Here is a 57,671-nt window from a genome sequence, read left to right on the forward strand (position 1 = left end):
CGAAATACGTACCAGTCAGTATTAGTACCACGTGGTGGATTCCAGTTTGGATCTTCGGCAAACTGGTTTGTCGAATTGATAAACACCTTATAATGAGGCCAACTAAACCAATGACGTATGGTGTCCACAGCACCGTTAGTAAAGACCTTATTAATATTATCCTTCGTATACTGAACGACAGGCTTCCCATAAAGACTACTAATAGCAGGGTCTTTCGAATTTTTTATTGCAGGATTATTGTAAACTAAATCTGTCATATCCATCCACATCCCTTTTGCATGTCTATAATCCGTTTGATCCGTCCATATTTGCGTCGTACTATAATATGTCCCGCGATAGCGACCGATACCACGTCCATACATCCGTGTAAGCGGTATTTCGGCATTTATACCATCAACGATGGCTTGCAATCCTCCTTGTGGGATATTAAGGTTATTAAAATGCCATGCAGGCACCGTATTACGCATCAATTGTGATCCTAGATCCGTACGTCCTTGCAAAGTTTGACGGTCGATAACTAACAATAAAGCTTCTTTATTCGCTGATATTGCTTTGTTATCCATACGGTGTAAATCCCAAACGACATTTTTCGTCAAATCACCCGCTGTACTTCCAAAACGATTGCGCATTAAAGCGTACGTGCCACCATCAATGACTTTATTTGCGGCAGCAATGGCACCATCAAAATCACCTAGAGCAAGATTAATTTTTGCCAACAAATGGTTAACGGCACCATTGGTAACTTCACCTTTATTGCCTCCATCTTTTATCCATTGTTGTGCAAATGTTAAATCTTCTTTCATCTTTTGAAGAATTACCTCCCGCTTCGTGGAATAAAAATCATACTTAGGTGAAGTAAGATCTTTCAATAACAAAGGGACATCTCCAAATTCATGAACCAAGCGGTAGTAAAAGTATGCACGGTAGAAGTATGCACCCGCTAAGATCTCATTCTTCTGCTGCTCGGAAGTATATTTAGGACGATCAATATTGCTTACAATCGTATTTGCCGAACGCACAGCTGCGAAAAAATTAGTCCAATACCAACCTACTTTGTTAAAATCATCATTATCAAGGTTAGCATCTGGGGTAATTTGAGATACCAAATTTTGAGCAGGTGTTGATTTATCTGTCGTACCATCTACCGCTACATCAGAGAACAATGACTCCGTTAATAGAGGAGCGGAGTCTCCAAAAAACTCGTTGCGTGAAGCACGCCCTAAAGCATTCAGCACGCCTTTAAGCGCATCCACATTATCTAAATTTTCCGGTGAATATTGCGATAACTGGTCTGAATCTAAAAAGCTCTTTTTACAGCCATTTACAGTCAAAAGACCTATTGAAGCTACAATAGCGGCTATTTTTATATTTATTTTCTTCATGTTCGGTAAAAATTAGAGTGATACATTCAGTCCTAAAGTGTAGTAACGCGGGGTTGGTCCATTATTCTGCGGATCCCAGAAGTTCCACACAGGAGCGTAGACTGCTGCATTATTGACATTGGCATATACCTTTAGGTTTCTTACTTTTAACCGCTCAGCTACTGCCACAGGCAAAGAATAAGCCACCGACACGTTGTTTAATCGAATAAAACTATTGTTTCTGAATACCCTAAAGCTTGTTCCATTAGCACCACTACCTAATCTAGCATAGTCATTAATTGGGTTTTCTGGCGTCCAATACGGCTGTATATAAGAGGTAGAACGTAAGAAACCGACACTTCCTGGATTGTTCTTCGCTTGGTTAAACTCCTTTTTCTGTCCGATATTAGATATAATTTGGAATGAGAAGTCAAAGCTCTTAAACAAATTGAATTCATTACGCAAAGCCCAAGTGAAACGAGGAGAGGTATAGCCAAGAAATTGCTTATCATCATCATTATACACATAATCGCCATTTACATCATCCAGTTTAAAATCTCCTGGACGAATACCTGCTTTTTTATACAATTTTGCTTCTTCGGCCTCATTTTCCTGCCATACGCCATTAACTTTGTAATCCCATATCACATCGATATCTTGACCAATAAACCAACCGTTTCCAGGATCGTTATTTGGTGTCGCTAAGCGAACAATCTTATTTCTATTCAAGGAGAAAATAAGATTGGAATTCCATTTGACATTACCTTCCACAATGTTTCGGCTCGTCAAACTTAATTCAATACCTTTATTTTTCACCTCGGCCAAGTTGGAATATACAAATTGGTAGCCCGACACACTAGAAACGCTTTGTTTAACCAAAAGATCATTGGTCTTCTTGGTGTAAACATCAATTGCACCACTCAATCTCTCTTTAAATAAAGAAAAATCTAATCCCGCATTGATGGATGTTGTTTGTTCCCATTTAAGGTCAGGATTTCCCAATCTCGAGTTAACAACCACGGTATTTACTTCAGATGGCGTGCCGCTTGCATTTACCGTTTGATACTTACCTATAGTAAGCTGTGAAAGCGCTGCATACGGATCGACAGTTCCGTTATCTGGGTTACGGAGATCTCTATTTCCATTAATACCATAAGAAACCCTTAATTTACCGTAATTCAACCATGAAACATTCTTCAGGAAAGATTCTTCCGTGAATGTCCATGCTGCTGCTATAGCGGGAAAAGTGGCCCGTTTACTATTCACACCAAATACGGAATACCCATCTCTGCGTACCGAAAAAGTAACGTTGTAGCGATCCATAAGCCCATAATTAACACGAGCCATCAAAGCATCACCTGTATAAACTTTATCTTCACTATTCACGGTCGGTAAATTTCCGCTAGAAAGATTATGATAACTTAGGTAATCCCCGGGAACAAAACCTTGATTAGCAGCTTGTGTCCACCATGTTTGGTATTTTTCAGAGTTCGCTAAGAGCGTAACATCTACATTGTGAATATCTCCAAACTTCCGATTCCATTTCAAAAGATTATCAATTTGCCAGTTATAACGCGTTTCATTTTCTCTAACAGCTCTTCCGCCTACGATAGTAACATTTGGGTTTTTAGATGATTCATGGTTGAATACACGATAGTTATCAAGCCCAGGACTAAAGTTAAATTGATAAGTAATACCAAATGGTAAGTTAACTTTAGCGAATAAACTAGCAAATAAGGTATTCTGCTTAAACATTCTGTTATTATAGGTCATGTTAAGAAACGGATTTCGTGCATTTAATCCATTGTCATCCGTAGGAATTCTTCGTAAAGAACCATCAGCATTATATTTATCTCCATAAGGTGACAGATTTGTTAACTGCCCCCAGTCGGCTTCAATGGCACCCTCATCGCGATCAGCAAACTGCACATTAGCACCTAATCGTAAGAAGTTGGTCACCTTACCCTCTAAATTTAAGCGAGCACGAAATGTACTAAATTGACCTCCATCAATTAGGTTTTCATTCTTATTATAACCAACGGACATGTAATACGTGACATCTTCTTTTCGACCACTCAAACTCACCGTATGATCTTGACGGATACCTGTTCTGAAGATATCATCGTACCAATCGGTTGTTTTATCGGCCTTATAATTAGCGATTTCATTGCCAACTAGCCCTAAACGTGCCAACCAAAGATCGATAGGATCGGCATCTTTATTTCCGCCAGATAGCCATTGTTCATAGCTTATGCCCTCCGGAAGTGCACGGGGATCATCATAAAAATAGGATGGACGAGATCCTGTTGCTTTACCAACATCAGCGCGCCAACGCAAGAAACCAGGACCATCATATACACGTTGATTACGTGACAAAGCTGCTAGCCCCCAGTTCGTGTTAGCCGTTATTAATGGTTTTTCTCCAGTTCCTTTTTTTGTTGTAATCGCAACAACACCAGTTGCTGCTTTTGCACCATACACCGCTAATGAACTGGCATCTTTCAACACATCTATCGTTGCGATGTCATTGGGATTGATATCCGACAATTGTCCGTTATAAATAATACCATCCAATACAATAAGGGGTGCTGTCGAAGCGGAAAGCGTAGTTTTACCACGAACAAGCAAGTCACCACCGCCTTTAGCAGAGGTATTTTGAGAAACACTTAAACCTGCGATATTTCCTTTTAATAGGTCTGCTACACTTTGTGGGTTTTCATTTTCTAGTTGCTCAGCCTTCACGCTGGAAATAGAACCTGTCACATCTTTTCGACTAGCAGTACCATAACCAATAACAACGACTTCAGTAAGATCCGTACTCCCCGTCTCTAAAGTAATATTTAAAGCCGCTTGATCACCAATTTCTTGTTCTTTGTTCCGAAATCCAACGCTCGATAAAACTAACGTTGACTTTGGATAAACAGGAATGGTAAACTGACCTTTATCATTTGTCGTGGTTCCTTCGGAGCGATTTTTTAATTTGATAGTTACATAGGGGATAGGTTTCCCCTGACTATCTACAACAGTACCGCTGACTGTCCGATTTTGTGCATGCGCAGCAAACGACAGCGCAAGTACACTTGAAATCAAGAGCGTTAATTTTTTTGCCATAATTTATAAAAATTTAGCGTTGAAATGAGATTTATATTGGGTTATTTGTGGAGCCTAAATTAGTTCTATCAAATCACAAAACAACAGAAAAACAACGCAAACGTTTGAGTAACAGATAGATATAAATAAAACCAATACACTTAAATCGCAAGAAAACAAGTGGCTAACTGATTGATTTACAAAATATATTATAGAAATAGAAAAATCTTCTTAATACGTTATTTAAACAACTATCTAGTTTTTAGTTTTATTTATTTAAACCTCGTAAAATGCGATTTTGGCTCATCTACGACAAGACGTTAAAGCATGAAAACTCGTAATAAATAGCATAGTTCGTTATATGTAGCATAGACAATAGAACGAACGTCTGGAAAGTAAAAAGCGCCATTTTATGTGAGAAAATGGCGCTTTTTAACCGGTCACCTACGAATAAAAGACCGAAAATGATAGGGAGGCTTTATTGATCTAAAGCTTGATGAATATATTTTTTGAAAGGATAGATTCGCTTTGCGGCATCAACAACCATTTTCAGTGAATTAGGCTTTGTTAGCTCTTCATCTGTAAGACGCTGATCAATAATAAAGCTTTTCAGCTTTAATAATTCGATATTTGGATCATCAACGGCATATCCCGCTGGCGGTCTTTTCAACTTGTCTTCTTGTGATAAATCAGCGATAGTATAGCTTCCTTCTTCCAAAACTTGAATAAGCTCTTCACTGTTATAATCTATTTCCTGACGGATAGCATCTAAATGTTGCTTCTCGGGTCTCCAATAGCCTGCAGCGATGTAGTTATTACCAGGCTCAACATGGAAATAATACTCAGGACCATCTAGTTTACGCCCGTCTACAGAAATACCCGCTGAAAACCAGGTCTTGTAAGGCGTTTTATCTTTAGCAAAACGGATGTCCCTATAGATACGGAACAAACATTTACTCGCCTGAATATCCGTATTAATCTGTGGATCGAAAGTAGAAAATTCCGCAATTAAAGCGGTAATAAAAGCTTTAATATTGGCATTTGCAGCCTCATACTGTGCTTTATTCTCCATAAACCACTCTCGGCTATTATTCAACCGAAGGTTATTTAAAAAATCAAATGTACGCTGCTCAATGTGCATAGACAACAAATTCTAAGAAAATATAAACCAAAGGAGCAGCAACTAAAAGACCGTCGAAACGATCTAAAAATCCACCATGACCAGGAAGAATGCTCCCTGAATCCTTAACACCTAAGGTACGCTTCAACATAGACTCAACTAAGTCGCCTAAAGTGCCGAAGACACCAATAATAAGTGCCACAGCAGCCCATTCAACACGGCTTAGCGTACCGAAGTACTGCGCTAAGTTTAAAGCAACGACAACGGCTAAAACAACACCTCCGATAAAGCCTTCCCATGTTTTGTTTGGTGAAATACGTTCAAAAAGCTTCGTCCGACCGAAACTACGGCCCGAAAGGTAAGCTCCTGTATCATTCGTCCACAAAAGAATCAGAAAACCTAAAGGAAGATAAGGATTGAATGTACCGCTAATAAAACCTAAAGCAATAAAAAAGGTGAAAGGTACTGCCGCATACATTATCCCCATTAATGTAAAGCCAATATCCTGAATTGGATTAATTGTTTTACGGAAAAGAGCACATAAGGATATCGCTAACACAGGAAGCACGCTTAATAGGGTAGCCTTTAAAGGAGTAAACCCTAAAAAATAACCTGCAAATAGCCCTACAATAAATAAAGCACTAAGCGTTCCTAAAATACGCAAAGGCTGGGTGCTCTCCGAACGAATCAATCCATAGAATTCCAATACGCTCAATAAGCCAACAAGGCCGAAAAAGGGAACAAAAGCATAAGGACCTAACAGAACAGCACCAACAAGAACGATGATAAAGAAAAAACCGGTAATAGCTCTAGTTTTCATCTTCTCCTTTTGTTTCCTCCGCAGTCAATAAAGCTAAAGCGGCAGATTCATTATCTTGATGAACGAAAAGCTCGATACGTCCCACAATAAAAGACGAATCTTGCTTATTAATAAGTACAGCAGCAATTCCTTGCTCTTCGAGAAGTTGTTTGTTAAGCTCGCCGATAAGTGCATCGGTATAAGTAGCTACTTTAAGCCAATTTTTTTCCATAAAATGTTCCTTTACTGGCGTAGCGATGGTAAAAATACACAATCACCACACCTGAAATTAGGCTACCAAGATACACAATAATTGAATAACTATCACTTGCAACAAGGTCGCCATAGCTTTTTCCTTGTCTCGTATAATAAAAAGCTAAGATGGTAACCGACGCGTTATTTATAAAGTGTGCACATATCGGTATCCATATATTTTTGCTCCATAAAAGCATATAGCCGAAGAAAACTCCTAGCAACATACGCGGAATAAAGCCATAGAATTGGAAATGAATCGCACTAAAAATAAAAGCCAACAACCAAACAGCAAGCTGTTCATTCTTTAAAATACGCGTAAATATATTTTGCAACGCACCTCTAAAAAACAACTCTTCGCCCAAAGCCGGCAAAGCCGCAATGACAATCAGGTTGATAAAAAGACGCGGAAAGGAGTCTACCATGACCATTTTCTCCGTTAATACCGCACGATTAGCCTCTTCGGCAGCCATCCAGCTTTCTATACTCTTAAAAAAGGTAGGAAGCTTCATATTCATGTTCCAATCACCGATTAAAGACATCAACGGGCTAAAGCTAAACATAAAGAGGATAGCCAATAGGAATAACCAAAAGCTAGAGGATTGTGTCGGTGCCATCGTTAATGAAGGACGAAGCCGCTTAAAGAAATAAACAGGCAACAAGAAGGTACCAATAGTGCCCAAGGCAGTGGCTGCTGCATAAAAAACAGGGTCACTAGCCATTGTTTCCATACTAAATTGCCCTCCGTCAAACTTTACGAGCCCGTAAATAAGTACCGGAATCTGCGTCACAATCATACTCCCAAAAGCAACAAGGAGAAATAAAACTAAATCCGACCAAGCATCTTTTTTTGTTCCTGCTTCTATATTCATCTTTTAAAATTAACAAAAAGGGCGATACAAAAAATCTTGTATCGCCCTTTTCTTTTTTTTTCACTCCTTATTTTACACGGATTGGGTCTTTTGGATCTTTAATCTCTTTGTAAGGATAAGTCTTCATTTCTTCTAATAAAATTTGGACTGTTTTTTCTAACTGAGGGTCTCTACCTTCAAGTAAATCCTTAGGTGTTTGCTCAACAAACACATCAGGAGCCACCCCTTCGTTTTCAATGATATATTTACTATCTAAGTTGAAAACACCAAAGTTTGGCGAGGTAATGCTACCACCATCTAGTAAAGGAGGATAGCCCGAGATACCTACTAAAATACCCATTGTAGTGCGGCCCACTAATTTACCTAATCCTTTGAAACGGAACATGTATGGCATCATATCACCACCAGAACCTGCATTCTCATTGATTAGCATAGCCTTTGGACCATAAATACCGTTACCTGGTGTTGTAAAGCTTTTTCCATCTCTTACTTTCCATCCTGCGATTAACTCACGTGATAAAAGATCGATAACATAATCAGCAACAGAACCACCACCATTATTACGCTCATCCATTAATAAGGCTTTCTTATCCATTTGGGAGAAATAATAACGGTTGAAATACGTATATCCTTCTTGTCCTGTATTAGGCATATAAACGTAAGCAATTTGACCTTTACTCATCTGATCAACCTTCTTACGGTTATTCTCAACCCAGTCCATACGACGAAGCTCGACTTCGTCAGTGAATGAAATAGGACGTACAATAACTTCACGAGCGCCATCTTGGCCTGCTTTGCTATTGATTTTAAGCGTTACTTGCTTTCCTACTTTATTTTCTAATAATTCGTACAAATTAACCGCTCCATTCAAAGCAACGCCATCTACAGCGACAATATAATCACCCGCGTTGATATTCATTCCTGGCTCAGATAATGGCGCCTTAAAGGAAGGATTCCAATCCAAACGGGTCAACAGCTTGGTAATTTTGTACCCACCATTGCTCACCTCAAAATCAGCACCTAAAGTTCCTGTGCTTACCGAAGGGGAGGATGGTTGATCGCCTGGATAAATATAATTGTGTCCTACGACCATTTCACCCATCATCTCGTTCAACAAATAGCCTAAATCAGAACGGTGACTTACGTAAGGTAAGAATTTCTGGTATTTGGCTTTAATTGCATTCCAGTCTGCTCCATGCATATTTTCAACATAGAAAAAGTCCTTCTGCATAGACCATACCTCATTAAATACTTGGTTCCATTCTGCAACAGGATCAATAAGAACTTTTACATCTGTAACCGTAATTTTCCCAGCGCCAGGAGCAGGCTTTTGACCAGCATTAACGATAAAGAAATCACGTCCATTAACGTAAATCATCTTCTTACCATCAGCGCTTATATCAAATCCATTTGCTACATCAACGATAACTTTATCTTCAAGCTTCGCCAAGTCGTATGTGCCTATAGAACGACCACGCATGTAAGTCAACATGCCATCGGTAGCACCATTCAAACGGTAGAAACCTGCTGGCAAAGGAAGAGCAACAATACGGTTGTTAATGTTATTGAAATCAACTTTTACCGCTGGAGTTTTATCACCCGGTTTGCTGTTGTTTTTATCAGCAACTTTCTCTTCTGGCTTTTTAGTATCGTCTTTCTTAGGCTCTTCTTTCTTCGTTTCCTCTTTTTTCGTGTCTTCGACTACTTTCTCTTCGTCGCTTTCATTCTTGAATAAGGAAGGCGTTTCACTAGAAAGAATAAAAGCATAAACATTATAGCTTACATTCTTCTCATAAGCAGACATATGTAAGCCTGAATTGGTCAATCCAGTATTCGTGCTCGCACTGAAGAATAAATATTTACCATCTCTACTGAAAGCAGGCTGATTGACAGCACTCATACCATCTGTAATCTGGGTACTTTGTTTTGTCGTTAAATTGTACATAAACAACGTACGTACCCCATTATTTAAACTCTTAACATAGGCAATCCAATTAGAATCATAAGCCCATGCTGGTTGAAAATGGTTTGAAGTACGTCCTGTCATAGAGCTTAAGCGGTCGTCATCTACTTTTGTAATCTTCTTCGTGTCAATATCGACATAGTAAAGATTTAAGTGCGCATCGTTATAAAAAAGCTTCTTACTATCGGGCGACCAAGTCGGTTGGAAGTAAAAACCAGTCTCTCCCAAACTAATATAAACCGCTGCATCTTTAGCGAGTTGGTCACGTAACACCAACTCATATTTTCCATTTTTATCAGAGATATAGGACACCCATTTTCCATTTGGCGACCAGCTAGGGAAGCGTTCATGCGAACCTGGAGAGCTTGAAAGATTACGCGCATCACCTTTTTCTTTAGGAACACTAAAGATTTCACCACGGCTTTCAAATAAAGCACGTTGCCCAGTAGGAGAGATGCTAAAACCACGAATACCGGCATCCATATTCTCATAACGAGTACGCTTATACATGGCATCATTATGTACAGAAATAGCTAAGGTATTGACCTTCTTACTGTCTGTTTGTAGAATATGTAAACGTCCTTGGTACTCGAAAGTAAGCTCTTTACCTTGTCCACTTAGCGTTCTGACGTCATAGTCCTTGTAATCCGTTATTTTATCAACTTTCTTCGTTTTAACGTCATAAGCGTAGATGTTTACAATTTTATCCCTATCGGATAAGAAATACACCTTGTCGCCTAACCATACAGGCTTAACATCATTGCTGTTTGTGCCAGGAATAGCTTCTACATTTTTAGTCTGTGTATCAAAAATCCAGATGCTAGGCATACCGCCACCACGGTAGCGCTTAAAGGCTACGCGATCTCTTTCTGTAGGGTCACCATTCTTGATATAAGCCCAATATCTACCGTCAGCAGAAGGGCTTCCTTGATAAGCCTCAGGCATTAATAATGGCGTAGCAGCCTCTCCGTTCACGTTCTTTTTATATAAACGAGAACCTAACGAATAGGTAAACTCACGTGTTGTCGTAAAATACAGCTCATTGTTATTAAGCCATCCACGTACAACATCAGCCGATGGATGATAGGTTACGCGTTGTGGTGCTCCTCCATAAATAGAAACAACATAAACATCGGTGTTACCATCGTAGTTGCCCGTAAAAGCAACACGCTGTCCATCCGGAGAAAAAATTGGATTTTGTTCAACACCAGGATTACTGGTTAAACGTTTAGGGTTAGCCCCATTTTTATCGGCAATCCAGATATCACCGCCATAAACAAAGGAAATATGTTTATCACTAATGCTTGGACTACGCAACAAGAGGGTCTCTTCCTGCGCTTGAGCAACAGAAAATAACGCCCCCGTAAAAATAAGTGTCTTTAAAAGACCGGAGAATGTTTTGTTCATTGAGATTAGTAGCTGATTAATACATCAAAAATAACGGAATTATGTTTCAATATACTGATATATCAGATATGTTGCATAAAAAAAGCGACCTTATGGGTCGCTTTCCTTATATCTCTTGTAGATTATCCGTTTTCTTCTTCAAAAACGATACCTTCATCAACAATCACTCTACCGCAGTGTTCGCAGATAATGATTTTTTTACGTTGACGGATCTCAGATTGTAACTGAGGTGGTATCTTGTTGTAACAGCCTGAACAGCTATCACGCTCGATAGAAACAACAGCTAAACCGTTACGGAAAGAATTACGCAATTTAGAGTAAACCTTAATCAAACGATCTTCAATCTTCGTTTCTGCTACAGCAGCTTTTTCTAATAGGCCATTTTCTTCCTTCTCCGTTTCCGAAGTAATGGTTTCCAATTCCTTTTTCTTAACGTCTAGTTCACTTTTGCTATAGCCAAGGTTTGTTTGCGTACTTTCGTAGTTTTCAGTTTTGTTTTTAATTTCAAACTCAGCCTCACGAATACGTTTTTCACAAACTTGAACTTCTAATCCTTGAATTTCAATTTCCTTAGAAATAGCATCATACTCACGATTATTTTTAACCTCATTCAACTGTCCTTCATATTTCTTGACAGCAGCTTGAGCATCTTTAATCATGTTCTTACGCTTAACGATAGAATCTTCTAATTCATCAAGATCTGTTCTGATCTTTTCCATACGTGTATCAAGACCAGCGATCTCATCTTCTAGATCGGCAACCTCGATAGGTAATTCACCACGTACTTGACGGATTTTATCTATCTTAGTATGTACGGACTGTAAAGCCCATAATGCTTTTAACTTTTGTTCTACGGTTTGTTCCATTAACTGTAGTATTTTATAGAGTGATTGTACAATTTAACCTAACACCTTAAAAACAAGCGTTTTTCAGTGTTTAATATGTGCTGCGTTACTTAACGAAACACGGAAGAAGCCATACAGCAAGCACCTAAAATAGTGAACTACCTTCGGACTTAAGCCATTATGCCTTCTAATAAAGTATGCAAAGATACTATTTTTTGTTCAGTTTATTTAATTTCTTATGCTATCTGATCAATAATAATATTTCACCGGATTTGTATTTACCTCCGTTAGCAATAAAGGAAGGTCGACAAACTCCTCATGCAAAAGATCAAATAAGAGTTCCTGCGTATATTGTTCACTTTCAAAATGACCTATGTCGGCAATAACTAAACTGTCTTCAGCATCGAAAAACTCATGATATTTAAAATCTCCTGTTACAAACACATTTGCACCAGAGCGTTTTGCATGCTCTAAAAGAAAGCTGCCAGCACCACCACAAATAGCGACACGTACTACTTCTTTATCCAAATAAGGCGTATGCCTAATAACGGATAAATTTAATTTTTCTTTTAAATAGCCTAAAAACTCAGCCTCTGTTTGTCCGGACGGAAGGTTACCAATGATTCCTGAACCTACCTGGTGAAGCGTATTTTCTAACGTAATAAGATCATGCGCGACTTCTTCATAGGGATGAGCGGAATACATAGCAACCAATATAGAGCGCTCCTTAAAAGATGGGAAAACGACTTCTATTTTAGTTTCCTCCACACGCTCTTGTTGCCCAATTTCTCCAAGCGTAGGATTTGCATCTTGGCCAGCACGGAAAGTACCATAACCAATACTATTAAAACTACACTCGTCATAATCGCCAATAGCACCAGCACCAGCCTCGAATAATGCTGTACGTACAGATTCAACGTGCGTACGCGGAACGAATACCGTCAGTTTTTTAATCAATCCTGATTTCGGGTTTAAGATGGCCGTATTTTCTAAACCTAACTTCTCGGCTATTTTACTATTTACGCCACCAAGCACATTATCCAAATTGGTATGAATAGCATACAAAGCGATATCATTTTTAATAGCTTTCAAAACGACACGCTCAACGTAGTTTTTACCGTTAAATTTCTTTAACCCTTTAAAGACGATAGGATGATGCGTAATGATTAAACCACATCCTTTTTCTATAGCTTCATCAACAACAGCCTCCGTACAATCAAGCGCAATAAGGACGCGTTGAACGGTATCATTTGGGTTGCCGACGATAAGACCAGAATTATCGTAAGATTCCTGGTAAGATAGGGGAGCTATGCGCTCTAAATAACTTGTAATAGCACTAATTTTCATATTTCTCCTTTTCTTGAGCGGCGTAATCAACGCCATAATGTGCGATATGTAATTTCAGTAAACTTTTATGCTGTGCGATACGAATCCAATAGGTGATAAAATAAACTAAATGTAATAGCGCCAATGTCACCAAAATAAACATGGGTAGCGGAATGTTACTCAAAAGAAAAGTCCATGCAAATAATAAGCCTGACTTCTGCGTTGGATTTTCCTCTGCTTCAATCTGACGATCGTAAAACTCATTATTCAAAGAGTCTCCTAGTCGTCTAACTACTTCAAAATTCCAATAAATATTGAAAAAAGGAATCGCTAAGAACCAAGCCTGTTTTGGCAAAATACATTGATTTTCTTTCTTAACCAACTTCAACGTACTATAAACGGTATAGGCAAAGAACAACCAAATGATGATGCGAATTATCCCACCGATGAGTGCAAATTGCAACATTTCTTCTGTTATACCTCCTGGGAAATATTCTGACATATGCTTTCTAGTTACTAAATATTAAAAATATGGTGGGCTTCTTATGTAAATCTGGACTTTTCTTCTTCCATTCGGAAATAGGTAAAGTCAATACATATTCATCATCGGCCGTTAGATTACAAGCTACGCAAAGTTTGGTTTGCGGTTTACATGTACGTAAAAGCTCTTCAAATAAAGTGCCGTTACGAAACGGAGTCTCAATGAATATTTGTGTTTGTGCTTCTTTTTGGGATTGAACCTCCAAGCTTTTAATCTTTTGCGACCGTGCTGCTTTATCAATAGGCAGATAACCTTGAAAGGCAAATTTCTGTCCATTAAACCCTGAGGCCATCAAAGCAAGCAATATCGAACTTGGGCCAACCAAAGGAATGACTTTTATACCGCGACGATGAGCCTCAGCAACAACCTCCGCGCCAGGGTCAGCAACGCCCGGACATCCAGCATCCGACATCAACCCAATATCTTTGCCCGCCAGTGCTCCTTTGAAAATCAAGTTGTAATCAACCTTTTCACGCACATGTTTTCCAAAGTCATGAATTGTTAAATCTGATTGCGGAATCTTTAATCCGGCCTGCTTTAAAAATTTACGAGCTACTTTTTCATTTTCGACCACATACTCATCAATTTCTTGAATGATTTCTTGGTGCAGTAGGGTATAAGAAGATTTCTCCTTTCCTTCAGCTAAAGGGACAGGAATGAGATATAAAGATCCTAATGACATACCCAAAACTACAAAATAAAGAATCATTACAACATCATATTAAGCAAACAAAATCAAAGAAAATTTGATTTTTACTAGATAATATATATTTTGGTGCAGATTAATAACTTTTTAGGCTAATGAATACACAAATCACAGCAGGCGTGAAAGTATCCGTTGATGTTATTTATCAACCGGAATATTCCAATCCGGAGAAATTTCATTATATGTTCTCCTACCAAATCACCATTGAAAATTTAGGTGAATATACCGTTCAACTTCTAAACAGACATTGGGACATTTTTGACGCTATCGGCGAGCTGAGCCAAGTCGATGGTGAAGGTGTCGTAGGGGAGAAGCCAATCTTGGCTCCTGGCGCCGTCCATCAGTATGTTTCAGGATGCAATCTAAAAAGTGAAATAGGCTATATGTCCGGCTACTACGAGATGATAAGAGAATTTGATGGACAAATTTTTATTGTCGATATCCCACGTTTTAATTTGATCCCGACCTTTAAACTTAACTAAATTTCAATTCCTGTGTAAATTCTCTACGGTTTAACGTTCAGAAACACTTTTACCACAAATATTTATTTATTTTTGTGCTTGGAATACTATGCCCTTTCCACATTCATTTATCAATAGAAAATGAATGACGCTTTTTCCGAAAGGAAATTGATACTAAAAAGGATATAAAAATTCCTAAACAACTCTTTTACAGCACGTTATAAAGAGTGTTTTTGTAAGTAACATATTGATAATAAATAAATTACACATTGAGTATTTTAGCAACAGAACAAGTAAGTCATTCTTTTAATGATCGCTGGTTATTCAAAAGCTTACACTTTGGCCTATTAAAGGGTGATCGTGTAGCGCTTGTTGGTATCAACGGAACAGGTAAATCAACTTTATTAAAAATTCTAGCCGGCATAATTGTCCCAAATGAAGGTAAAGTTGTTAAAGAAAAAGGAATCCGCATCGGCGTATTAGCGCAAGATCCAGATTTCACTGGAATGAAAACTGTAAATGATTTCATCTACAGTGCCGACAATGAGCAACAGCAGTTAATAAAATAATACGAACTTTTATTAAGTAGCGACGATATTGACCACGACAAGCTAGCCGATCTTACAGACAAGATGACGGCAATGGAAGCATGGGAGTATGAACATGATATTAAAACGATTTTAAACCGTTTACAGATTTCAGACTTCGAGCAGGATATCCATAGTCTTTCCGGTGGTCAGAAGAAAAGACTTTCCTTAGCTAAATTATTAATCGATGATCCGGACGTTTATATTTTATATGAGCCTACCAACCATTTGGATATTGAAACCATCGAGTGGCTGGAGAAGCTTCTAACAACAGGAAATAAAACAGTCCTTTTAGTTACCCACGATCGTTACTTCTTAGACAACGTGTGTAATGAAATCCGTGAACTCGACAAAGGTCAAGTATACCTGTACAAAGGAAATTATACCTACTTCTTAGAGAAGAAAGCCGAACGCGAAACAATTGATGTAGCCATGGCAGACAAGGCTAGAAATTTACTTCGCCGCGAATTGGAATGGATGCGTCGCCAACCCCAAGCTCGTGGGACAAAATCAAAAGCACGTATCGAAGCTTACTACGATCTAGAAGATAAAGCCAAAGGTCCACAGAAAAAAGAACTCGTTCAGCTTTCGGTAAAGGTGAGTAGGCAAGGTGGAAAAATCCTCGAGCTAGAAAATGTATCTAAATCCTTTGGAAGTAAAAACATCATTAAAGACTTTACCTATACATTCAAAAAAGGAGACCGCATTGGTTTATCTGGAAAAAATGGAACAGGAAAATCTACACTACTTAATTTAGTTACCAATTTAATCCAACCAGATGGTGGAGCGATTAGCTTTGGGGAAACGACTAAATTTGGTTACTACAAGCAAGGAGGATTATCCTTCACCGATCAAGACCGTGTTCTTGATGTTGTAAAAAACATAGCCGAGTATATTGAGATGGCAAACAAAGATGTCATCACAGCATCACAGCTATTAACCTTATTCTTGTTTCCACCAGAAAAACAATATGCGATGGTAAGCAAGTTGAGTGGGGGTGAAAAGAAAAGACTTCAACTGATGCGTGTATTGATGGGCAGTCCGAACTTCTTGATTCTCGATGAGCCTTCCAATGATTTGGATATCGATACCTTAAACGTACTGGAGGAATTCCTAGAAAATTACCCAGGCGTATTGCTACTGGTATCACACGACCGTTACCTTGTCGACAAACTTACCGATCAGCTTTTCATATTTGAAGGTGAAGGTAAGATCAGAATCTATAATGGAAATTACGCCGACTACAAAACGGAAATTGAAAACACGCTAAAAGAAAAGAAAGAGCAAGAGAAGGGTGGTACTCCAGTAGTCGTTGAAAAAAAAGAAAACAATCCTACTCCGGAAAAGAAAACACTCAGCTATAAGGAGCAAATCGAATACAACAAGCTCGAAGCAGAAATACAAGAGCTCGAAGATTTAATCTCCACAAAGACAACAACGCTAAACACGCTAAGCAATCACGAAGAGCTGGCACAGTTGGCAAAAGAAATCGAAACAAACAAGGCTGAACTTGAACAAAAATCAGAACGTTGGTTGAGTTTAGCAGAATACTTATAAAAAGAACACGTTCCACGTGAAACATATTTCACCAAATTTTGTTTCACGTGGAACACTGATAAAAAACAAAGATGTTTAATAAATACAATGTAATTGTAGTAGGAGCAGGCCATGCTGGCTGTGAAGCGGCAGCTGCAGCAGCGAACTTAGGTTCGTCTGTTTTACTCATCACGATGAACATGGGCGTTATCGCCCAAATGAGTTGTAACCCTGCTATCGGTGGTGTAGCAAAAGGACAGATCGTTAGAGAGGTTGATGCTATGGGTGGATACACCGGAATCATAGCCGATAAATCAACGATACAATTCCGTATGCTTAATCGTTCAAAAGGACCAGCTATGTGGAGCCCGCGTACACAAAATGATCGCATGCGCTTTGCTGAAGAATGGAGATTAACCTTAGAATCTTTGCCAAATTTAGATATGTGGCAAGATACCGTTAAAGAAGTTATCGTAGAAAACGGACAAGCAAAAGGTGTTATTACTTCATTAGGCATACGCATCGAATCGGATTCCGTTATCTTAACGAATGGTACTTTCTTAAATGGTACAATCCATATTGGTGAGAAAAAATTTGGTGGAGGCCGTACGGGAGAGAAAGCGGCTACAGGATTGACAGAACAATTGGAGAGCTTAGGTTTCGAATCAGGAAGAATGAAAACGGGAACTCCTCCTCGTATTGATGGCCGTTCGCTAAACTATTCTTTAATGGAAGAGCAATGGGGCGATACTGATAAAGGTAGATTCTCATATACTGATGTAGCTATTCCTACAGAACAACGTTGCTGCTGGATTACTTATACGAACGATAAAGTACATGATATTTTAAAAACAGGCTTTGATCGTTCGCCAATGTTTACTGGAAGAATTAAAGGTCTTGGACCACGATACTGTCCATCTATTGAGGATAAAATAAATCGTTTCGCAGAAAGAGATCGTCACCAAATATTTGTAGAACCAGAAGGATTCAATACTGTAGAGATATATGTAAATGGTTTTTCTACATCTTTACCAGAGGATGTACAGTTAAAAGCATTACGTTTAATTCCAGGTTTCGAAAATGCAAAAATGTATAGACCTGGTTATGCCATCGAGTATGACTTTTTCCCACCTATGCAATTGGACTTAACACTCGAAACTTTACGCGTTAAACACTTATTTTTTGCTGGACAAATAAATGGTACGACCGGATATGAAGAAGCTGCAGCGCAAGGATTCATTGCTGGTATCAATGCACACCAACGTATTAATGACTTACACGAACTAATTTTAAAAAGATCAGAATCGTATATTGGTGTATTAATTGATGACCTTGTTACCAAAGGAACGGAAGAACCGTATCGTATGTTTACATCGCGCGCAGAGCACCGTTTACTATTAAGACAAGATAATGCTGATATTCGTCTGACACCAATTGCTCATAAATTAGGTTTAGTAGGAGACGATCGTTTAGCTAAAGTGGAGAAGAAAATTAAAGACTCTGATGCACTTGTTGAATACATGCGCAATACAAATATACCTGCAGACTTAATTAATCCTACATTAGAAAAATTAGGAACTAGCCCTGTACAACAGAAAACAAGACTGTTCAATATATTAAGCAGACCGCAGATTAGCATCCAAGTATTAGCAGAAGCGGACAAACAATTCGCTAGTCACTTAGCACAATATGATGCAGACACGATTGAGCAAACAGAAATTAAGGTTAAGTACGATAGCTATTTTGAGAAAGAAATGGAGATCGTAAACAAAATGAAAAAAATGGAGGACAAAGAAATCAATCCAGATTTTGATTATAAAAGCTTAACTTCACTATCTACCGAAGCTCGCGAAAAACTATTAAAGGTAAAACCGCGTACTTTAGGACAGGCATCTCGTATTTCGGGTGTTTCTCCTTCTGATATCAGTATTCTGATGGTTCACATGAATTAACAATCTGATTATCAATACATTATATAATAAATAAAACACAGTTAAAATAAAGCGATATAAGACAATATTTTAAATTTTATGATACTAGACTCCAAAAAGTATAAAAAGCTTTTAAAAAGCCCAAAAAAGGGCTATTCAAGGAAGATCGTTTTTTTCGGCTTTATTTTACTGTTTTGTAGTACACTGATTCGTTGTGCTAACATACAAAGACCTACTGGTGGACCAAAAGATTCATTACCACCAAAATTATTAAATGAATCTCCGGTAAATCTTATGCGCAATTTTAAAGAGCGTAAAATTGTACTGAGCTTTGATGAATTTATTAAACTAAATAATCAGTTTAAAGAATTTAGTATTAGCCCAGATCTGGAGGTCCAACCAATCTTTAAAGTAAAAAAGAAGGACCTAATTATTGATCTACCAGATTCATTGGAAGCGAACACTACCTACACAATTAATTTTGGTAAAGGTCTAACAGATTACAATGAGGGCAACCCAATCTTAAACTATACGTATGTATTCTCTACCGGAAAAGAATTAGACTCTTTATCTGTAAAGGGTTCAGTAAAGAACGGCTATACCAAAGCCTTCGATCAGAAAAAGGATGAAAATATAAAAGTATTACTAATCCCTACTTCGCAAGATTCGATTTTTGGTAAGCGGAAGGCTAATATTTTTGCCAATGTGGATACATCAGGAAATTTTACCTTTAGAAATCTACGTGAAGATACCTACCGTATTTACGCACTCAAGGAACAAAATAACGATCGTATTTTCAATGGTAATGATGAATGGCTGGGTTTCCTACATGATAGTATTGTCCTCAACAAAAACGTTGAAGGCATCCATTTAGAGCTAACGAAAAACAAGCCTAAAGTATTTCGTACACTAGATAAGAAAATAGAAAATGCTGGCTATGCACTTTTGACTTTCAACCAAGGTCTAAACGAACCCAGCACGCGTATCTTATTTCCGGAAACATTAAATCAATCGAAAATAGAGAAATTCAGTTTCAACAAAGACAGTTTGAAAATCTATTTTGAGAAAGCAGAACTAGATTCCATGAAAATAGAATTAACAGACGCTGGAAAAATCATAGATACGATATTGATTAAAACATCGAAAAATCAAAAATACGAGAGGGATATCAAACCAAGCTTAAATATAAATGGAAAGGTAGATCGCGTTAAACATATCCGTTTGACGAGCTCCTCACCAATAGCGTCAATTGATAAGTCAAAAATTGAAATACTGGAAGATTCCGTTTCAAGAAGAAACTTCCAATTGCAGCAAGATACAACGGACCGTGAATTGTACTATATACGCTATAACTGGAGACCAAAGCGTAACTACGAATTGGTCATTAAAGAGAAAGCTATGCTGGGCCCATACGATGATTTTAATAAGGAATATAAAATGAAATTTACCTTAGACGAATCCGATAATTATGGGAATATATCCTTCACAATAGCTAAAGTAGATAGTACACAACAGTACATTGTTGAGCTAATAGATGATCAAAAAGAGAAAGTTTTTGATAGACGCATACTTAAAAATGGAGAACGTGTTATTCCTTATAAAGACTTTCCTGGTGGAAAATACAGCTTACGCGTCATCTACGACACCAACAAAAATGGACGTTGGGATCCTGGTGATGTATATACAAACACGCAAGCCGAAAATATATGGTACTTGGGTAAAACATTCACGATACGGGCCAATTGGGATCAAAATGAAACCATCGACCTAGATAAGTAAAACAAAAGGGGAAAGATTAAATCTTTCCCCTTTTTATCTTTCGGCCTAATGCTAAATGATATTCACTGCTACTTCCTATAAATAAGGCCTATAAAGCGCCCTAAGAACGTTTACCAAGAAATAGTATCATCATTGCTATGAAAGCCTAAAATAACCTTAAAACGACTAAAATAAGGCTTCATAAAAGGCATAGCCTATTGAAATAAAGAGTTATACGATATGGAACAATATCATACCAACTAATATTCATAGATATTGCCTATAAGTGATGTATATAAGGCGTTCTAAGAACATTTATTAAGGAATAGCAGTATTTACTATCAAAACCCAAAATGGTCTGAAAACGACTAAAATAAGGCTTCATAAAAGGCATAGCAAATTGAAATAAAGAGTTATACGATATGGAATAATATCATACCAAATGATATCAATAGATATATTTTAGAAATAAGACCTATAATACGTTCTAAAAACGATTGAAATAAAGCCATGGGGAACGCATAGCCTATTGAAACCAAGAGCTATACAACACGTAATTATGTGGTAATTGCTTCAGTAAGTCCAATTGTTCCGCTGTAAGCAGCTTAATCTTCTTCGCTGGTATTCCAGCATATAAATAGCCAGACTCACAATGTGTTCCTTCTAAAACAACAGCACCAGCCGCAATAATCACATTAGACTCAATCACGACACGGTCCATTACAATTGCGCCCATACCAATCAACACATAATCATGAACTACGCAACCATGAACAATGGCTTTGTGTCCTATATTAACATAATTACCGATGTCAGTACCATTCTTTTCATAGGTACAATGGATGACTACACCATCTTGAATATTGGTATAATCGCCAATTCTAATATAATTAACATCGGCACGAATAACCGCATTAAACCAAACCGAACAATGAGAACCTAGCTTAGCATCGCCTACAATAGTTGCATTTTCAGCAATAAAAACATCATCAGCAATATCAGGAAAAATGCCCAAAACGGGCTGTATCAACGCCATATTATAATATTGTATCTATAAGATTATCAGATTTTTGCGGATAATCTGTGGTATAATGCAAGCCTCTACTTTCTTGTCTATTCATTGCCGATTTAACAATCAAATAAGAAACTTGAATAACATTACGCAGCTCACATAATTTTACAGAAAGCTTGGTGTTTTTATAAAAATCTTCCGTCTCCTCATATAAAAATCCAAGACGACGCATGGCACGATCCAATCGAAAATCGGAACGTACAATACCCACATAATCACTCATCAATTTTTGTGTCTCTCTTAAATTATGCGTAACCAGGATTTCTTCATTCAATAATTGAACTTTTGACTCGTCCCAATTCGGAATTCCTTCCGCAAAATCTACTTGGTCTACCGATTTTATGGAATCTTCGAAAATTCGGTGAGCATAAACAACAGCTTCCAATAATGAGTTAGAAGCCAGTCGATTAGCGCCATGCAATCCGGTAGATGAACATTCGCCGCAGGCGTAAAGTTGTTTAATACTTGTTTTACCAACAGCATCAACTAAAACACCACCACATAAATAGTGTGCTGCTGGTGTAACTGGAATAAAATCCTTACACATATCCAATCCTATAGACAAACATTTTTCATAAATATTTGGAAAATGTGCTAAAATATCCGCTTTACTACGATGTGTAATATCTAAATAAACAAAATCAATACCTGATTTTTTCATCTCACTATCTATAGCGCGTGCTACGATATCGCGTGGAGCAAGCGATCCACGTTCATCATATTCCTCCATAAAGGAGTCTCCATTAATACGTCTTAAAACACCACCAAAACCACGTACAGCTTCAGAAATTAAAAAAGCCGGTGAATCTTTAGGGTTATATAAGGAAGTAGGATGAAACTGCATAAATTCCATATTACGCACTTTTCCTTTTGCACGATACACCATGGCAATACCATCGCCTGTAGCAATTGTGGAATTCGTCGTACTGGCATATACGTGACCAGCTCCGCCCGAAGCCATTAATGTTATTTTACTTAAAAAAATCTCAATTGCACCAGTACGTGTATTCAAAGCATAAATTCCGAAACACTGAATATCGTTGGTACTTTTATCCACATGTACACCTTGATGATGCTGCGTGATCAAATCAACAGCAAAATAATGAGTAAGTATTTCTATGTTAGGATGTTGATGAACTTTTTCTAATAAAGCACGCTCAATTTCATAGCCTGTAATGTCTTTATAGTGCAAAATACGATGTGTAGAATGTCCACCTTCACGTGCCAAATCATAATGGCTATCATCCACTTTATCGAAGTTGGTACCGTAATCTATCAGCTCTTTTATACGCTCAGGAGCTTCCCTAACAACGTTTTCCACAATTTCCACATGGCATAAACCGTCGCCAGCAACCTCAGTATCAGCAATATGCTTTTCAAAGCTGTCAGACTTATCCACAACTGCAGCTACTCCACCTTGTGCATATTTCGTATTGGACTCATCTTCGTTAGATTTAGTGACAATCAACACTTTATGCTTTTCTGCAACCTTCAAAGCAAAGCTCAAACCTGCAATTCCAGAGCCTATAATCAAAAAATCTACTTTTCTATTCACCGTCATAGCTACCTATTGTAGTAAAACCACTTTTTACAAGGAACAAATTAACAAAATATGTGGATAACATGTATATAAAGCGTTAACTAAAAATGAAAACTTTAAAACTTTCCACATTTTTGCCGGATTTCAACAAATTCCTACGAAAGATTAACAAAATATTAAGCTCATATTAACATTTTCCACGTGAAAAGTAATTCACAAAAAATTCTTGAAAGAGAAAAACGTGAAAAATTAGAAACCTGAAAATCAAGACCTAAATTGTGTAAAAGTGTGGATAAGTTGTTTAAAAGAACAGAACAACCATAGTTCAAACAAAAATTTCACTGCATTATCCCCATTTTCCACACACTAATAAACAATAAGAATCCTTTTTATAAAAAACATTGTTATTTATTGAAAAAAAGGAATGTGGATTTCGTTTCATTTTCTTTCCCTACTTTTGTATCGTTGAAGTTTTAAACATTAGCCGTGGAAAAAAGAAGATAATGAATACAGTTTTTGAAAAAGATCTCGAATCCAAGGGATATATCGATGAATCCATCGATCCAACCCTTGATATTGTCGCTGAAATTCAACGACTTAAGCAAGAAAAGAATGCTGTAATTTTGGCGCACTATTATCAAGATGCTGAAATACAGGATATTGCTGATTACATAGGCGATAGTCTTGGTTTGTCGCAACAAGCCGCTAAGACTGACGCAGAAGTAATTGTTTTTGCCGGCGTTCATTTTATGGCAGAGACAGCGAAGGTATTATCGCCCTCGAAAAAAGTACTTTTGCCAGACTTAAAAGCAGGATGCTCATTATCAGATAGTTGCCCAGCACATCTTTTTGCGAAATTTAAAGAGAAACATCCTGATCATATTGTCATCACTTATGTGAACTGTACAGCGGAACTTAAAGCTTTATCTGACATCGTTTGTACGTCCAGTAATGCCGTACAAATCGTTCAGAGTTTGCCAAAAGATCAAAAAATTATCTTTGGTCCTGACCGCAATTTAGGGGCTTACGTGATGAAGAAGACAGGACGCGATATGGTGTTGTGGAATGGTGCTTGTATGGTTCACGAGATTTTTTCGCTTGATAAAATTTCCGATTTACGTGCGCAATTTCCGGATGCTAAATTTATTGCGCATCCTGAATGTGAAGAACCTATATTGCAACAAGCTGATTATGTGGGTGCTACATCCGGGTTGTTGAAATATACAATTGAGAATGAAGCTTCTACGTTTATTGTGGCTACGGAATCTGGAATTTTGCATCAAATGCAAAAATCTAGCCCAACGAAAACTTTTATTCCCGCTCCGCCAAATAACGTTTGTGCCTGCAATGATTGTCCACATATGAAATTGAATACGTTAGAAAAGTTGTACAACTGTCTGAAGTATGAATTACCAGAAGTGGATTTGCCAGCTGATATTATTGAAAAAGCGAGAAGACCAATCGAGCGTATGCTTGAAATTTCTGAAAAATATGGATTGTAAATCATAACTATTTGATTTACAGATTTTAATTGAATTAAACTATGTTTGATAATAAAGATAGAACTGCTATCCATGAGCTCGGTGAGTTTGGATTGATAGATTATTTGACGAAAGCAGTAGAAATAACAGAACCATCCACAATCAAAGGAATTGGCGATGATGCTGCTGTTTTAGATTTTAAGGATAAAAAAACATTAATATCTACTGATTTACTTTTGGAAGGCGTGCATTTTGATTTACGCTATGTTCCTTTGAAACACCTTGGTTATAAGGCTGTTCAAGTAAATCTTAGTGATATTTATGCAATGAATGGTAAGGCATCACAGATTACTTTTTCCATTGGTCTTTCTTCTAAATTTCCGCTAGAGGCTGTAGAAGAGATTTATGAAGGCGCTCTCATTGCCTGTAAAAAATTTAATGTAGATCTTATCGGTGGAGATACCTCTGCATCGACGCAAGGTTTAGTAATTTCCGTTACGAGTATTGGTTATGTCGATGAGCATAAAATTGCTTATCGTTCTGCAGCAAAAGAAGGTGATCTTTTATGTGTGAGTGGTGACCTGGGTGGTGCTTATGTTGGCTTACAATTATTGGAGCGTGAGAAGAAAATATTCTTGGAAAACCCTAATATTCAGCCAGATCTGGAAGGTAAAGACTATATTGTTGAACGTCAGTTAAAGCCTGAAGCTCGCAAAGATATCGTTGAATTATTCGATATTTATGATATTCAACCTAACGCAATGATTGATATTTCTGATGGTTTAGCTTCTGAAATTATCCATATTTGTAAAGCATCGAAAGTTGGTTGTAAGCTTTATGAGGAGAAAATTCCTATTGATCCAATGACTTATGAAACGGCTCGTGAGTTTGGATTGGATCCTACAGTTTGTGCGTTAAGTGGGGGTGAAGATTATGAACTTTTGTTTACTGTTCCGCAAGATCAGTATGACAAAATTAAAAATCAACTCGATATTACCATTATTGGCCACATTACGGAAGAGAATGCAGGTTGTGAAATGATTTCTAAATCTGGAAATGTATATCCAATTTCGGCCCAAGGATGGAATGCTTTCCGAACGGAAGATTAATATAAAAGCTTAAAAGTCTGTGTTTAACACAGACTTTTCTTATCTTTAGTACTACCGTACCAATTGTAGACGAGATGAGAAAATTAATTTGGAAACCCACCGAATCCTATATAAAATCATCTACTTTATATAGTTTTCAGCAGTATGTAGAGCATACCTATAATCGTTGTTTTTTAGACTATGAGTCTTTTCATAGCTGGTCAATTGCACATAGTGAAAAGCTATGGGAAGCCGTTTTAAATTATTTTGAAATATCCTTTTCTGGCTCCATAAGTAAGGTAATAGACTGGGACAAAAATGATAGTGATTTTATTCAAGCGAAGTGGTTTCCAGGTCTTTTTTTAAGCTATGCTGAGCATATATTTAAGGCTAAAAAACCTGAAGATATTGCCTTGAAATATGGTGATGAAAGCGGTAATTTCATCGAAATTTCTTGGTTAAAATTGACCGAAAAAGTATTCATTTTTCAGCAATATATGCGTGAAAATGGACTACAAAAAGGTGATCGAGTCGCTGCCATCTTGAACAATACCGTAGATAGTATAGCTTTGTTTTTAGCGGCTAACTCATTGGGTGCCATATGGTCTTGTTGTTCTCCAGATTTTGGAGATCAAAGTGTAAAAGAGCGTTTTGAACAGATTGAGCCTAAAATGCTCTTTATGGAAACGGAATATACTTATAATGGTAAAACATTTTATAAGAAAAATACACTTGATTTTTTGCGTGATAATTTACCTTATTTAGATCATATTATTGACTTAAATAGTAATGATTTTCACCGTTTTTTTGAGGGCTATAATCCGGCTTCTTTATTTTTTGAAAGGGTTGCCTTTGATGATCCCATTTGGATCCTTTATTCTTCGGGTACAACAGGTAAACCTAAAGCCATAACACATCGTTCAGGAGGTAATTTATTGGAACATTTTAAAGCATTGGCTTTACATCAAAATGTCCTTCCTGGAGAGAACTTTTTGTGGTATACCACAACGGGATGGATGATGTGGAATTATGCTTTATCCTCTTTGTTATGCGGAGCTACTTTATGTCTCTATAATGGTGCAATACAGTTTGATGAGCATCAATCTTTCTGGCGTTTCGTACGTCGTGCTCAAGTAGACCATCTCGGTGCTGGAGCGTCCTATTTTTCAAGCATCATGGATTTGGATATTCCTGATTATCAACCGAAGGTTATAGGCTCAACAGGTTCTCCATTAGCTACGGATGCTTTCGAAAATTTACAAGCAAAATTTCCGAATACTCATATTATATCCTTAAGTGGTGGTACCGATGTGTGTAGTGCTTTTTTATCAGGTTGTGCCTATAAAGAGGTGTATGCCGGCGAAATACAATGTCGTACGTTAGCCGCTGATATTGTCGCTATTAATGAAAACGATGTTGAATTGTTTGATGCTGTGGGTGAGCTTGTTATCAAGCAACCAATGCCGTCGATGCCCTTATATTTTTGGAATGATACAAATGATGAGCGTTATAGAGCTAGTTATTTTGAAACATCCAATAATCAACGTAATGGAAAAGCTTTGTGGCGTCATGGGGATTGGATTCAAATAAAACCTGATGGTGGAATTGTTATGCATGGCCGTTCTGATGCTACTTTAAACAGGGGAGGTGTACGTATTGGTACTGCCGAGATTTATAATGTAGTAGATCGTATTCCTGGTGTAATAGATAGTCTTGCTATTGGATTAACCAATGCGGATAAGATTGATCAAATTATGCTGTTTATTCAGCTCGGAGATGGGCATGATATTGATGTACTTGTACCCTTAATAAAGCAAGCACTTAGGCAGACTTATAGTGCAAGACATGTTCCAGACCTGTTTTATGCTGTCCCTGAAATACCTTATACCCTTAGTGGTAAGAAGCTAGAAATACCCGTTCGCAAACTGTTTTCTGGTTTGCCATTAGAAAAAGCGGTGAGTACGGCTATTATGCGAAACCCTGATAGTTTGGCGGCTTATGTAGAACTTGCTAAAATATTTAATTAGTTAAATCGTTATAGCTAAATTGTTCATTTACAGTTATGGAGCGGTTTCTTAGGAAATATGTTATTTTTGCTGGCATTATGATCCTAAATTTTAAACCTTATGCTATTTGGCTCGCTAGTAGTCTAATAGGAATTTTCAGTACATTTCATGTTGTAAAGGCGCAGGACAGTTTGGCTAGACCTATGCCAGAGAAGGCTAACTATGTGAAGATAGAAATATTTTCTATTGGTGCCAGTGTTGACTTAGCTTCTTCAGGAGGAAAAGCTAATGCTGAACTTGTAGGTAGCAGGCAAAATGTTGCTTTTTCATCAAATTTCCGTTTAACACACCTTTTTTCTCCAAAATTAGGATGGTATGGTGCTTTAAAGCTCGATTTATTAAAAGAGAAGAAATCACCCTATTATGATGGAATACCTGTAGGAGAGATGCTTATGCAATTGTTTTATGGTGGTTATACGCCAGCAGTAGCGGCTGAGGGTGGACTCATTTATCGCATAGAAAAAGGACGTTGGGATATTCATCCTCGAATGGGATTTGGTTATGGTATATTTTTGCTAGACCGAGATTCTGATAAAAGTAAACCTCTTGAAAATGGGACTGTACAGCGTAATGTATATACACAAAGAGCATCTGGTGCGCTGCTAAGTCTTGGTTTGAGCAGTCATTACTTTATAAGTAGAAGAAGCTTTTTGTCTTTTAATATAGGTTTTCAACAGCCTTTAAAAAGTTCCTATGGCCAACTAGACACTTTCTTAAATGATGTTCCTGCGGAAAGTAAAAGATACAGTAGTGCCGGAATTGGAAGAGATTTGAACTTCGGTGTGGGCTATGGTTTTACTATAGGAAAACGTAAGTTATAAGGAATTTAGTAAGAATTTTATAAAATAAGGGGCACTATGGCCCCTTATATTTTTAAGTCTGAATGACGCCTACATTATATCTATCCATCGTTGGATTATGATTTGCGGCTTCAATGCCCATGGATATGATTTTGCGCGTTTCAACAGGGTCAATAACACCATCAACCCATAATCGTGCAGCAGCATAATAAGGACTTAATTGACGATTGTATTGTTCCTCAATATCGGATAGCAGTTTATTTTTTTCTTCTTCCGATAAGGTAACTCCTTTAGATTTTAACGCTGCTTCTTGAATTTGTAATAAGGTTTTTCCTGCCGTAGCACCGCTCATAACAGCCATACTTGCTGTTGGCCATGCATAAATAAGACGTGGATCATAGGCCTTGCCACACATCGCATAGTTCCCTGCGCCATAGCTGTTTCCAACAATAAATGTGAATTTTGGCACCACAGAATTGGCCATTGCATTCACCATTTTTGCACCGTCTTTTATTATCCCCCCTTGCTCTGAACGTGAACCTACCATAAATCCAGTTACATCTTGGAAGAATACCAGTGGTATCTTTTGCTGATTACAATTCATGATAAAACGAGCAGCTTTATCCGCAGAGTCTGAATAGATAACGCCGCCCATCTGCATTTCAGTGCTATTACCAGGCTTCTTTGCTTTGACTACTTCCCGTTGATTAGCAACAATACCTACCGCCCAACCATCAATTCTTGCAAGTGCACAAATGATTGTTTTTCCATAGTCTTTTTTATATTCTTCTAAAGAATCTTTATCGACGATGGCTTTAAGCAATTCCACCATATTATATGGCTTGAGCCTGTCTAAGGGTAAGATATCGTATAATTTCGTCGCTGGATAAGCTGGACCTAACGCTTCTTTGCGTGAAAAATGTGCTTGTTGACTACCACCAAATTTATCGACTATATTTTTTATAGCATCAAGGCAGCTTTCATCATTGGGATACTTGTTGTCTGTTACACCCGATATTTCACAGTGCATTTGTGCACCACCTAACGATTCATTATCAATGACTTCACCAATAGATGATTTTACAAGGTAGGAGCCTGCTAGAAATACAGAGCCTGTACCTTCAACAATCAACGCATAATCCGACATAATAGGTAGATAAGCACCACCAGCTACGCAAGAACCCATGATTGCTGCTATTTGCGGAATACCCATAGCCGATAACTTAGCATTGTTACGAAAGATACGTCCAAAATGTTCTTTATCAGGAAATATCTCATCTTGCATAGGCAGATATACGCCTGCTGAATCGACCAAGTAGATAATAGGAATATGATTTTCCATAGCTACTTCTTGTGCGCGCAAATTTTTCTTTCCCGTCATCGGAAACCAAGCACCAGCTTTCACCGTTGCATCGTTGGCAACAACAACACATAGTTTTTCTTGGACGTAGCCTAGGACTACAACAACGCCAGCATTTGGGCATCCTCCATGTTCAGCATAGAGCGAATCGGCGGCAAATTTACCAATCTCCGTGTAAGGACGATTGTCATCAAGCAGGTAGCTTATACGCTCCCAAGCGGTGAGCTTACCCTTTTCTTTAAGTTTCTGAATTTTCTCTAGACCACCCCCCAATTGCAGCTTCTCTGATTTATGCTTAAGCTGTAACAGTAAATCTTGCATACGTCTGTGATTTAAAATGTCGTAATTTATAAATGGTATAATATTATGAAATTATTAAAATTTTAAATTATCAATTGTTTTTTATAATTTTCACATATCCGATATAAACTTACAAAATATTATGCTACAAATATTCGAAAATGAGCAATTAGCTTTGGTTCGACAAACAGCTCGAAAATTTGCCAAAGATTTTATTAAACCACATATAATGGACTGGGATGAGTCTCAACATTTTCCCATAGATTTATTTAAAAAAATGGGAACCTATGGTTTCATGGGGATGCTTGTTCCGGAGAAATTTGGCGGTGCCGGTTTAGATTATCAAGCCTACGTTACGGTTTTGGATGAGATATCACAAGTTTGTGGATCCATTGGTCTATCCGTTGCTGCCCATAATTCTTTATGTACGAATCACATTTTATCCTTTGCCAATGAAGAACAAAAGGCTAAATACTTACCTCTTTTAGCTTCTGGCGAATGGATAGGTGCTTGGGGATTGACCGAAACAGGGTCTGGCTCTGACGCCGGAGGATTGGCTACAACAGCGGCTCTTGATGGCGATTATTATGTAATAAATGGGTCTAAGACCTTTATTACACATGCTATTAGTGGTGATGTGGCTGTCGTCATGGTACGAACAGGAGAAAAAGGAAACAAAAGAGGCGTTTCTGCATTTATTATAGAAAAAGATACCCCCGGATTTTCGGCAGGCCAGAAGATGGATAAATTAGGAATGCGTGCTTCAGAAACGGCGAGTTTATTTTTTGATAATTGTAGGGTTCACAAAGATCAGTTGATTGGTAAAGAAGGTGAAGGGTTTGTACAAGCATTAAAGTTGTTGGATGGTGGTCGTATTTCTATTGCTGCTTTATCATTAGGTATAGCACGTGGAGCCTATAAATGCGCTTTACGTTATGCGCATGAACGTGAACAATTCGGACAGAAGATTTTCGGTTTTCAGGATGTTAGTTTTAAGTTAGCACATCTGGCGACACAGATTGAAGCTTCAGAACTGCTAATTCGTCAGGCAGCCGCTTTAAAGAATGAAGAAAAGAAAGTAACCAAAGAGGGGGCAATGGCTAAGTTGTTCGCTTCGGAGGTAGCAGTAGAAGTAGCCAATGAAAGTGTACAGATTCATGGTGGATATGGTTTTACGAAGGATTATCCAGCGGAGAAATTTTTTAGAGATGCCAAGTTATGTACCATAGGAGAAGGTACTAGCGCTATTCAAAAGATGGTTATAGCACGCGAAATTAGTAAAGATGTCTAGATTTGAAAAGGTACAGTTAGTGGATTGCCCACGTGATGCCATACAGGGTATTGAACATTTTATTCCAACGGCGAAAAAAATAGATTATATAAATCAGTTGGCTGCAAGTGGGCTCTTTGATTATATTGATTTTGGAAGCTTTGTATCGCCGCAGGCAGTACCTCAACTACGAGATACAGAAGAGGTACTTGCAGGTATTAATAAAAAAACGAGTAAGCTTATTGCCATTGTCGCCAATTCAAAAGGAATAGAACGTGCTTTGCCTTTTCAAGCTATTGATTACCTAGGTTATCCTTTCTCTATGTCGGAGACCTTTCAATTGCGTAATACGAAGATGAACCAAGAAGCAGCATTTCAGGTTATCGAACAAGGAAAAGAACGTATGGCACAAGCTGGTAATCAAGAGTTATTGGTGTATTTGTCTATGGGTTTTGGTAACCCCTACGGAGATACCTGGTACCCTGAGTTGGTTTTGGAATGGATGGAACGTTTGGTACAGGCAGGGATACATACTTTTTCCATAGCAGATACGACTTCAGAGGCTACACCAGAGCAAGTGGAATCAATGTTTAGTTTGATTCATAGAACTTTTCCAACGGTGGAGTTACGTATTCATCTACACAGTCGTATAGAAAGTGCTTTATTGAAAATTGAAGCTGCCTATGCTGGTGGATGTCGTATTTTTGAAGGTGCGATAATGGGCTACGGTGGATGTCCTTTTGCGCAAGATGATTTGGTTGGAAATATTCCTTCAGAACTTTTGCTACATGAATTTAAACAACCCGATAATAAGGTTGTAGCCGATCTGTTGCAAGGATTTCAAAACCTAATAAAAGAGTAGATGAAGTATAATTTTATTAAAACTAAACAAGAAGATTTTTGCTATTATCTAACGTTAGCTCGTGCCGAAAAGCGTAATGCTTTTACCCCGACGATGGTTAATGAGATTGCTCATGCTATTCATGAGGCAAATACTAATCCTGCTATTAAGTTGGTGATTCTTCAGGCTGAAGGCCCTGTTTTTTGTGCAGGCATGGATTTAAAGGCTTTTCAAGATACTGCTGTCGATCGGTCTAATCCGGCGCTCGAGCAGCAAATCTTGTCTTTAGGAGAGGTAATGGATAAACTTCATAAACCCTCAGTAGCCTGGGTTGAAGGAGATGTTATTGCTGGTGCATTTCTCTTTATTGCCAATTGTACTTATGTTTTTAGTCGTAAAGATGTACGTTTTAGGCTGCCCGAATTGGCAATCGGTTTATTCCCTTTTCAGGTTATGGTTAGCTTATTAAAGGTAATGTCGGAGAAAAAAATGTTACAATTGTGCTTAGACACTCATTATTTTGATGCAGCAGTAGCACATGGTTATGGGCTCGTTGATGGCTATATCGAAGACCAAGATCTAAGCCTTTTTATTCAACGTTTTCAAGCCTTCAATGGGGAAACCTTAAAGGCAGGAATAGCTGCCGCAAAGCAATTGAATGCTATACCAATGGCAGACCGATATCCTTATTTATTAAATGAGTTAGATCAATTACGCGAAATAGCTAAGGTTGATGATGCCTTTACGAAAGAGCCTAAAAGTTAATTGAGATCCGTTCTTTTTTCAATCCAGAAGCTATTATAGCCGATTCCTACTTGAATTTCTAGAAGTCGTTGTTGTAGCATCTCTAAAATAGCTAGGAAGTTGTATACAAATTGAACCTTGTCTTTAGAGTGCAGCGCAATCTGGTGGAAGTCCAATTTACTATTGATTTCAATCAGTTCAGCAATTGCTTTTTTCTGCTGTTCAATAGTATATGGATATTTAATGACGGTGTGGGTTACTTCCATGATGCGATGTGTAAAGTTGAACATCATCTTTTCATAGACCATCAATAATTTATATAAGTCAAATGAAGCTAAATCTTCGTCAGTTTTATCCTTTTTACGGGCTATTTTATTGTCGAGGAGAATATTTCCACGGGAGTGAAGCTTCATTCTGTTTTCCTCAAAAACACGCATCTCTTCACAGATTTCTTTGAACTGTTTGTAGAGAATAAGTTTTTGGGTAAGTTCCTTTTTAAGATCGATTTCATTTTCGGGATCATCGACATCATAACGAGGAAGCAGCATTTTAGCCTTAATACGCATTAAAGTAGAAGCTACGAAAATAAATTCACTAGCCAATTCGATGTTCAAGGATTGCATTTTTTGTATATAATCCAAGAAATCGTCGGTAATTTTTGAAATTGGAATATCATGAATATTTAATTCATCTCTTTCAATAAAAAAAAGCAAGAGGTCAAATGGACCTTCAAACTGCTCTAATTTAATTTCGTAACCCTCTGTCTGCATATTCAGTTCAAAAATAAGCATTTGCTGTATATTTCAGAAGGTTATTTTAAGGGATTTAAATAAAAGACGAAACTATTATTTAACTATATTGTTCTGTAGTTTAATGAATAAGTCGTTAATTTGTAACTTATTTACAGGAAAGCATATGCAAGTAGAAGCGGGTTCGCTATTACAAAAGATAAATGATCCTTCTGATTTAAGAAAGCTTAGTGGGAAGGAGTTAGAAGAGGTTTGTACGGAATTAAGGCAGTTCATTATTGATATTGTATCCGTAAATGGAGGGCATTTTGCAGCTAGTTTAGGCGTTGTCGAACTTACTGTGGCCTTGCATGCCGTCTTAAATACACCTTATGATCAAATAATTTTTGACGTGGGGCATCAGGCCTATGGCCATAAAATACTTACTGGACGACGTGACGTATTTCATACCAATCGTATCCTAGGTGGTATTTCTGGTTTTCCAAAACGAGGAGAGAGCGAATACGATACTTTCGGTGTAGGCCACTCATCGACGTCCATTTCTGCAGCTTTAGGTATGGCAGTAGCTTCCGAATATAAAGGAGAGACTGACAGACAGCATGTCGCTATTATTGGTGATGGTGCGCTGACTGGTGGTATGGCGTTTGAGGCTTTAAATCATGCTGGTATTGAGAAATCCAATCTCTTGGTTATTCTTAATGATAACTGTATGTCTATCGATCCTAATGTTGGAGCGATGAAAGAGTATCTAACAAGTATTACCACCTCAAAAAGCTATAACAAGTTTCGTGACGAGTTGATATCCGTGTTGGCCAAGATTTCCAAAAATGGTGGTCCTGATGCATACGGATGGGCTAAGAAATTGGAACAAAGCATTAAAGGAACGTTATTGAAAAACGCCAATCTATTTGAATCTTTAAATTTTAGATACTTTGGTCCTGTTGATGGTCACGATGTCAATAAATTAGCGAAGACTTTGGAAGATTTAAAACATATTCCAGGACCTAAATTATTACATGTTGTTACGTTAAAAGGTAAAGGCTATGCTTTAGCGGAAAAAGATCAAACAAAATGGCATGCACCAGGTTTGTTCGATAAAATAACTGGCGAAATCAAAAAGTCGGTATCCGATAAACCAAAACCACCAAAATACCAGGATGTATTTGGACATAGTTTGGTAGAGCTCGCAGAAGCAAATGATAAGATTATGGGAATTACGCCGGCTATGCCGTCGGGTTCTTCTTTAAATATTATGATGAAGGCCATGCCTAATCGTGCATTTGATGTAGGTATTGCAGAACAGCATGCTGTAACTTTTAGTGCAGGATTGGCAACGCAAGGGCTTGTACCTTTTTGTACCATCTATTCATCGTTTATGCAACGTGGTTACGATCAAGTTATCCATGATGTTGCTTTGCAGAAACTAAATGTTGTTTTCTGTTTAGATAGAGCAGGGGTTGTCGGTGCTGATGGACCAACACATCACGGTGCTTATGATATTGCTTTTATGCGTTGTATTCCTAATATGGTTGTTTCTGCGCCAATGAATGAGGAAGAGCTACGTAATTTAATGTATACTGCTCAATTGCCTAATCAAGGACCATTCTCTATTCGTTATCCGCGAGGAAATGGTGTGATGGTCGATTGGAGACGTCCGTTCCAAGCTATACCTATTGGTAAGGGACGTAAGCTTAACGATGGAGAAGATGTCGCTATATTAAGCTTAGGTGCTATTGGAAATGAAGCTACGCACGCTATCCAAGTATTAAACGAAGAAGGTATCCATCCGGCACATTACGATATGCGCTTTGCGAAGCCTTTAGATGCAGAGCTTCTGCATGAGGTATTCCGTAAGTTTAATAAAGTGATTACGCTCGAAGATGGATGTATTGTGGGAGGTTTCGGATCTGCTATCGTAGAGTTTATGGTAGACCATGGTTACCAAGCGCAAGTTATTCGACTGGGTATGGCTGATGAAGTTGTAGAGCATGGTGAACAAGAAGAACTGTGGCGAGTTTGTGGATATGACGCAAGTTCGATTATAATGGAGGTGAAAAAGCTAACCAAAGGCTTAAAGACATCAACAATGGTATCTTAATAACACTAACGAAAATAAATTAAGGGAAGATTTAAAAAGTCTTCCCTTTTTTGTTTTTTTATACTTAACTTTAAATGCAGGCAATAAAGAATAGTTTTCCACAGCGTTTTATGAAAATCACAAAAAAGGGGGAAATTGAGGGTCTTATTGCCTACGTTAAGAAGACTGTTGAAAAAAACGCAACCTAACCATTTTAAAGCAAAAATTACCTTAAAAACATAGTTAAGTTTCTGATATTCAGTTTGGTTTGATTTTTTTGTTATTTTAGTTTTTTAACTCATTTTTTTTTGTCATCTTCGTCTTAAGAGAAAGTTTTAAACAATTTTCTTGTCGATTATTGGTTTTCAAGTTATTAACAATTTAGGAATGGAAAAAACGTGTACAAGTGTTTGGAATAGCTGTCTTCAGATTATCAAAGACAACATCCCAGCACAAAGTTTCAAGACCTGGTTTGAGCCGGTGAAAGCGGTAGGGTTAAATGGAAACGTTTTAACTATTCAAGTACCATCTGTGTTTTTCTACGAGTGGCTAGAAGAACATTATGTTGGCATTTTACGTAAGACGATAAAGAAATTTTTAGGTGAGCAGGGACGTCTAGAGTATAATATCATTGTAGATAAATCATCGGCGAATACGCCTTATACAACGAACATTCCATCAAACGGAAATGGAGCGGAAGGAAAGAAACAATCTATCCCTGTTCCGGTAGCGTTGAATAAGAATATTAAAAACCCATTCGTTATTCCGGGTTTGAAGAAATTGCAAGTAGACCCGCAATTAAATCATCATTATACATTCGAGAACTTTATCGAAGGTGAATGTAATCGTTTGGCGCGATCAGCAGGTTATGCTGTGGCTAATAAGCCTGGTGGAACCTCTTTCAACCCATTAATGATTTATGGTGATGTAGGTTTAGGAAAAACACACCTTGCTCAAGCTATTGGTAATGAAATCAAGAAAAATCTTTCAGACAAGTTGGTTATCTACGTGTCTTGTGAGAAGTTCTGCCAGCAGTTTGTAGACTCTTTGAAGAATAATACAATTAATGACTTTGTGAATTTCTACCAAGCAATGGATGTTATCATCATGGATGACGTTCACAACTTTGCAGGTAAGGAAAAAACACAGGATATTTTCTTCCATATTTTTAATCATTTACACCAATCAGGAAAGCAGATTATCCTTACATCAGATAAAGCACCAAAAGACTTGTCTGGTTTAGAAGAACGCTTATTAAGTCGTTTCAAATGGGGATTATCAGCTGATATTCAAATTCCTGATTTGGAGACTAGAATGGCTATCTTGAAAAAGAAAATGTATTCTGATGGTATTGAGTTGCCAGAGAATGTAGTAGAATATGTAGCTACACAAATTGATAATAGTGTACGTGAATTAGAGGGAGCTATGGTTTCTCTATTAGCACAATCTACTTTAAATAAGAAAGATATCGATTTGAACTTAGCAAAATCTATGTTGAAGAACTTTGTTAAGAACACACATAAAGAGATTTCTATGGAGTACATCCAGAAATTGGTATGTGAGTATTTCGAGGTTCCAGTAGAAATGGTTAAGTCTAAAGTACGTAAGCGTGAAATTGTACAGGCGCGTCAGATATCTATGTACTTAGCTAAGAATCATACAAAATCGTCGCTTAAATCTATCGGTAGTTTCTTCGGTGGACGTGACCACTCTACGGTAATTTATGCTTGTCAAACCGTAGAAGATTTGATTGAAACGGATAAGAAATTTAAAACTTACGTTCAGGATATTCAGAAAAAATTGAAAACATCTTAAGAAAGGAAATCTTTCTTGCTTTAAATATGAATGTTGAAAGAGCGAAGACACCTAGTCTTCGCTCTTTTTATGTATAGAAATCAAGCATTAAAAAAGGCTGAAACCATGGTTTCAGCCTTTTATCTTGAAAAATGTACCTGATCAAGAATTTTAGATATGTTTATGGGTTATTCTGCGCTTTCAGGTTTTGCTGGAGCTTCTTCTTGCGGACGCTCAGCTACAATTTTCGCGTAGACTTCTTTCTGCTCGTCTGTCAACTTCTCACTTACTTGTTGATCCGTATTGGCTTGTACTTTAGTCAATGATTCAACTAATATTTCTGGTGATAAAGTTTCGTCAGCGCGTAATGCAGCTTTACTAACTTCGCCTTGTAATACAAAATCATAAACAGATTGTTGTTGTTCATCTGTTAAGGTAAGTTTCTCCGTTAATACTACGGTTTCTTGTTTTGCTTTTTCCTCAGGTTTTACTTGTTGTGCAAATGACATTGTTACGGCTACTAATAGACTGATCCCTGTTAAAATTAACTTTTTCATGCTTTTAAATTTTAATTGTTAAACCTTTTGTAATTTTTTTATTACAACTATAACTCTCTTTTGGGATGGTTTATTGTATCAGTTATGTTACAATTAACCTTTCTTAACACTTTGATTTCCTTGATATCAAAAGTTGAAAAAGCATTTTAAGGATAAAATCTGTGTTTAAATATGTTTAAAACCATATTTAACCTATTGTGTTAGTATAGTATTTATTTTTATGTGTTTTTATACAATATCTGATATAACACACTAACGATATATAGTAAAGGTGCTTCATAAAGTACCAAATACTAAAAAAGAAGCGGAGTCTACCCATCTATAATGGTAGACTCCGCTTCTTTTACCCGCATGGGGTTTCTCTCTTCTTAAGTTGTAGCCTTAAAAACTAGTTTTTACGACCTTGAAAACCTCTTCCTTCTTGTTTAGCTTCTAGCGCTTCATATTTAGCTTTTTGCTCAGCTGTTAAGAATGATTTAATTTTTTCTTGTTTTTTGGTACGTTCATTTTGTAATTCCGCACGTACATCTTCTCTTTTATCTTTATTTTTTTCAAACTGTGCTTTTTGATGCTCTGTTTGTTTCAAGATATAATTATAGATAGAGTCTTGCTGTGTTTTGTTCAAGCCTAATTCTTTTGTAAGATGTTCAACTGTAGTTTTAGCACGTGTTGCAGGATCTACATTACCACCTCTTTGTTGTGCATAGCTCATGCTAATTCCTAGGCATAAGCAAATGGCTAAAATTTTTAAACTTTTCATGATCTTTATTTTTTTGTTACTCAAATGTAATCCCTTTTATTTAAGGAATTGTAAGTCAGTATCTTATTTAATAAAGTTTAACGTGTGTTTAAAGTAATTAACACTTTATGCGCGAGAAAAGGCTTCTTTGATAAGTTTCTCAAAGGTATCCCCTTCTTGATGAACAATTTCTTGTTGGATGGGAATATAGAAAATAGGTTGGCTAGCACAGAAATCAGCAGGTAAACGCTGGTAATCCTTCTCTGTTGTTAGTATGATTTTATTTGTAGCTTGAATAGATTGAAGCTTCTCTTGTATATGTTTAATATCAACAGCACTAAAATCGTGATGATCTGAATATACTAAAGGATATACATGTTCCGCTAAAGGGCGAATAAAGGCGTCTAAGGGTTTCGGATTGGCAATACCAGTCAATAGTAGAACAGACTTATTTGCGAGCTCCTCCGTCGTTAATGTAGCTCCCTGGCCATTAATAATCGTTTGGTAAGCAATGCGCGAAAAAAAGACAGTTGCTGCGCTATATTTTGCTAAGCGTGTTTTGATGTCTTCTTTGACTTGTTCTGGGATGTTACTTGGACATTTTGTAATAACAATGATTTGTGCTCTTTTACTTTCATGAAGAGAATCGCGAAAGTTGCCCGTAGGCAGGCTTAACATAGGCTGTAGCATCGATGCATAGTCAAACAGTAAGATCGAAAAGCTAGGCTTCAGCTGGCGGTGTTGATAGGCGTCATCAAGCAAAATAGCGTCATGCTGCGCTTGTAGTTTATCAATACCATAGCAACGGTTTTCTGAAACGGCTACCGTTGTATTTGGAAACTTGCGTTTGATTTGCAAAGGCTCGTCGCCTACTTCTGTCGCTAAGGAATTGGTTTCTACGTAACGGAAACCTTTGGTGCGACGTCCATATCCACGGCTTAATACAGCTACTTGAAAAGTGTCTTTTACAATGCGTAGTATATGTTCCGTCATCGGACTTTTGCCCGTTCCACCCACCGCTAAATTACCAATAACAACAACAGGCAATTGAAACGAACGACTCTTTAATAAGCTATGGTCATACAAACGGTTTCTAAGCCAAGTGATACAGGCATAGAGTAGGGAGATGGGAAGAAGAAGCCAACGAAGGATTCGCATTTTATTTTTTTACAAGCTTAATACCAATATCAGATATATATTTTAACGGTTCTTCACGCATATTTTGTTCTAGCGAGAAATGATAAACACCGGTATCTGGAAATGAAATATCCTTTTTGATAAGGAACTCATTACTGTATAAGTTACCTGCATTTTTACCAATCCAACGCCCATCAAGTTCAGCTAGCTTAACTTCATAACGAAATGCCGTATCCTGTAGCTGAGGGCCTTTCTGATGGAGTAAAAAGAACAAGTTGGCATATTTATACTCAGAAGTGTGACGAGGGTGTACATAGAGGTCATACTTGGCCGTATTATCGGTGATATGAATATCAAATGTAGGTTTATTAGCATAAGACCAAGATCTATTCTTTATAGGCTTATTTACTTCATAAAAGCTTTCTTGTTCGCATGCTGCGAGCAGAAGAAACAAAAAACAAGGAATCAAGTAGACTGTCTTTTTCATCTTATACGATTTCGTGTGATGCATATTGACCTTATTAAAGCGTAGCGTGCGAGCGTTAAGGCCTAATGCTCAACAGCAGCCTATAATCTTAATCATAGCCTGCTGTTGTTAATTACTTATTAAATTAGGAACCTTCTTTTTTATTGTTGTTATTGTTTGAAGATCTTCCTCTATTTCGATTGTTAAACCTTTTTTTCGGTTTATTATCGTTTTCTGTTTTTTCTACTTTCTCCGTTTTGTCTGATTCAGCTTTTGGAGTTGGTGCAGGAGCTTTAGCTTCTCTTTTTGGTTGTTGATCGGCTTTTTTATGCTCTGGAGCATTCTCTTTCTTAGGCTTTGTCTTCTTGCGTTTACGCTTCTTATTCTTATCGTCTAAGCGCGTTAAGGAGTCTTGACCTACCACATTTTCGTAATCATGTGATATTGGCTTTTGAACTTCTTCTACTTCAATAGTAGTGAATAATTCAGCTGGTTTCTTACCATTTCTATTCATATCCGCGTATTCGCGAACAGTAGTAACTTCTAATGGGATCCAATTTTCAGCACCAGGGTACGAGTACCACATAATCTTTTTAAAGATATCCGTTTTCTGTAGGTAAGCGACACCATTTTCTGTATCGATACGGTCTACATTGTTAGGAATATCTTTTAAAGCATCCATATAACTATCTAACTCGAAGTTCAAGCAGCATTTTAATTTACCACATTGACCAGCAAGCTTCAGTGTATTAAGGGATAGATTTTGGTAGCGTGCAGCAGATGTAGAAACCGTTTTGAAATCTGTCAACCAGGTTGAACAGCATAACTCACGACCACATGAACCGATACCACCCAAACGGCTAGCTTCTTGACGCATACCAATTTGGCGCATCTCAATACGAATCCGAAAAGATTCTGCCATACGTTTGATAAGCTCCCTAAAATCGACACGCCCTTCGGCAGTATAGAAAAAGGTAGCTTTAGTTTTATCACCTTGATAATCAACGTCCGATATTTTCATGGATAAACCTAACTCTAAAGCCAAGTTACGGGCCTTATGCATGGTTTCCCACTCCAAATCTTTCGCTGCGTTATATTTGGCAACATCAGCTTCTGTTACTTTACGGTAAATCTTCTTTACCACATTATCAGCGATTACATTATTTTTCTTCAGTTGTAAGCGCACCAATTCTCCGGTTAAGGAAACGTGGCCGATATCATAACCTCCTGTAGAAGGTTCAACGGCAATCATTTCACCCATTTCTAGGTAAAGGTTGTCCGTATTTACATAAAAATCTTTACGTGAGCCCTTAAAGCGGACTTCAACTATGTTAAAAGGTTTATAATTTGAGGGCAAATCCATATCGGACAGCCAATCGTATACATCTAATTTATTACATCCGCTGGTCATGCAAGAGCCATTACTTTGGCAACCTGCAGGGGTTGTTCCTACCGTAGTACTTTGACTACCACAACCACCTCCGGATGAGCAACTGCCACATCCCATATTGTTTGTTTTATATATATTGAGTCCCTTGCGGGATCGTTTTGTACTTAAAAATTAATACTAATTGCAAAGATAAATCTAAAAATAATATTTTAGGATTTGCATTGCGTTCTACTTTATAGTGTGTTTTCTCACACAGATCTATTGCTTTTTCCAGTTGTTCTTGCTGGTAATTTTCGCTAAATTTTTTCACGAAATCCAACTCCTGTCCTTGTAGAAGCACTAAACTGTGTAATCCTTGCTGCATAAGAATGATCTGACGCAACATATTTATGGCATAAATTAAAAAATTTTTCTGGTTTTCACGACCGAGTTTAGCAAAGTCTTCTTCACATAGTTGAATAAAGGATAAGCCTGTGTCGGTAACCACATAGCGAAGCCAGCTAATCAAAAGATTGAAATATGGACTAGAATCCTCGTCCAGCAGGCTTAAAGCGGTTTGGAGGTTCCCGTCAGCAATGAATGAAATCTCTTGTGCTCGGTTGGTTGCTAACCCTTTTTCTGTGGAAAGATAATTCGCTACCTCTTCATGATTAAGCTTTAATATCTTGACAAGTTGCGTTCGTGAAAGGATGGTATTTAATATTTTATCCTGATTCTCGGCAACGAGTAGGAATAAGGTTTTTGCTGGCGGCTCTTCGATAAGTTTTAATAACGCATTCCCTTGTACATCTAAATACTCGGGAAGCCACATGATTAAAACTTTATACTCCGCTTCGAATGCCTTTAAGCTTAGTTTTTTTATAATATCGTGTGCCTCGGCAATATTGATGTTGGCTTGCTTATTGCCTGCATCAAGCTGATTACGCCACGTCGTTAAACTAAGATAAGGGTTGCTGATGAATGCTTGACGCCATTCTTCCATATAAACGGTAGCGACGTCTTTCTCTCCACTCGCAAAGAAAGGGTAGGAAAAGTGAAGATCGGGATGTATAAGTTTTTGGTACTTTATGCAAGAACTACATTGACCACAGCTGTCATCAGCACCACGCGACTCGCAGTTAATAAATTGAGCATAGGCCACAGCTAAAGCTAAGCTTCCTGAGCCCTCAGGGCCAAGAAAAAGCTGCGCATGACTTACCCGGTTATCATGTACGGTTTGTATAAGATTAGCCTTGATCTGCTGGTGACCTATAATTTCTTTAAACTGCATAGTTAATTTTACAAAATTAGCTAAAATTAGCTTATATAGCGTGTAACAGTTCGTATTTAAGGAAAAATAGGTGATAATACTTCATGAAAAGTACCTTTTTATAGGGGATAAAGGAAATTATGAATTCGTAAAAACGAACAATAAAGGCCGTTAAAATCTATAAAATGTAGATTCTTTTCTGTAATATTGCATATAAAAATCTATAAAAATCAGGAAATGAGATTTATTGTATCCACGTCAATTTTATTAAAACAATTACAGTCTATTAGCGGTGCTTCCAGTAGCAGTACGGTGCTTCCAATCTTAGAGAACTTTTTGTTTGAAATCAAAGATAATTTGCTGACTATCTCAGCAACAGACTTACAAACCAGTATGGTTACTTCTTTGCAAATCGAAGCTAAAGAAGAAGGTCGTGTTGCGATGCCATCAAAAATTTTGATTGAAACCCTTAAAACATTACCAGATCAGCCCGTAGCTTTTTCTGTAGATACCAAAACTTTAGCTATTGAGATCAGTGCTGGTGATGGTAAATATAAATTGAGCGGAGAGAATGCGGACGATTTCCCGAAAATTCCAGTAGTAGATAATGTTTCTACAGTAAATATGGGAACGGCGATTCTTTCGGAAGCTATCAACAAAACAATCTTTGCCGTTAGTAGTGATGAGCTTCGTCCAGCGATGTCAGGTGTTTTAGTACAGTTGGCAGAACAGGCAGTAACTTTCGTAGCTACAGATGCGCACAAATTGGTACGCTACCGTCGTACCGATGTTGGTACAGACAAGCCTACTTCATTGATTTTACCTAAGAAGGCACTTACTTTATTGAAATCATCGTTGCCATCCGACGATAGCACCGTGTCTATTGAGTACAACAATACCAATGCTTTCTTCCGTTTTGGAAATATACACCTAATCTGTCGCTTAATTGATGAGCGTTACCCAGATTATGAAGCGGTAATTCCACAAGTAAATCCAAACAAACTAACGGTTGATCGTTTATTGTTCTTAAATACATTACGTCGTGTTGTTATTTTCGCAAACAAAACAACACACCAAGTACGTTTAAAAATATCAGGTAGTGAGTTACATATTTCTGCAGAAGATTTAGACTTCTCTAACGAAGCGCATGAGCGTTTAAGCTGCCAGTTTGAAGGTCAAGATATGGAAATAGGCTTCAATGCGAAGTTCTTAGTAGAGATGTTAAACAACTTAGATTCTGCAGAGGTCGTTATCGAGATGAGTACACCAAACAGAGCTGGTTTGTTGATTCCTGCTGTTAAGGATGAAAATGAAGATGTCTTGATGCTGGTAATGCCAGTTATGTTAAATAACGTTTAAGAGCAGACATTTTGGAGATTATAACAAGTATTATCGATTTTATACTGCATATCGATAAACATTTGGTGGAAATAGTGAATGACTACCAAACCTGGACTTATCTCATTTTGTTTCTCATTATTTTTGCGGAAACAGGTTTAGTGGTAACCCCATTTCTTCCTGGAGACTCTTTGTTGTTCGCAACAGGAGCTATCATCGCAAAGCCAGAGACCGATTTGAATATCTTTTTCATGTGGGGCTTGTTATTGGTAGCCGGCATTATTGGCGATATGGTGAACTACCATGTCGGGCAGTACATCGGTCCAAAAGCTTTTAATGGAAAATATAGATTTTTGAAAAAATCATACCTTGATAAAACGGAATCTTTCTATGCTAAATATGGTGGTAAGACCATTATTTATGCTCGCTTTGTTCCAATTGTGCGCACATTTGCCCCTTTTGTTGCTGGCGTAGGTTCCATGTCATATAAGAAATTTGCTTTCTATAATATTATAGGTGCAGTGCTATGGGTGACATCGTTTTTATTTATCGGATACTTCTTCGGCGGTCTTCCGATTATTAAAGACAACTTTACGATTGTCATTTTCGCCATCATTGGTTTATCCATGTTGCCACCGATTATAGAGGTGTTAAGAGAAAAATTTAAAAAAGAAATGGAAGCCTAGTGCTTCCTTTTCTTTTTTAACATAAAGCTTACTAGTTTAGCTAAAGGTTTTGGGTTCACTATTCTTTTGGTATTATGGAGCTGTTGACAACATTTTTTGATTTCTTATTGCATATTGATCGCTACCTTGTCGATTTGGTAGCCCAGTATCCGGTAGGCGTTTATGGAATATTATTTCTTATTATTTTCGCCGAAACAGGACTTGTTGTCTTTCCTTTTTTACCAGGTGATTCTATTCTTTTTGCCGCAGGTGCATTAGTCGCCAAACCCGATAGCCCTTTGCATCTTTGGTTGTTACTTCTTCTTTTAATGGTTGCCGCTATTTTTGGAGATTTCATTAATTACGCCATTGGTCAGTTTTTTGGATTGCGGTTGTTTCGTAAAGATTCACGCTTTTTTAAACCTCAAAGCTTAGCACGCACACAAGATTTTTATGCAAAATATGGTAATAAGACGATTGTCTATGCGCGCTTTGTTCCAATTGTGCGCACCTTTGCACCCTTTGTTGCAGGCATAGGAAAGATGCCTTATCGGCATTTTGTGCTGTACAACGCCCTGGGAGGCATACTCTGGGTGAGCCTATTTATCCTCGCGGGATACCTTTTTGGACAGATAAGCTGGATAAAGAACAACTTTTCCCTAGTTGTTCTTTGTATTGTGTTGGCTTCCGCTATTCCTCCGTTGCTAGCCTATTTTAATGAGAAAAAGAAATAGCTTTCCTATTTTTAGGAAATAATGGATTTTCATTTATTTCTATACTATTTAACACAACTATGCATACGTATATATCCTTACTTCGAGGAATTAATGTAAACGGACAAAAACTTATAAAGATGGATGCCTTGCGTGCATTGTATGAAAACTTAGGTTTTCAGAACGTTAAAAGCTATTTGCAAAGTGGGAATGTCATTTTCAATACAGATCAAGTTTCTTCAGAAGAGCTGACAGCTGCAATAAAATCCGCTATTCTGGCTACTTTTGGCTTTGAGGTTCCTGTTTTGATTTTGACTCCAGTGCAGTTACAAAAGGCCATAGATTCCAATCCTTTTGCCGACACGACAGCTTTTGAGACAGCAAGTATATATTTTACCTTTTTATTTTCTGCAGCTTCGCTGGATGACTTTGCCATCGTTGAGGCTAAAAAATCAGATACGGAACGGCTTTTGCTTACAGACCAACTAGTTTACCTTTATTGCCCTAATGGCTATGGAAAAACAAAGCTGTCGAACAATTTTATAGAAAGTAAATTGAAGCTATTGGCTACGACGCGAAATTGGAAGACGGTGAACGAATTACATGCTTTAGCTACAAAAAATTAGATGATGAGACGAATTTTAACGATATGCCTATTTTTTATTTACACCCTTTCTTCATTCGCGCAAGCGCAAAAAAAAGTTATTATAATCAATAAAGAAGAAGCGGAGGCTGCTTATAAATATTTGAATGAATTTCGGGCTAACCCCGCGAAGATGATGAAGGCTTTGAATATAAAATTCGATGCAAGCAAGGTTTCCAAGGTGCAGTTGACCTGGAATGAGGAGCTCGCACGAACGGCCGAAAAGAGAGCCTACGATATGGCTGAGCGTAACTATTTTGACCATGTCACGCCTGAAGGAAAAGGGCCTAATTATTTTATTAATGAAGGAGGCTATACGTTAAGACCCGATTGGTTAAAGAAAATAGAGACGAACAATTTTGAGTCTATAGGAGCTAACCATGCTACAGCAGTAGATGGTGTGAAAGCTTTTATTATTGGTGTAGGGTCGCCCGGCTTTATGCATCGTAAGCATGTCTTAGGAATGGACGATTGGAATGGTTCTCTCTATGATATCGGAATTGGCTTTGCGCAAGTCGAAAATGGAAGCCCTTATAAAACATATCTTTGTGTACTTATCGCTAAGCATGACTGGTAGTCTTTACTAAGTTTTTTTGAATTTTCACTTTTTAATTTTGAATTTTCCTACCTTTGCATATGATAAAATCAATGACAGGGTATGGTATTGGTTCTCAGGAAAATGGGAAAGTTAAATATACCGTTGAGTTAAAATCCCTTAATTCTAAGTTTCTAGAGCTAAATCTACGTTTACCAAAATCTGTTTCTGACAAAGAATTTGCGATACGTTCAGAGTCTAGTAAACTCATTGAGCGCGGAAAAGTCAATATGACGGTTTCTGTAGAATATGTTGACCAAACAGCTAAAGCATCAACTATCAATGCGGCATTGCTCCGCAAATATTACCAACAATTACAGGAAATAGCACTAGAGGTAGGCGATAAAGATGCTTCTTTATTTGCGTTGGCTTTGGGCATGCCTGAGGTTGTTACGTCTAAGGATGATACTTTGGATGAGGCTGAAGGTAAAGTGTTGATGGATGCTTTCTATGCAGCTATCGCTAAGTTTACACAGTTTAGAGCTGATGAAGGCGGTATTTTAAAGCAAGATTTAGAAGAACGTGTTCTTTTGATTTTAGAATACCTAGCGCAGGTAGAGGCAGGCGAAGGAAATCGTATACCGATGATTCGTGAGCGTTTAGCACATTACCTTGACGAGGCTGTGGGCAAAGAAAATGTCGATATGAACCGCTTTGAACAAGAGATTGTTTTTTATATCGATAAGTTAGACGTTACCGAAGAGAAAGTCCGCTTACGTAGCCACTGTAATTATTTTATCAAGGCTTTAAACGCGGCAGATTCAAATGGTAAGAAGCTAGGTTTTATTTCGCAAGAAATGGGTCGTGAGATCAATACCTTAGGGTCTAAAGCAAATGATGCGCAAATTCAGCAGATTGTTGTGCGTATGAAAGAAGAATTAGAAAAAATTAAAGAGCAATTGCTCAACGTATTATAAAGAATGAAAGGCAAATTAATTATATTTTCAGCACCTTCTGGAGCAGGAAAAACAACCATAGTAAAACGACTGTTGGCGAAACATTCCGATAAGATAGCCTTTTCGATATCGGCAAGTACACGCGAGCCTCGTGAAGGAGAAATAGATGGTAAAGACTATTACTTTATCTCTAATGACGACTTTTTACATAAAATCGCTAAACAAGAGTTTATTGAGTTTGAAGAAGTGTACTCGGGTACCTTTTACGGAACTTTACGTAAGGAAATTGAACGCATCTGGGAAGAAGGTAAATCTGTTATTTTCGATATCGATGTGGTTGGTGGCTTACGTTTGAAATCTAAATTCCCCGATGAAGCTTTAGCCATTTTCGTAAATCCGCCATCATTGACCGTATTGAAAGATCGCTTACGCGGAAGAGGAACAGATTCTGAAGAGAAATTGCAAGAGCGCTTCGCAAAAGCAGAACACGAGTTAAGCTTTGCTGATAAATTTGATGTTATTTTAAATAACTTTGAATTAGATACTGCTTGTGATGAAGCAGAATCTTTAGTGTTAGACTTTTTAAAGAAATAATGGCAAATAAGGTTGGTTTATTTTTTGGTTCTTTTAATCCTGTGCACGTTGGTCACCTGATTATTGCCAACTATATAGCCAACTATACGGACCTAGATGAAGTGTGGTTTGTGGTATCGCCACAAAACCCATTTAAAGAAAAAAAGAGTCTAGGGAATATGTATGATCGCTTCGAAATGGTAAATCTAGCCATCGAAGGTAGTGATTGCTTACATGCCTCCAATATAGAATTTTCGCTGCCACAGCCTTCTTATACCATAGACACGCTGATTCATCTGGCAGAACGCTACCCCAACAAAGAATTTGCTTTGGTAATGGGGGAAGATAACCTCGTAGGGATTTCTAAGTGGAAGAACTACGAGGTCATTTTACGCGATTACCATATTTATGTGTATCCACGTCCTGGCTATGATGCCGGCGATTGGAGAAACCATCCTTCGGTAACCTTGACCGAAACACCTTACATGGAGTTATCTTCTACATTTATACGTAAAGCCATAAAAGATAAAAAAGATATCCGCTTTTTAACCCCAGAAAAAGTGGTTAGTTTTATCGATAAAAAAGGTCTTTATAGTTAGTTTTCAGTTGTTTAGTTTTTCTTTATGAAGGTTAATGCTTATCTTAAGGCGATAGGTAGGAGGGACAGATATTTTTGTTCTTCTTCTTTCTGTTTAGGACGAAGAAATATGTATAAATTCAAGTAGCTTTGTGGCCTAAACCAGAATAAAGATGAATCCATTTCAGCATTTACAGCAGGCGACGGAGCGAAATGTGGTGGTCGAAGGCCAACAATACCTGTTCTTTGGTGGTACTGCTTATTTAAGTCTATCTACAAACCCCGACTACATATCCTTATATAAAGAAGGAATTGACCGCTATGGATTGAATAACGGAACTTCACGCAATAATAATGTGCAGTTGGGCATTTATGACGATGCTGAAAAGGAAATGGCACGTAGATTTGGTTTTGAGGAAGCAACTATTCTGTCTAGTGGTTATTTAGTGGCACAGCTTGCCGTGCGGGTATTAGAAGGCTTTGGAGCTGTGTTTTATGCCCCAGGAGCTCATCCGGCTTTATGGTTAGATAAAGGGCCGGAAATGAATCGTTCGTTTCAAGAATGGGCTGAGAATACCGTTAGAGCGATTAATGAAGCCGATGGTTCCTCTTTTGTTGTCGTTGCCAATACGCTCGACAACCTGAGCCCTGAGGTATATGACTTTTCTATATTTAAAAGTGTCGCATCAACGAAGAAGGTATATCTTTTACTGGATGACTCACACGGGATTGGTATAGCAGCCGTAAATCGAACATTTGTAGACCCTTCTCTATTTGCAGATAACCCACAAATAGAGTTTATGGTTGTAGCATCATTAGCAAAAGGAATGGGTACAGACGCGGGAATTTTGTTTTCATCCCATGAAATGGGGATTTCCTTCAAGCGGTCGACCTTTTTTACAGGAGCGTCGCCTTGTAGTCCTGCCGCTTTGTATGCTTTGCTAAAAGGTGATGAAATCTATAAAAAGCAGCACGCTCGCCTACAAAATAATATAGACTATTTGAAGAAAGCACTTCAAAAGGTAAATACAAAAATAAACGATGTACCTCATTTTCCTGTTTTCACCGTAGTGGATACAGGAGCTTTTCAGAAACTTAAAACCCGCGGAATACTGATTTCAAGCTTCCCTTATCCGCTAGAAACGGATGCTTTGAAGAATAGAATTGTGGTTTCTGCAGGACATACAGAAGACGACTTGGATTGCTTAATCGTAGCCTTGCAGGACGTGTAATAAACTGTTGAAAACGAGCATCGTAGTAGCCGTGAAAATAATAGATGTGACTTCTTTTTTTTGTGCTTTTTAGTTAATGCATTGATACAGAAAAGTTTTGCTTCAGTCATCTTTGCTAAAAAAACACAAATAAATTTTTAAACATCACAAAAAAAAGATACTTTTGCATCCCCAAACATCATATGCGTTAAGGGTTGAGAAATAAATAATTACAGTAAAAATAGATATGACTAAAGCAGAAATTATTGCGGAGATCTCTAACAAAACAGGATTAGAGAAGGTAGATGTTCAAGAAACAGTTGAGGCATTTTTCAAAGTTGTAAAAAATGCAATGATTAGTGGCGAAAATGTGTACGTTAGAGGTTTTGGTAGCTTCGTAGTGAAAAAAAGAGCAGAAAAAACAGCACGTAACATTTCAAAAAACACGGCAATCATTATCCCGGCACACTTTGTACCGAGCTTCAAACCAGCAAAAGTTTTTGTTGAAAAAGTAAAACAAGGGAACAAATAAAACGTAAAAAGCCATGCTAAACACCAAACAAATAGTAGTAGTAGCGATAGTTGTTGTTCTAATGGGAGCATTGTTAGCGCGCCCTATTAAAGGTTTGGTTACAGAAAATAAAGAGCGCGAGAGTGCAGCGGAAACGTCTGCCTCCTCGGCTTTTTCTTTGAAGAGCGTTTCTGATGTCAGCAAGCAAGGATTAAATGATGGCTTGGCAAAGGAAATTAGTGACCTAGAAGAAAAAATCGCTAACGCATCTGGAGAAGAGAAGCTTTCTTTATTGAAGCAATTGGCACAAAAATGGGATGATTTAGCAAAATATGCTCCTCAAGGATTTATTTATGAGGAAATGGCGAAAATTTCTCCTAAATTTGAATATTGGTTAAAATCTGGGGACGCTTTCCGTACAGCTTATACTAATTTGCAAGATACAGCGATGGCAACAGCGCTGAATAGATTGGCTATTCAATCTTACGAAAAAGCAGTTGAACTAGATGGAAATAACTTGGATGCAAAAACCGGATTAGGTGCAGCAATGGTTACAGGAACAAATAACCCGATGTCGGGTATTGCAATCCTGAGAGAAGTTGTCGCTAAAGACCCTAATAATATTCATGCAAACAAAACACTGGGTTTGTTTTCATTACAGTCACGTCAGTTTGATAAAGCAATTGAGCGTTTCAAAATTGTCGTTGCCTTGAAGCCTGATGCGGAATCGTATTTCTATTTGGCTACAGGCTATGAAAACATCGGATTGAAAAGCGAAGCTATCGCTGCTTTCCAGAAAAGTAAAGCTTTAGCAGCTGATCCAACCCTTTCGCAGTTCATTGATAGACGTATCGAAGAGCTCAGCAAGTAATTAACATATTATTTATAAATTAAAAACATTAAAGCTATGCCAAGCGGAAAAAAGAGAAAAAGACACAAAATGGCTACTCACAAACGTAAAAAACGTTTAAGAAAAAATAGACACAAGAAAAAATAAACTTGTTGGTCTTTAGGCTTTAGCCCAAAAAGACGCTATACAATCTATGTTTTTGCTTCGGTAAAAACATAGATTGTATTTTTTCATTAACGCGTTTTATGTTTTATCAGGTCTATCGTATGTACGAAAAGACCTTAAAAAAGTAGCTGTTGGTAAAGGAACTAATTATCGATTCTACTCCTGAAAAAGGAGTGACTATTGCTTTACTACAGGACAAACAGCTTGTTGAGCTGAACAAGGAACAAGCCGATAATAATTTCGCCGTAGGCGATATTTATTTGGGGAGAATCAAAAAGATTATGCCCGGGCTTAATGCCGCTTTCGTAGATGTTGGTTACGAAAAAGATGCGTTCTTACATTATTTAGATTTAGGACCTCAGGTTCAGTCATTGCTCAAGCTGACTCGTATAGTAAAGAACGGCAGTTATCAAGAGATGCTGCTCAGTAGTTTAAAGCTTGAAAAGGACATCGATAAAGCAGGTAAAATTTCGGACATCTTGAGCCGTAATTTGCTTTTACCAGTACAAATTGCCAAAGAGCCCATATCTACCAAAGGACCTCGATTAAGTTCGGACCTTTCTATTGCAGGTAGATTTGTTGTATTGGTTCCGTTTTCAAGTACGGTTTCCATATCAAAAAGAATTAAGGGTAACGGTGAGCGTACGCGCTTAAAGAAAATTGTAGAAAGTATTAAACCTGCAAATTTCGGCGTAATTATACGTACTGTATCCGAAGGGAAGGGAGTAGAAGAACTACAAAAAGACCTTCTCGACTTGATTTCTAAATGGGAACTTTTTACCAAACGCCTTAGAAACGCTGAACCACCGCAGAAAGTGTTGGGCGAAATGGATAGAGCTTCTACCATCTTGCGCGATATCTTAACCGATGAGTTTACGCACATTCATGTCAATGACAGTGCCCTGTATGACGAAGTAAAGTCGTATGTGCAGGAAATATCACCCGATTTAGAGAAAATTGTTAAGCATTATAAGCATAAAGAACAGATTTTCGAACACTTCGGCATTGAGAAACAAATTAAGGCGTCTTTCGGCAAAACGGTCAACTTACAAGGTGGTGCTTATTTAGTAATAGAGCATACCGAAGCGCTCCACGTTGTGGACGTAAACAGTGGTAACCGAATTGCTAGCAAAGAAAACCAAGAAGAAAATGCGCTCCTTGTGAATAAGGAAGCAGCAAAAGAAATCGCTAGGCAATTACGCCTGCGTGATATGGGAGGTATCGTTGTCATCGATTTTATCGACATGCATAAACCAACCAATCGGAAAGAGCTTTACGGTTATTTGAAAGAATGTATGGCCAATGATCGTGCAAAACATACGATCTTGCCTCCAAGCAAATTTGGCTTGGTTCAAATAACAAGACAACGCGTAAGACCAGAGATGAGTGTGGTGACGAGCGAAAAATGTCCCGCATGTGAAGGAACTGGCGAGATTCGTTCTAGTATCGTTTTACTAGACGATATCGAAAATAACTTGAGCTTTATATTACAAGAGCAAAACGAAAAAGGAGTAACCCTTTGTGTACACCCCTACATTGGTGCATTCATCACTTCTGGTTTTATCTCTAAGCGACTCAAGTGGTTTTTCAAATATGGGAAATGGATTAAGATTAAAAAGGTATCTTCCTACTATTTAACGCAATTTCAATTCTTTAATAGCAAAGAAGAAGAAATCAAGTTGTAAAAGATGTTATAAAATAAAGGGATAGCGACGGCTATCCCTTTTTTAATTGCTGAATAATTTCGTAGAGCTGCTCTTCTGTAGTCTCACCCTTCAACCAATGTATCTTGATACCGTCTTTCTCCATCTTACGGAAGAAAGTCATTTGCCTTTTCGCATAACGGTGAATCTCCGTCTCTAACTTCTGTAAAAATAAATCCCGGTCGATAACGCCATCCAGATAAAGAGAACCATACTTATACTCCAATCCATAATATTGTAAATCATCGTGCGATAATCCCTCCTTAAGTAAAAGCTTTATCTCTTCCAATAATCCTTCCTCCAAGCGTGCATGAAGCCTCTTGGAAATATTAGCCCTTCTCTTTTCTAAAGTCGGATCAAGACCAAAAACAAGATGTGGATAGACGGGCTTTTTCTTTATCCCATCCAAAAAATTAGGCTCCTTTTGTAGAAAGGTAAGAATTTCGATTGCTCGTATAAGGCGCTTATGAGAAGAACTGTCTGCCAGGAAATCTGTAGGCATAGGAAGCTGTTTAAGCCGCTCTAATAGCTCATCCTTAGTGAGTTGTAATAATGTTTCACGTAAAACAATATTCGTTGGTACGTCAATATAAGGCCGCTGCTGCAAGAGTGCATGTAAATACATTCCTGTTCCGCCACAAGCAATAACGCGCTTCTCGCGAGCTAAAACCTCTGTATATGCAGCCTCAAAATCCAGCTGAAAACGCGAAACATTATATTTCTCGCCAGGAGCACAAATATCAATAAGATGGTAGGGGATATCTTGGTATTCCTGGATATCCTTGCCTGTACCGATATCCATTCCTTTATAAACTTGACGAGAATCAACACTGATAATTTCGCCCTGTAGCAACTGCGCGAGCTGTACGGCAAGTTTTGTTTTGCCAGAGGCCGTAGGCCCCAAAATGATGTATAACAAATCAGGCGGAAGGGTAACCTCCGCCTGATTCGCTTGTATAAGATTTGATTGGGTTATCACACCACAAATTTAGTCCATTTTTCGTTACTTTCATTGCTCGCAACCACGTTTTGAACAAAAGCCATACCACGAACACCATCATCAACAGAAGGGAAATCCAACTGCTCAGGAGTAGGTTGTAAACCTTCACGCTTCGCGCTCACCGTTGCAGCAAAGTTTCTGTAGATATTAGCGAAAGATTCTAATAAACCTTCAGGGTGCCCAGCAGGAACACGCGTGTTGTGTGTAGCGAAAGAGCTTAACGTGTATGGCGCAGCATAAGCATTACCTGTGCGGTAAAGCTGACGTGGCTGATCCAACATCTTAACGATAAGGTTGTTCGGATCTTCGTTAGCCCACTCTAAGCCTCCTTTTTCACCATAGATACGCACACGAACAGCATTTTCTTCACCAGCAGAAATCTGCGAAGCCATCAAAACACCTTTAGCGCCATCTTCAAAACGAAGCAATACCGAACCATCATCGTCCAACAAACGTCCTTCAACAAACGTTGTTAAGTCAGCACAAACTTCGGTAATACGCAAACCTGATACATACTCCGCTAAATGCGCTACGTGTGTACCGATATCACCCATTACTAAAGATAAGCCTGATTTTTTAGGGTCAGCACGCCATGCAGCACCAGCATTACCTTCGCGCTCCGATAAACGGCTTAACCAACCTTGTGGATATTCAACAACAATTTTTCTAATCTTTCCAAAATGTCCTTCTTTGATCATCGCTTTCGCTTGTTTGATCATTGGATAACCCGAGTACGTGTGGGTCAAACATAAAGTACGTCCTGTTTTTTCAACGATAGTTTTTAACTCTTTAGCCTCGTCTAAGGACACTGTCATAGGTTTTTCAACCACAACATCAAAACCACTTTCTAAAGCTAATTTTGCTGGAGCAAAATGCAAGAAGTTTGGCGTAACAATCGTAAGAAAGTCCATACGTTTGTCTTCAGGTAAAGCCGCTTCTTTCTCAATCATCTCTTGATAGGAGTCATAAACCCGGCTAGGGTCTACGAAAAGCGCCTCTCCAGACTCTTTGGAGATCTGTTTGTCAATGCTAAAAGCACCACAAACCAATTCAATCTTCCCGTCCATAAATGCGGCAATACGGTGTACGGCTCCAATAAAAGCGTCATTTCCGCCTCCCACCATGCCCATTCTCAGTTTACGTTTCATACGTTCTTTCTCAGTTTAAGGTTTAGTCAAAGCATAAATATACGTAACAGCCCTTGTTTTTCATAATATGAGCTTCATTTTGATAGTGCCAGCGTTACGTTTTACATAGCTCGATTCACCCGCTATCAATTCCGTCTCCGGCGGAAGTTCCCTTAAAACAGCACTTTTTTTGCCGTTTTCAAAAAGCATATATTGCGGATCCAGCTCTCCTACTGCGGTAAAACCGATAGTCTGTAAGCTTGAATCTTGAGACCAATCTTTATCCACGTAAGTCACAATATCACCAGGCGAAAAGTCCGCAATAAATGACTTTATAAGTTTCGACAAGCCTCCAACCACACGAACACCTGAGTGATGACAAAAACGAATAAGCTCAAAAGAACGGTACTCAGCAGGCTGATCCATCATTTTACGCCCCCCACTAAAAACAGCAATAGAAACAAGTTCCCCCCGCTCAAAAAGACCATAACGATATTTTCCAGGAATAGCCATATTGCTATGATGTTCCTCTTGAAATTCCAAAGCCACTCTCTTGTCGATTCGTGCGGCCACCGTTTGGCGGGCAAAATAGCTCTTGCCTTTATGAAACAAAGATGCTATTCGCAACCTTATCTTTTCTTCACCATCCTGCAAATCTTCCTCATCCACATGAATGACACGCTGATCCGTTAAGGATAAACGTTCTTTAGCTGTAGGAAAGTAAATAACAAGGATTAATGGTAAATCAGGGTAATCAAAAAGAATATAATCGACCTCAGTACGCATCGTAAAGGAACTGTTTAATTGCGCACCCAACGATGAACCAAATGAAATAATAACGTTTATGTCATGCATAGACGACAAAGTTACTATATTCTGAAATTAGGTGTAAATTATTATTAATACCTTTGTACCGAAAATTAAAAATATGAAATTACCTATTGTAGCGTATGGAGACCCGATATTAAGGAAAAAAACTTCCGAGATTGAAGAGAACTATCCAGATTTGAAGCAGCTAATTGATAATATGTTCGAAACTATGTATGCAGCACATGGTGTCGGCTTGGCAGCGCCTCAGGTTGGTTTACCAATACGTCTTTTTGTTATTGATGCTTCTCCTTTTGCGGAAGATGATGAAGATGGTGCCGGAGATCCTTTATTGAAAGAATTTAAAAAAGTATTTATCAACCCTATTATCGTATCCGAAAGCGGAGAGAAAAAAGGCTTCTTTGAAGGATGTTTAAGTATTCCTGATATCAATGAAGAAGTAATGCGTGCGCCAAATGTGGTATTAAACTACCTTGACGAAAACTTTGAAGAGCATGAAGTAGAGCTAACTGGTTTAGCAGCCCGTGTTGTTCAGCATGAATATGACCACCTAGAAGGCAAGTTGTTCCTTGATAAATTAGGGGCACTAAAAAAGACAATGCTAAAAGGTAGATTAGAAGCGATTTCCAAAGGACAGGTTCGCGTAAGCTATAAAATGAAATTCCCTAATGCCAAAAAAGGTAGATAAGGATAGACTATACAAAAAAACCGAAGCACAGGCTTCGGTTTTTTTGTATAACTAAAATCATCAACCGCCGACGACGGGCAATGTAAATTTGTATTTAACTGCTAAAATACGAATGACGAATATCAAAGCTGCAGATGCGAACATATTCAAATCCGAATTCACATCGATATGCTTCAGGCAAACATAAAGAATGGCCCCCGAAAGACAAGCCGTCGCATAAATTTCCTTACGGAATATTAAAGGCGTTTCATTCATCAGCGTATCCCGAATTACACCACCCATAACCGCAGAGAACATACCCAAAATAATAGCT

At 37.9% G+C, this 57,671-nt stretch carries 50 protein-coding genes and 1 pseudogene (2 of these 51 cut by a window edge); 26 read left to right on the forward strand and 25 right to left on the reverse strand.

Going from position 1 to position 57,671, the window contains the following annotated elements:
• From WH223_RS09130 to WH223_RS09180, 11 genes are all read right to left on the reverse strand, one after another.
• On the reverse strand, positions 1 to 1,382 hold the 5' portion of the coding sequence (locus tag WH223_RS09130) for a RagB/SusD family nutrient uptake outer membrane protein (protein ID WP_340047284.1). It extends 499 nt beyond the left edge of the window; only the first 1,382 of its 1,881 coding nucleotides appear in the window; it begins with the start codon at positions 1,380 to 1,382; its stop codon lies beyond the left edge, outside the window.
• Positions 1,383 to 1,394: 12 nt separating this feature from the next.
• Complete coding sequence (locus WH223_RS09135; protein WP_340047285.1) at positions 1,395 to 4,472, reverse strand: SusC/RagA family TonB-linked outer membrane protein; 3,078 nt, start codon at positions 4,470 to 4,472, stop codon at positions 1,395 to 1,397.
• Between the two features lie 457 nt (positions 4,473 to 4,929).
• The gene (locus WH223_RS09140) at positions 4,930 to 5,592 is read right to left on the reverse strand and encodes a DUF2461 domain-containing protein (protein WP_340047286.1); all 663 of its coding nucleotides are present in this window, start codon (positions 5,590 to 5,592) and stop codon (positions 4,930 to 4,932) included.
• Entirely contained in the window at positions 5,582 to 6,391 is an 810-nt protein-coding gene (locus WH223_RS09145) for a phosphatidate cytidylyltransferase (RefSeq protein WP_340047287.1), read from the reverse strand. The genes WH223_RS09140 and WH223_RS09145 overlap by 11 nt, the downstream gene beginning before the upstream one ends.
• Positions 6,381 to 6,602: a hypothetical protein gene (locus WH223_RS09150; protein WP_340047288.1), complete on the reverse strand. Its 222-nt coding sequence runs from the start codon at positions 6,600 to 6,602 to the stop codon at positions 6,381 to 6,383. Before WH223_RS09150 ends, WH223_RS09145 begins: the two co-directional genes overlap by 11 nt.
• Entirely contained in the window at positions 6,583 to 7,494 is a 912-nt protein-coding gene (locus tag WH223_RS09155) for a CPBP family intramembrane glutamic endopeptidase (protein ID WP_340047289.1), read from the reverse strand. The genes WH223_RS09150 and WH223_RS09155 overlap by 20 nt, the downstream gene beginning before the upstream one ends.
• Positions 7,495 to 7,561: 67 nt before the next feature.
• Positions 7,562 to 10,864 carry a S41 family peptidase gene (locus WH223_RS09160; protein ID WP_340047290.1) on the reverse strand — a complete coding sequence of 1,101 codons (3,303 nt, stop codon included), beginning with the start codon at positions 10,862 to 10,864 and terminating at the stop codon, positions 7,562 to 7,564.
• 122 nt (positions 10,865 to 10,986) lie between these two features.
• Entirely contained in the window at positions 10,987 to 11,730 is a 744-nt protein-coding gene (locus WH223_RS09165; protein ID WP_340047291.1) for a zinc ribbon domain-containing protein, read from the reverse strand.
• Positions 11,731 to 11,958: 228 nt separating this feature from the next.
• Positions 11,959 to 13,056 (reverse strand): Nif3-like dinuclear metal center hexameric protein, encoded by a 1,098-nt coding sequence (locus WH223_RS09170; RefSeq protein WP_340047292.1) that lies wholly within the window; start codon positions 13,054 to 13,056, stop codon positions 11,959 to 11,961.
• Positions 13,046 to 13,537, reverse strand: a complete 492-nt coding sequence (locus tag WH223_RS09175; protein ID WP_340047293.1) for a hypothetical protein — start codon at positions 13,535 to 13,537, stop codon at positions 13,046 to 13,048. The genes WH223_RS09170 and WH223_RS09175 overlap by 11 nt, the downstream gene beginning before the upstream one ends.
• A 7-nt stretch (positions 13,538 to 13,544) precedes the next feature.
• Entirely contained in the window at positions 13,545 to 14,258 is a 714-nt protein-coding gene (locus WH223_RS09180) for an SAM-dependent methyltransferase (RefSeq protein WP_340047344.1), read from the reverse strand.
• A gap of 119 nt (positions 14,259 to 14,377) precedes the next feature.
• Here WH223_RS09180 and apaG point away from each other — a divergent pair, with 119 nt between their 5' ends.
• The 4 genes and pseudogenes from apaG to WH223_RS09205 all read left to right on the forward strand — a co-directional run bounded on the left by apaG (position 14,378) and on the right by WH223_RS09205 (position 20,576).
• Complete coding sequence (gene apaG, locus WH223_RS09185) at positions 14,378 to 14,764, forward strand: Co2+/Mg2+ efflux protein ApaG (RefSeq protein WP_340047294.1); 387 nt, start codon at positions 14,378 to 14,380, stop codon at positions 14,762 to 14,764.
• A 248-nt stretch (positions 14,765 to 15,012) separates the two neighbouring features.
• Positions 15,013 to 16,887, forward strand: a pseudogene (locus WH223_RS09195) (ABC-F family ATP-binding cassette domain-containing protein).
• 71 nt (positions 16,888 to 16,958) lie between these two features.
• Positions 16,959 to 18,818, forward strand: a complete 1,860-nt coding sequence (gene mnmG, locus WH223_RS09200) for a tRNA uridine-5-carboxymethylaminomethyl(34) synthesis enzyme MnmG (RefSeq protein WP_340047295.1) — start codon at positions 16,959 to 16,961, stop codon at positions 18,816 to 18,818.
• Between the two features lie 78 nt (positions 18,819 to 18,896).
• Entirely contained in the window at positions 18,897 to 20,576 is a 1,680-nt protein-coding gene (locus WH223_RS09205; protein WP_340047297.1) for an Ig-like domain-containing domain, read from the forward strand.
• Positions 20,577 to 21,081: 505 nt separating this feature from the next.
• Here the strand turns inward: WH223_RS09205 and WH223_RS09210 are convergent.
• Positions 21,082 to 21,591: a gamma carbonic anhydrase family protein gene (locus WH223_RS09210; RefSeq protein ID WP_340047298.1), complete on the reverse strand. Its 510-nt coding sequence runs from the start codon at positions 21,589 to 21,591 to the stop codon at positions 21,082 to 21,084.
• Position 21,592: 1 nt separating this feature from the next.
• Positions 21,593 to 23,188: an L-aspartate oxidase gene (nadB, locus tag WH223_RS09215; RefSeq protein ID WP_340047300.1), complete on the reverse strand. Its 1,596-nt coding sequence runs from the start codon at positions 23,186 to 23,188 to the stop codon at positions 21,593 to 21,595.
• A 482-nt stretch (positions 23,189 to 23,670) separates the two neighbouring features.
• On the opposite strand from nadB, the gene nadA reads away from it, so the two are divergent.
• The 4 genes from nadA to WH223_RS09235 all read left to right on the forward strand — a co-directional run bounded on the left by nadA (position 23,671) and on the right by WH223_RS09235 (position 28,623).
• The gene (gene nadA / locus WH223_RS09220; protein ID WP_340047301.1) at positions 23,671 to 24,669 is read left to right on the forward strand and encodes a quinolinate synthase NadA; all 999 of its coding nucleotides are present in this window, start codon (positions 23,671 to 23,673) and stop codon (positions 24,667 to 24,669) included.
• 41 nt (positions 24,670 to 24,710) lie between these two features.
• Entirely contained in the window at positions 24,711 to 25,757 is a 1,047-nt protein-coding gene (thiL, locus tag WH223_RS09225; RefSeq protein WP_340047302.1) for a thiamine-phosphate kinase, read from the forward strand.
• Between the two features lie 74 nt (positions 25,758 to 25,831).
• The gene (locus tag WH223_RS09230) at positions 25,832 to 27,763 is read left to right on the forward strand and encodes an acetoacetate--CoA ligase (RefSeq protein WP_340047303.1); all 1,932 of its coding nucleotides are present in this window, start codon (positions 25,832 to 25,834) and stop codon (positions 27,761 to 27,763) included.
• Between the two features lie 77 nt (positions 27,764 to 27,840).
• Positions 27,841 to 28,623: a hypothetical protein gene (locus WH223_RS09235; RefSeq protein WP_340047304.1), complete on the forward strand. Its 783-nt coding sequence runs from the start codon at positions 27,841 to 27,843 to the stop codon at positions 28,621 to 28,623.
• A gap of 52 nt (positions 28,624 to 28,675) precedes the next feature.
• On the opposite strand, the gene WH223_RS09240 is transcribed toward WH223_RS09235, so the two are convergent.
• Positions 28,676 to 30,283, reverse strand: a complete 1,608-nt coding sequence (locus tag WH223_RS09240) for an acyl-CoA carboxylase subunit beta (RefSeq protein WP_340047306.1) — start codon at positions 30,281 to 30,283, stop codon at positions 28,676 to 28,678.
• Between the two features lie 121 nt (positions 30,284 to 30,404).
• Here WH223_RS09240 and WH223_RS09245 point away from each other — a divergent pair, with 121 nt between their 5' ends.
• From WH223_RS09245 to WH223_RS09255, 3 genes are read left to right on the forward strand one after another with little or no spacing between them, the layout of a single operon-like run.
• Positions 30,405 to 31,553, forward strand: coding sequence for an acyl-CoA dehydrogenase family protein (locus WH223_RS09245; RefSeq protein ID WP_340047307.1), 1,149 nt, complete (start codon positions 30,405 to 30,407; stop codon positions 31,551 to 31,553).
• Positions 31,546 to 32,394, forward strand: coding sequence for a hydroxymethylglutaryl-CoA lyase (locus tag WH223_RS09250; protein ID WP_340047308.1), 849 nt, complete (start codon positions 31,546 to 31,548; stop codon positions 32,392 to 32,394). Before WH223_RS09245 ends, WH223_RS09250 begins: the two co-directional genes overlap by 8 nt.
• The gene (locus WH223_RS09255) at positions 32,395 to 33,138 is read left to right on the forward strand and encodes an enoyl-CoA hydratase/isomerase family protein (RefSeq protein WP_340047309.1); all 744 of its coding nucleotides are present in this window, start codon (positions 32,395 to 32,397) and stop codon (positions 33,136 to 33,138) included.
• Here the strand turns inward: WH223_RS09255 and WH223_RS09260 are convergent.
• A complete protein-coding gene (locus WH223_RS09260) occupies positions 33,135 to 33,908 on the reverse strand; it encodes a segregation and condensation protein A (protein WP_340047310.1) in 774 nt (257 codons plus the stop codon). The genes WH223_RS09255 and WH223_RS09260 overlap by 4 nt on opposite strands.
• Before the next feature lie 124 nt (positions 33,909 to 34,032).
• Here WH223_RS09260 and dxs point away from each other — a divergent pair, with 124 nt between their 5' ends.
• Both dxs and dnaA read left to right on the forward strand, forming a co-directional pair.
• Positions 34,033 to 35,964, forward strand: a complete 1,932-nt coding sequence (gene dxs / locus WH223_RS09265; protein WP_340047311.1) for a 1-deoxy-D-xylulose-5-phosphate synthase — start codon at positions 34,033 to 34,035, stop codon at positions 35,962 to 35,964.
• A gap of 366 nt (positions 35,965 to 36,330) precedes the next feature.
• Entirely contained in the window at positions 36,331 to 37,758 is a 1,428-nt protein-coding gene (dnaA, locus tag WH223_RS09270; protein WP_340047312.1) for a chromosomal replication initiator protein DnaA, read from the forward strand.
• 167 nt (positions 37,759 to 37,925) lie between these two features.
• Here the strand turns inward: dnaA and WH223_RS09275 are convergent, their stop codons facing one another.
• From WH223_RS09275 to WH223_RS09300, 6 genes are all read right to left on the reverse strand, one after another.
• Positions 37,926 to 38,294: a hypothetical protein gene (locus tag WH223_RS09275; RefSeq protein ID WP_340047313.1), complete on the reverse strand. Its 369-nt coding sequence runs from the start codon at positions 38,292 to 38,294 to the stop codon at positions 37,926 to 37,928.
• 388 nt (positions 38,295 to 38,682) lie between these two features.
• A complete protein-coding gene (locus WH223_RS09280; protein WP_340047315.1) occupies positions 38,683 to 39,054 on the reverse strand; it encodes a hypothetical protein in 372 nt (123 codons plus the stop codon).
• Positions 39,055 to 39,159: 105 nt separating this feature from the next.
• Positions 39,160 to 40,191 (reverse strand): tetraacyldisaccharide 4'-kinase, encoded by a 1,032-nt coding sequence (gene lpxK / locus WH223_RS09285; RefSeq protein ID WP_340047317.1) that lies wholly within the window; start codon positions 40,189 to 40,191, stop codon positions 39,160 to 39,162.
• A gap of 1 nt (position 40,192) precedes the next feature.
• Positions 40,193 to 40,657, reverse strand: coding sequence for a gliding motility lipoprotein GldH (locus WH223_RS09290; RefSeq protein WP_340047319.1), 465 nt, complete (start codon positions 40,655 to 40,657; stop codon positions 40,193 to 40,195).
• Positions 40,658 to 40,781: 124 nt separating this feature from the next.
• Positions 40,782 to 42,143 (reverse strand): PSP1 domain-containing protein, encoded by a 1,362-nt coding sequence (locus WH223_RS09295; RefSeq protein ID WP_340047320.1) that lies wholly within the window; start codon positions 42,141 to 42,143, stop codon positions 40,782 to 40,784.
• Between the two features lie 10 nt (positions 42,144 to 42,153).
• The gene (locus WH223_RS09300; RefSeq protein WP_340047322.1) at positions 42,154 to 43,296 is read right to left on the reverse strand and encodes a DNA polymerase III subunit; all 1,143 of its coding nucleotides are present in this window, start codon (positions 43,294 to 43,296) and stop codon (positions 42,154 to 42,156) included.
• 216 nt (positions 43,297 to 43,512) lie between these two features.
• On the opposite strand from WH223_RS09300, the gene dnaN reads away from it, so the two are divergent.
• The 12 genes from dnaN to WH223_RS09360 all read left to right on the forward strand — a co-directional run bounded on the left by dnaN (position 43,513) and on the right by WH223_RS09360 (position 53,697).
• On the forward strand, positions 43,513 to 44,634 hold the full coding sequence (dnaN, locus tag WH223_RS09305) for a DNA polymerase III subunit beta (protein ID WP_340047323.1): 1,122 nt from the start codon (positions 43,513 to 43,515) through the stop codon (positions 44,632 to 44,634).
• Positions 44,635 to 44,645: 11 nt separating this feature from the next.
• Positions 44,646 to 45,299, forward strand: a complete 654-nt coding sequence (locus WH223_RS09310; protein WP_340047324.1) for a DedA family protein — start codon at positions 44,646 to 44,648, stop codon at positions 45,297 to 45,299.
• A gap of 74 nt (positions 45,300 to 45,373) precedes the next feature.
• On the forward strand, positions 45,374 to 46,012 hold the full coding sequence (locus WH223_RS09315) for a DedA family protein (protein WP_340047326.1): 639 nt from the start codon (positions 45,374 to 45,376) through the stop codon (positions 46,010 to 46,012).
• A gap of 59 nt (positions 46,013 to 46,071) precedes the next feature.
• The gene (locus WH223_RS09320) at positions 46,072 to 46,617 is read left to right on the forward strand and encodes a DUF1697 domain-containing protein (RefSeq protein ID WP_340047327.1); all 546 of its coding nucleotides are present in this window, start codon (positions 46,072 to 46,074) and stop codon (positions 46,615 to 46,617) included.
• The gene (locus WH223_RS09325; RefSeq protein ID WP_340047328.1) at positions 46,618 to 47,211 is read left to right on the forward strand and encodes a CAP domain-containing protein; all 594 of its coding nucleotides are present in this window, start codon (positions 46,618 to 46,620) and stop codon (positions 47,209 to 47,211) included. It abuts the gene before it with no gap.
• Between the two features lie 59 nt (positions 47,212 to 47,270).
• The gene (locus WH223_RS09330; RefSeq protein ID WP_340047329.1) at positions 47,271 to 48,146 is read left to right on the forward strand and encodes a YicC/YloC family endoribonuclease; all 876 of its coding nucleotides are present in this window, start codon (positions 47,271 to 47,273) and stop codon (positions 48,144 to 48,146) included.
• Between the two features lie 3 nt (positions 48,147 to 48,149).
• A complete protein-coding gene (gene gmk, locus WH223_RS09335; RefSeq protein WP_340047330.1) occupies positions 48,150 to 48,719 on the forward strand; it encodes a guanylate kinase in 570 nt (189 codons plus the stop codon).
• The gene (gene nadD / locus WH223_RS09340; protein WP_340047331.1) at positions 48,719 to 49,297 is read left to right on the forward strand and encodes a nicotinate (nicotinamide) nucleotide adenylyltransferase; all 579 of its coding nucleotides are present in this window, start codon (positions 48,719 to 48,721) and stop codon (positions 49,295 to 49,297) included. Before gmk ends, nadD begins: the two co-directional genes overlap by 1 nt.
• A 151-nt stretch (positions 49,298 to 49,448) precedes the next feature.
• On the forward strand, positions 49,449 to 50,507 hold the full coding sequence (locus WH223_RS09345) for an aminotransferase class I/II-fold pyridoxal phosphate-dependent enzyme (protein WP_340047332.1): 1,059 nt from the start codon (positions 49,449 to 49,451) through the stop codon (positions 50,505 to 50,507).
• Between the two features lie 226 nt (positions 50,508 to 50,733).
• Positions 50,734 to 51,018, forward strand: coding sequence for an HU family DNA-binding protein (locus WH223_RS09350; RefSeq protein WP_085473406.1), 285 nt, complete (start codon positions 50,734 to 50,736; stop codon positions 51,016 to 51,018).
• A gap of 13 nt (positions 51,019 to 51,031) precedes the next feature.
• Positions 51,032 to 51,868 carry a tetratricopeptide repeat protein gene (locus tag WH223_RS09355; protein WP_340047333.1) on the forward strand — a complete coding sequence of 279 codons (837 nt, stop codon included), beginning with the start codon at positions 51,032 to 51,034 and terminating at the stop codon, positions 51,866 to 51,868.
• A 275-nt stretch (positions 51,869 to 52,143) separates the two neighbouring features.
• The gene (locus WH223_RS09360; RefSeq protein WP_340047334.1) at positions 52,144 to 53,697 is read left to right on the forward strand and encodes an Rne/Rng family ribonuclease; all 1,554 of its coding nucleotides are present in this window, start codon (positions 52,144 to 52,146) and stop codon (positions 53,695 to 53,697) included.
• A gap of 31 nt (positions 53,698 to 53,728) precedes the next feature.
• On the opposite strand, the gene miaA is transcribed toward WH223_RS09360, so the two are convergent.
• The 3 genes from miaA to WH223_RS09375 are packed head-to-tail and all read right to left on the reverse strand — an operon-like array spanning position 53,729 to position 56,697.
• The gene (gene miaA, locus WH223_RS09365; protein ID WP_340047335.1) at positions 53,729 to 54,694 is read right to left on the reverse strand and encodes a tRNA (adenosine(37)-N6)-dimethylallyltransferase MiaA; all 966 of its coding nucleotides are present in this window, start codon (positions 54,692 to 54,694) and stop codon (positions 53,729 to 53,731) included.
• Positions 54,691 to 55,863, reverse strand: coding sequence for a Gfo/Idh/MocA family protein (locus WH223_RS09370; protein WP_340047336.1), 1,173 nt, complete (start codon positions 55,861 to 55,863; stop codon positions 54,691 to 54,693). Before WH223_RS09370 ends, miaA begins: the two co-directional genes overlap by 4 nt.
• 60 nt (positions 55,864 to 55,923) lie before the next feature.
• A complete protein-coding gene (locus WH223_RS09375) occupies positions 55,924 to 56,697 on the reverse strand; it encodes a hypothetical protein (protein WP_340047337.1) in 774 nt (257 codons plus the stop codon).
• Between the two features lie 73 nt (positions 56,698 to 56,770).
• Between WH223_RS09375 and def the strand changes: the two genes are divergently transcribed.
• Positions 56,771 to 57,358, forward strand: a complete 588-nt coding sequence (gene def, locus WH223_RS09380; RefSeq protein ID WP_340047338.1) for a peptide deformylase — start codon at positions 56,771 to 56,773, stop codon at positions 57,356 to 57,358.
• Between the two features lie 60 nt (positions 57,359 to 57,418).
• Here def and WH223_RS09385 read toward each other — a convergent pair whose 3' ends face one another.
• Positions 57,419 to 57,671, reverse strand: the 3' end of a protein-coding gene (locus WH223_RS09385; protein WP_340047339.1) for a trimeric intracellular cation channel family protein. Its footprint extends 350 nt past the window's final position; 253 of the gene's 603 nt are visible here — the last part of the coding sequence; its start codon lies off the right edge, out of view — the gene reads right to left on this strand; it ends in the stop codon at positions 57,419 to 57,421.

The sequence above is a fragment of the Sphingobacterium sp. MYb382 genome (assembly GCF_037572665.1).
Classification (GTDB): domain Bacteria; phylum Bacteroidota; class Bacteroidia; order Sphingobacteriales; family Sphingobacteriaceae; genus Sphingobacterium.

Coding starts and splice junctions, on each gene's coding strand:
- WH223_RS09140 (WP_340047286.1), bottom strand. CDS start 5,592: ATGCACATTGAGCAGCGTACATTTGATTTTTTAAATAACCTTCGGTTG.
- dnaN (WP_340047323.1), top strand. CDS start 43,513: ATGAGATTTATTGTATCCACGTCAATTTTATTAAAACAATTACAGTCT.
- WH223_RS09295 (WP_340047320.1), bottom strand. CDS start 42,143: ATGGGATGTGGCAGTTGCTCATCCGGAGGTGGTTGTGGTAGTCAAAGT.
- WH223_RS09345 (WP_340047332.1), top strand. CDS start 49,449: ATGAATCCATTTCAGCATTTACAGCAGGCGACGGAGCGAAATGTGGTG.
- WH223_RS09160 (WP_340047290.1), bottom strand. CDS start 10,864: ATGAACAAAACATTCTCCGGTCTTTTAAAGACACTTATTTTTACGGGG.
- dnaA (WP_340047312.1), top strand. CDS start 36,331: ATGGAAAAAACGTGTACAAGTGTTTGGAATAGCTGTCTTCAGATTATC.
- WH223_RS09330 (WP_340047329.1), top strand. CDS start 47,271: ATGATAAAATCAATGACAGGGTATGGTATTGGTTCTCAGGAAAATGGG.
- WH223_RS09150 (WP_340047288.1), bottom strand. CDS start 6,602: ATGGAAAAAAATTGGCTTAAAGTAGCTACTTATACCGATGCACTTATC.
- WH223_RS09255 (WP_340047309.1), top strand. CDS start 32,395: ATGAAGTATAATTTTATTAAAACTAAACAAGAAGATTTTTGCTATTAT.
- WH223_RS09375 (WP_340047337.1), bottom strand. CDS start 56,697: ATGCATGACATAAACGTTATTATTTCATTTGGTTCATCGTTGGGTGCG.
- mnmG (WP_340047295.1), top strand. CDS start 16,959: ATGTTTAATAAATACAATGTAATTGTAGTAGGAGCAGGCCATGCTGGC.
- WH223_RS09165 (WP_340047291.1), bottom strand. CDS start 11,730: ATGGAACAAACCGTAGAACAAAAGTTAAAAGCATTATGGGCTTTACAG.
- lpxK (WP_340047317.1), bottom strand. CDS start 40,191: ATGCGAATCCTTCGTTGGCTTCTTCTTCCCATCTCCCTACTCTATGCC.
- WH223_RS09210 (WP_340047298.1), bottom strand. CDS start 21,591: ATGGCGTTGATACAGCCCGTTTTGGGCATTTTTCCTGATATTGCTGAT.
- apaG (WP_340047294.1), top strand. CDS start 14,378: ATGAATACACAAATCACAGCAGGCGTGAAAGTATCCGTTGATGTTATT.
- thiL (WP_340047302.1), top strand. CDS start 24,711: ATGTTTGATAATAAAGATAGAACTGCTATCCATGAGCTCGGTGAGTTT.
- WH223_RS09230 (WP_340047303.1), top strand. CDS start 25,832: ATGAGAAAATTAATTTGGAAACCCACCGAATCCTATATAAAATCATCT.
- WH223_RS09280 (WP_340047315.1), bottom strand. CDS start 39,054: ATGAAAAGTTTAAAAATTTTAGCCATTTGCTTATGCCTAGGAATTAGC.
- WH223_RS09180 (WP_340047344.1), bottom strand. CDS start 14,258: ATGTCATTAGGATCTTTATATCTCATTCCTGTCCCTTTAGCTGAAGGA.
- WH223_RS09245 (WP_340047307.1), top strand. CDS start 30,405: ATGCTACAAATATTCGAAAATGAGCAATTAGCTTTGGTTCGACAAACA.
- WH223_RS09325 (WP_340047328.1), top strand. CDS start 46,618: ATGATGAGACGAATTTTAACGATATGCCTATTTTTTATTTACACCCTT.
- gmk (WP_340047330.1), top strand. CDS start 48,150: ATGAAAGGCAAATTAATTATATTTTCAGCACCTTCTGGAGCAGGAAAA.
- WH223_RS09170 (WP_340047292.1), bottom strand. CDS start 13,056: ATGAAAATTAGTGCTATTACAAGTTATTTAGAGCGCATAGCTCCCCTA.
- nadB (WP_340047300.1), bottom strand. CDS start 23,188: ATGACGGTGAATAGAAAAGTAGATTTTTTGATTATAGGCTCTGGAATT.
- WH223_RS09290 (WP_340047319.1), bottom strand. CDS start 40,657: ATGAAAAAGACAGTCTACTTGATTCCTTGTTTTTTGTTTCTTCTGCTC.
- WH223_RS09350 (WP_085473406.1), top strand. CDS start 50,734: ATGACTAAAGCAGAAATTATTGCGGAGATCTCTAACAAAACAGGATTA.
- WH223_RS09240 (WP_340047306.1), bottom strand. CDS start 30,283: ATGCAAGATTTACTGTTACAGCTTAAGCATAAATCAGAGAAGCTGCAA.
- WH223_RS09300 (WP_340047322.1), bottom strand. CDS start 43,296: ATGCAGTTTAAAGAAATTATAGGTCACCAGCAGATCAAGGCTAATCTT.
- WH223_RS09315 (WP_340047326.1), top strand. CDS start 45,374: ATGGAGCTGTTGACAACATTTTTTGATTTCTTATTGCATATTGATCGC.
- WH223_RS09355 (WP_340047333.1), top strand. CDS start 51,032: ATGCTAAACACCAAACAAATAGTAGTAGTAGCGATAGTTGTTGTTCTA.
- WH223_RS09235 (WP_340047304.1), top strand. CDS start 27,841: ATGATCCTAAATTTTAAACCTTATGCTATTTGGCTCGCTAGTAGTCTA.
- WH223_RS09175 (WP_340047293.1), bottom strand. CDS start 13,537: ATGTCAGAATATTTCCCAGGAGGTATAACAGAAGAAATGTTGCAATTT.
- WH223_RS09250 (WP_340047308.1), top strand. CDS start 31,546: ATGTCTAGATTTGAAAAGGTACAGTTAGTGGATTGCCCACGTGATGCC.
- dxs (WP_340047311.1), top strand. CDS start 34,033: ATGCAAGTAGAAGCGGGTTCGCTATTACAAAAGATAAATGATCCTTCT.
- WH223_RS09260 (WP_340047310.1), bottom strand. CDS start 33,908: ATGCTTATTTTTGAACTGAATATGCAGACAGAGGGTTACGAAATTAAA.
- WH223_RS09275 (WP_340047313.1), bottom strand. CDS start 38,294: ATGAAAAAGTTAATTTTAACAGGGATCAGTCTATTAGTAGCCGTAACA.
- WH223_RS09155 (WP_340047289.1), bottom strand. CDS start 7,494: ATGAATATAGAAGCAGGAACAAAAAAAGATGCTTGGTCGGATTTAGTT.
- nadD (WP_340047331.1), top strand. CDS start 48,719: ATGGCAAATAAGGTTGGTTTATTTTTTGGTTCTTTTAATCCTGTGCAC.
- def (WP_340047338.1), top strand. CDS start 56,771: ATGAAATTACCTATTGTAGCGTATGGAGACCCGATATTAAGGAAAAAA.
- nadA (WP_340047301.1), top strand. CDS start 23,671: ATGAATACAGTTTTTGAAAAAGATCTCGAATCCAAGGGATATATCGAT.
- WH223_RS09135 (WP_340047285.1), bottom strand. CDS start 4,472: ATGGCAAAAAAATTAACGCTCTTGATTTCAAGTGTACTTGCGCTGTCG.
- WH223_RS09145 (WP_340047287.1), bottom strand. CDS start 6,391: ATGAAAACTAGAGCTATTACCGGTTTTTTCTTTATCATCGTTCTTGTT.
- WH223_RS09205 (WP_340047297.1), top strand. CDS start 18,897: ATGATACTAGACTCCAAAAAGTATAAAAAGCTTTTAAAAAGCCCAAAA.
- WH223_RS09370 (WP_340047336.1), bottom strand. CDS start 55,863: ATGAAACGTAAACTGAGAATGGGCATGGTGGGAGGCGGAAATGACGCT.
- WH223_RS09320 (WP_340047327.1), top strand. CDS start 46,072: ATGCATACGTATATATCCTTACTTCGAGGAATTAATGTAAACGGACAA.